Here is a 56,449-nt window from a genome sequence, read left to right as displayed (position 1 = left end):
GATCGGCCTGCCGGCCTGGCTGACCACCTCCGGTGAGTACCTCGCGCAGTTGACCCTGCCGCTGGCGCTGATCTGCATCGGCGGCACCCTGTCACTGGCTTCGCTGCGGGCCAGCAGTGGCTTGGCCATCAGCGCCAGCCTGATGAAGATGATCTGGTTGCCGCTGCTCAGCACCCTGGGGGCTTTCCTCTGCGGTTTCCGTGGTGCCGAGCTGGGCATCCTGTTTCTCTACTTCGCCAGCCCCACCGCCGCCGCCAGCTTCGTCATGGCCAAGGCGGTGGGCGGCAACCACGAGCTGGCCGCGGCGATCATCGTCATCACCACCCTGGCGGCGGCGGTGACCAGCAATATCGGCATCTTCGTTCTGCAGTGGGGCGGCTGGATCTGAGCCCAAAGCGGCTTCGCCATGGGCCTGAGCGCTTGAGTATGGGTAGTTTGTGGCTCGCTCAGCGTTTCCAGCGCGGGTAGCCGGCATGCATTGGTTGTAAGGCGGAGTGGTAGCCGTTACGCTTGCCGACTTTGCGCCGTTAAAGGATTAATCATGCGCATCCCGCTGTTGCTATTGTGCTGGGCCTTGCGTGTGCCGAGCGCGGTGGCAGATCCCTCGACCACTCTCGACGGACCGGTTGCAGGCTGGCGTTATTCCGGCCTGCTCGATCGCACGGAAGGCGCACGCGTGGCGTATCCCACGCCACCCATCGACCGCGGCGCGCAACGCAATCGCAGCATGATCGAAGGCCAGTTGCAGGGCTTGGCCGGCGTTCGTCAACCGCACCGCCTGGTGGTCAACGGCAACCCTCTACCCCTCTATACCGATGAGCAGGGCCGTTTCGCCCGTCCTTACAACGTTGGCGCCGGCTCCAACGGCGTCGAGCTGCTCAGCGGCGACGGGCAGTCGCTCAAGCGTGTGCAATTCTACGAAGCCAACATCAGCAAAACGCCCGCGCGGGTGCGTATCGTCCTGGGCTGGGACGATCCGAAAGCCGAACTCGACCTGCATGTGCTGACTCCAGACGGCCAGCATGCCTTCTGGGCCGCTCCGGTGATGAGCAATGGCGGTGGCCTCGATGTCGACAGCGTCGACGGCCCCGGCCCGGAAATGTTCACCATGACCGCACCGCTGCACGGCGCCTACCTGGTCTACGTGAACTACTGGGGCAACCTGAACAGTCAGGGTTACAACTTCAAAGAAGGCAGTAACCAGAACGAAGTCATCACCTCGCAGATCAGCCTGGTCTTCAACGAAAACACACCGAACGAAAAGCGCGAGACCTTCGTGGTGCCGTTGCGCGGTATCGGCGATCTGCAACTGATCAAGTCCTTCAACTATTGATGTTCCCGTCGCACGGATGAATTGGGGTTTGGATACATGAGCGAGAACATTGCACCCGAAGCCGCTAACAGCAGCAGCGCCAGCGCTGGCGTAACCGAGGCCAGCAAGCCGTCCGGGCCTCTGCGCAGGTTGTTGATCGGTCTGGGCATTGCCCTGCCGCTGGCTGCCGGTGCCGGGGTCATCGCCTGGTTGCAGCAGCACGCGCAGCCGGCCCGTGAGCTGGCCGCGCACAGTGTGCTGCAGCTTGATCTGGGCCGCCCCGATGCGCTGATCGAGAGCAACTCGCTGAGCCGTCTGCCCAAGGATTTGCTGGCCGTGCCGTTGCTGCGCGACACCCTGACCGAGGACTTCGTCTTCTATTACGAGTCCAACCCGGACCGCCTCGGCCTGACCGGCAGCCTGCGGCGGATCATCTACGAGCATGACCTGCAACTGCAGGACACGCTGCTCGATCAATTACTCGACCAGCCGGCGGACGTGGCCCTGTGGCGCGGTGCCGACGGTAAGCTCAAGCACTTCCTGCTGCTGATGGACCGTGGCGGCCTGGCGCGGTTGCTGGAGCCCCTGGCCCACGTCGCGGCTGACGATACCCAGCTGCATCAAGTCGGCGAGCTGCGTGTCGATGGCGACCCGGTGCCGCTTTACCGCTTGCGTTACAACGGCGAGCGCTCGCTGCTGTTCGCGACCTATGGCGACAAGCTGCTGGTGCTGTCCAGCGCCGGCATGCTGTTGGATGGCGATTATGAGGGCGCGCTGCTGGCCCGCGAGGCCACCGCCAGGGTCGAGGCGCTGCTGGAAGGCGACAACCCATTCCCCGAGCGTTTTGGCCTGAAGGAGCGTGGCGAGGTGACGCAGCGTGTTTCCTTCAGTTCCGACTACCTGGCCATGGGTTATCAGCGGTTTATTCCAACCTTCGCCGGCCTGCGTTTCGAGATGGACGACAAGGGCTGGCACAGCTTCCTCGCGCTGAACGACAGCGAAGACCGCAGCAGCCTTGACTTCGTCCCGGTCTGGCGCGCCATGCCAATGGGCGCCAGCGTCTGCGTGGCCTTGCCGGTAGCGCCGAGCGTGCATGAGAAAATGCTTGCCAAGGTCGGCGCCGAAGAGGCCGTGGCGAAAGAGTTGGCCAGCCACCTGACCGGCGCCGCCGGCCTTTGCTGGTACGCCGACTCGCGCCTGCACAGCCCGCTGCTGGTGGGCCAGTTGGACGATTCCGCGGGTGACGCGCTGGATACCGACCTGGGCAAGCTGTTCGGCTCGGTGATCGGTTCCTGGGAAGCCAATGTCGAAGGCGGCGTGTTCCCGGTCAATGCCGAGGCGCAAGGCGCAACCAGCAAGTGGCAGCGCGATGTCAGCTCCAACTTCGGCCAGTACGCCGCCAGCGCCGCCGAACAGCCCGATGCGGTGGCGGCCAAGGGTTACTTCCGTATCAGCCTGGCCCGGCATGGCTCGACGCTGTTGTTCTCGCTGGATGACCGTCTGGTGAACAAAGCGTTGGATACCCTCGATAAACGCTTCCCACCGCTGGCCGAAGTGCTGCCCCGGGATGCCGTGGTCCCGGCTTATCTGGCGCCGGACATGCTCTCGACGCTGTTCGAACAGGAAGCCCTCGACAGCCTACCTGCGGACATGGAGCCGGTGTTCCGTAACGCCGCGCAGACCCACCTGCTGCCGAAATTGAAGGCCCTGGCCGGGCATAACAAATACGCCCTGACCTTGCCGGCGACAACCGAAGCCGGCGAGCCCTGGCAGTGGCTGCCGCTGGAGTGGCGCGCACTGTGAGACCGCTGCCGTTCGCCGCTGCCCTATGGTTGCTGGTTTGCAGCCTACTGGCGCATGCGCATAGCACCACGCCGGCGGCCCTGGATGCCGAGCAGTCCCAGGTGTTTCGCGCCTGGTTCGTGCGCATCGCCCAGGAACAATTGCGCCAGGGCCCCAGCCCGCGCTGGCATCAGCAGGACTGTGCCGGCCTGGTGCGCTTCGCCGCCAACGAGGCACTGAAGATCCATGACGCCAAGTGGCTGCGCAGCAATGGCCTGTCCAACCGCTACCTGCCGCCGGAGCTGGAGTTGCAGGAAGGTCAGCGCAGCCTGGCGCAACAGTGGCAGCAGGGCGGCGGCAAGGTCGGCCCTTACGTCAACGCAATCAAACTGATCCAGTACAACAGCAACTTCCTCGGCCGCGACCTCAATCAGGCGCGTCCGGGTGATCTGATTTTCTTCGACCAGGGCGACGAGCAGCATCTGATGATCTGGATGGGCCGAGAAATCGCTTACCACACCGGCACCACCACGCCGACCGATAACGGCATGCGTTCGGTTAGCGTGCAACAACTCATGACATGGAAGGACACCCGATGGATACCCGACGAAGCCAATCCCAATTTTATCGGCATCTATCGGCTGCATTTCCTCGCGCGATGAAGACCGCCAACTTGCATGGCCTGGCCTTGCTCGCCGCCTTGTTGCTGCCATTTGGCAGCCCGCAGGCCGAAGACAGCGTGGAGCCCAGCGGTTATATGCCGCTGAGCGGCGAGTCGTTCTTCCTGCTGGCCGACAGCAGCTTCGCCACCGATGAAGTGGCCCAGGTGCGCTTGGAAGCGCCGGGTCGTGACTACCGCCGCTATCGCATGGAACCCTACGGCGGCGTGGACATGCGCGTGTACCGCATCGACCAGCCGCTGGAGTTTCTCAAGCGGCAGAAGAACCTGCACCGGGTGGTCGCCGAGGGGCAGTTCAAGGGCGAGGGCCTGGCCAACACCCTGTCCTACCTGTGGGACAACTGGTACCACAAGTCACGTCGGGTGATGCAGCGCGCCTTCTCCTACGAGTCACGCAAGCAGGTCACCGAAGAAGCACCCGAGCTGAAGATGGGCTCGGCCATCGCCGCGCCGACCCAATTCGAAGCGCAGCCGCAGTTCGCGCCGATGAAGGGTCTGCCGCTGGTCGCCCAGTTCCGCTACCCGCTGTGGGACGCCAAGCCGATCCAGCCGTCCAAGAGCGTCGAGCTGGCCGGTTCGTCCAGTGACTTCGTCACCGTCAACCCGGGCAACGTCTATATCCCCCTGGGCAAGCTCAAGCCCGGCCTGTACCTGGTGGAAGCCCTGGTGGGTAAATTCCGCGCCACCACCATGGTCTTCGTCTCCAACACGGTGGCGGTCAGCAAGATTGCCGGCGACCAGTTGCTGGTCTGGACCGCGCGCAAACATGAAGGCAGTGCCGTGGCCAATGCCAAGGTGCTGTGGAGCGATGGCCTCGGCGTGATGAGTAGCGGTAGCACCGATACCCAGGGCCTGCTGCGCCTGCAACACGCCAGCCCCGAGCGCTCGTATGTGCTGGGCCAGGATGAAGAGGGCGGGGTGTTCGTCTCCGAGAACTTCTATTACGACAGCGAAATCTACGACACCAAACTCTATGCCTTCACCGACCGTCCGCTGTATCGACCGGGCGATTGGGTGGAAGTGAAAATCCTCGGTCGCGAATTCAAGAACGCCCGCGATTCGGTGGCGCCGACCAGCGCGCCAGTCAAACTGACGGTGCTCGACGCCAACGGCACGGCCTTGCAGACCCTCGACCTGGCCATGGATTCCAAGGCCGGCAGCCAGGGCCGCTTTCAGTTGCCGGAAAACGCCGTGGCCGGTGGCTATGAGTTGCGCTTCGCTTACCGCGACCAGCAGTACAGCAGCGCCTTCCGTGTCGCCGACTACATTAAGCCGCACTTCGAAATTGTCCTGGATCTGGCCAAACCGGACTTCCGCACCGGTGAGGCGGTGACCGGCAACCTGGTGCTGCTCTACCCGGACGGCAAGCCAGTCAAGGATGCGCGCCTGCAACTGACCCTGCGCGCCCAGCAACTGTCGATGATCGACAACGAATTGCAGTACCTCGGCCAATTCCCGGTGGAACTCAGCACGGCCGAGTTGACCACCGACAGCCAAGGTCGTGCGCAGCTCAACCTGCCGGCTGCCGACAAGCCCAGCCGTTACCTGCTGACCGTGTTCGCCAGCGACGGTGCGGCCTATCGGGTCAAGACCAGTAAGGAAATCCTCATCGAACGTGGTGCCGCGCGTTATCGCCTGAGCGCCCCGCAACGCTTCAGTGCCACCGGCGAGAAAGTCGCCTTCAGCTACCGCAGCGAACAGGCTACTGAATTCAAGCCTGCAAGCTATGAATGGGTCCGTCTGGAAGACCAAAACAAGGACAGCGGCAAGCTGGCCGCCGATGCCCAGGGCTTCGACCTGGCCTTCGAACGTCCGGGCAGCTACAGCATCACCCTCAAGGACGAACACGGGCTGATCCTCGGCGCCACCGGCCATTCGGTGAGCGGAGAGGGCGTCAAGGCGGTGGCTGGCACTATCGAGATAGTGCTGGATAAAAGTGAATACCAGGCCGGCGACGAAGCCCTGGCATTGATCACCTTTCCCGAACCGGTCAGCGATGCGCTGTTCACCCTTGAGCGCGACCAGGTAGAGGCCACCGCGCTGCTATCCAAGGGCGGCGATTGGCTCAAGCTGGAAAAATTCAGCGACACTCAGTACCGCGCACGGATTGTAGTCACCGAGCGGTTCTCGCCGAACCTGACCTTTTCCGCGCTGTATACCAAGGGCGGCGATTACAGCTTTCAGAACGCCGGGATCAAGGTCGCGGCGCCGCAGATCGATATCGACATCGCCGCCGACAAGGAGCAGTACCAGCCGGGCGAGTTGGTCACCATCGACCTGACCACCCGCTTCGCCGGCCAGCCGGCGGGCACGCGCCTGACCGTCAGCGTGGTGGATGAAATGATTTACGCCCTGCAGCCGGAAATCGCGCCGAGCATCGACCAGTTCTTCTACCACCCACGCCGCAACAATGTGCGCACCAGCGCCAGCCTGTCGTTCATCAGCTACGACGTGGCGCTGCCGGGCTCACCCACGGCGCCGGGCAAAGCCAACCGCAGCGATCGCAGTGTCAAGGTGCTGGAACGCCCGCGCCGCGAAGAAGTCGATACCGCCGCCTGGCAACCCGACCTGGTGACGGATGCCGACGGCAAGGCGCGCCTGACCTTCCGCATGCCCGATTCCCTGACCCGCTGGCGCATCACCGCGTGGGCGGTGAACGACAGCGGCAAGGTCGGGCAGAAGAAACAATTCGTCCGCTCGGAAAAACCGCTGTACCTGAAGTGGAGCGGCCCGACCCAGTTCCGCGCCGGTGATCAGCCAGCCATGGGCATCTTCGTCTTCAACCAGGGCGAGCAGGCCGCCAAGGCCGAGTTGCTGACCCGCTACAACGGCCAGGAACAACGCACGGCGGTGGAACTGGACAAGGGCATCAACTACTTGCCACTGCCGACCAGCGCGGTGGTGGCCGGCGATTGGAGCGCCGAGCTGTTGCAGGACGGCAAGCCGGTGGACGCCCTCGCGGTCAAGCTGCGGGTAGTTGGCGCCGGTTGGCAGGACCTGCAAACCCAGCGCCTGCTGGCCAATGCCGGCGCCAATCCGTTGGGCCTGCCGAGCGATGCCAGCGAGATCAGCCTGCGTCTGGACGACAGCGCCCAGGCGCTGTTCAACAGCAACCTCGATGACCTGCTGGAATATCCTTATGGCTGCGTCGAGCAGACCGCCAGTCGCCTGCTGCCGCTGAGTCTGGCCTATCCGACACTGGCCAAGGGCGAGGCGCGGATTGGTGATCGCCTGCGCCTGATCATGCAGAACAGTCGCTTGCGTCTGGTGCAGATGGCCGGGCCGGAAGCCTTGTTTACCTGGTGGGGCGAAGGCGCCGAGCCGGATGCCTTCCTCACGGCCTACGCCTATTACGCCGATTGGCATGCCAGCCGTGCCCTGGAACTGAGCCTGCCGCCGGAGCACTGGCAGCGGGTGCTGGATGTCTACGCCAAGCAGGCTGCGACCACGCCGCTGTTGCAGCGCGCGCTGATCCTGGCATTCGCCAGGGACATGCAACTGCCGGTGGCCACCCTGCTGGAAGGGCTGATGGCCGACCTGGCCAACACTGATACCCAGGCGAATGCCACTGCGGACGCTCAGCCAGAGGCCGAAGCCGAGGCAGCGGCAGTCGCAGTCGCCAGTGCGGATGCCGAGGTCACTGCCAGGACCGATGTCGCCAGCGTGCAGCCCGCCGAGAGCGAGACGACCCCGAGCGATGACGGCGAAACCAGCTTGATCATGGCTGCACCGAATTCGAAGCTGGGCCTGGCAGTGGCGCGGGTGTTGACTGCCGCCCTCGCCAGCCAGGGCAAGGTGGCCTTGCCCGAGGCTTTCGCCGCCCAGTTGCAGCCGGCCAAGGATATCGTCGCCGCCAGTAACCATCCCTTCGTTGCAACCTTGAAACTCAAGCTGGCGCCGCTGGATCAGGCGCAAGCCAAAGCCCTGCTGCAACGCCTGGCACCCGAGCAATCGACCCTGGAACGGGCCTTGGCCCTGACCTGGCTGCAAGGTGCTGTCGCCGATGCTGCGCAGGACACTGCGCTGACACCGGGCGAAGGCTGGCAGGCCGAGCAGCGGCCGAGCGGCGAAACCCAGTGGTTGTGGCGTGGCCAGGGCGTGCCAACCACGCTGGACTTGCCCGCTACCTTGGCCCGGCCGCTGGGCGTTGCCGTGAGCTTCCGCAGTGCGCAAGCCGCGCCGGGGGTGTTGCCGGTGACTGTCGATCGCCGTCTGTTGCGCCTGGTGCCGGGTGATAAGGCCTTCGAGTTCAGCGTCAAGGAGGTCGGCGACGAGCCAATTTCTGGCGACGATCTGTACCTCGACGAAGTGACCCTCGATACCGAGGAGGTTCGTGCCCTGCGTTACGGCCTGCTGGAAGTGCCGCTGCCACCGGGCGCGGACGTGGAGCGCACCACCTGGGGTATTCAGGTCAGCGGGCTGGGTTCGGAAGCAGCCGCGCCACTGGAAAAAGCCCGGCATGAGCCCGGTCAGTTGCTCTACGCGGTGCCGGTCGACAGCCTGCAAGGCTCGGTGACGGTTCGTCACTTGGTGCGCTTCTCGCAGAAAGGCCAGTTCTCCCTGCCGCCTGCCCGCTACGTGCGCATGTACGCGCCGCAGGACCAGGCGCTGGAAAACGAGCCGGCCTACGGTCAGTTGAAGGTCGAGTAAGGCATGCGCCTGCTCTGGCTGCTGGTGCTGTTTCCCCTGCTCGCCAGAGCGGGGGAGGCACCCTTGCAGCTGGCGATTGGCCGTGCGCAAGGTGCCGAGTTGGTCCAGCTGAACCGTACTCAGGTGTTGTCGCGGGCGCCATTGCCCGACACGTTGCAGACGCCGCTGGGCAGCCTGTGGAAGCTGTTCGTCTACGCCTACCTGGTGGACAGCGGTCGCGTTGATAACGGTTACACCTGCAAGGGCCAGGATCGCGACGAGGTCTATTGCTGCAGTCCGGGTGATCACATCGAGCGCGAGCAGGCACTGACCCAGTCCTGCGGCCTGTATTTCGCTCCAGCCCATCTGGACCTCAACCCCGGCGAGTGGGCCCGCTACTGGCAGGCGCGCAATGCCCCGATCTGGTTGCGTGAGTTGCCCCAACTCAACCCCGAAACCCGAGTGCCGGTGGCGGAACTGCTGAATGTGCTGGCCACGCTGCCGGCCCAGGAACAGGCACGCAAGGCGCTGCTCGATGTGCTGCTCAACGCGCCTGAGGGCGTGACCCTCGCGGTCCTGGGTGGGCGCTTGCGGGTCAAGACCTGGAGCTGGCTGGCCGAGCGCGATGAGCAGGCGCGCCAGGGTGGTTTCGCCGGTTGGTTGGTGGATGGCACGCCGGTATGGGCTGGCGGCCCGGGCACCAGCCAGAGCATCCTCAAGGGTTACGCCGAATCGTTGAACAGTGCGTTACCCACGCCCTGGCCGGCGGAGGCGGGCGTCTGCGTCGAGGTCGAGCTGTTCGCCCGGTATCCGCTGCGCCAAGTGCGTCGACAGAATAGTGATCAGGCCGTCGCGTCGGGATCTCTGCGGGGGTTGTATGAAGTGGAGTTCGCTAACGGCAACCGCCTGCCGATTGAGAGTCGCGGTGAACTGTTCCTGGCCCGCACCGGCGATAACCTGCAACTGACTGCGCGCCTGGGGCGTGAGGATTACGTGGCCCGGGTTTTGGAGCGCGAGGCGTCGGCGCAACCGGCGGAAGCGGCCAAGGCCCTGGCGGTGGCGATTCGTACCTACCTGCTGCAGAGCGCTGGGCGCAGCGGCGATTGTCTGGCCATCGCCGACAGCAGCGCCAGCCAGCGCGTGGCGCCGCGCCCGGCCAGCGACGAGGCTCGGGCAATCGCCGCCTGGACCGCCGACCTGGTATTGGCCGGCAGCCCGGTCAACTATCACTCGGACAAGGCCGGGGCACAGCGCCTGTCCTGGCAGGACGCGGTGCAGCAGGCCGGCAGCGGGGTGCGCTATGACGCGATCCTGGCGCGGGCCTTTCCGCGCGCCAGCCTCAGCCGCTGGGACAAACCGGTGGCTGCTTGCCAGGCGCTGCCTGCTGCCGAGCAATGGTTGCGGGTACAGCGGCGCAATTGGCGGCCACTGCTCGATGTTGAACCTGGCTACAGCGACATCCAACAGTTCGCGGTGTGCCAGTTGGCGTCCGGCAAACCGCATGTCGACCGTGAGCGGCGACGTATTTTTGTCCGGGGCATGTTCTCCCTGCAGGATCGCCTGGACCTGACCCATGAATACCTGCACCTGGCCTTCGATGCGCATCCTAATGGCCAGGATGAAACCTACATCGAAGGCCTAGCCCGCCACTTGCTTCTGGAATAGCCCATGAGTGTTCGTCTGACTGATATCGCGTTGTTCCTGGCCTGCCTGCAGCCATTCGCCAGCTTGCAGGCGGCCGACGCCATCCAGATCGATACGCCGGTTGCCGGTTGGCGCAAGGGCTCGGGCGAGGGCGCGCACTTCATGCAGAAGGTCAATTACCCGGCTGCCTCGGTCAACAGTGCCGTCGACCAGGCCGATACGGCGCGCATCAGCGGCATGATCAAGGCCACGCCGAAGAACAGCAGCGATCCCGCCCGGCTGATCGTCAACGGCATCAGCATGCCGCTCAAGGTCCAGGAGGACGGCCGCTTCGACCGGCCGTTCGTGTTCCCGTCCGGCAGCAACAGCGTGGAAGTGCGCAGCCCCGCTGGCGAGCACAAGCGCCGGGTGCAGTTTTACAACAGCGGCAATGGCGAGACGGCGGCCAAGTTGCGGGTGGTGCTGTCCTGGGACAGTGATAACACTGACCTCGACCTGCATGTAGTGACCCCCGATGGCGGTCATGTCTGGTATGGCGAGCGGGCGCTGGCCAATGGTGGTGCGCTGGATGTCGATGTGACGACCGGCTACGGGCCGGAAATGTTCGCCTCGGCGACGCCGCTGAGCGGCGAGTACCTGGTGTACGTCAACTACTTCGGCGGTGGCTACAGCAGCGACGAGGGCGGCGCGCAAAGCCCGGCGCAGGTACTCACCACCGCTCAGGTTACGGTGATCAGCCAGGAAGGCACGGTCAACGAAAAGCAGGAGTCTTTCTTGGTACCGATGCGGGCCACCGGTGAGCTGACCATGGTGAAGCGTTTCAGCTACCGGTAATTCCTGGCACCAATTGTTGCGGTGCGCACGGCGTACCTACGGGTTTGATAGTCCTAAGGGCGGCGTGCGTAGCGGGACTGGTGATCAGGCTGTCGGCGCCTGCCAACTGTCGATCACTTCCTGTGCCGCACGGAAGGCGTCGATGGCCGCGGGCACGCCGGCATACACGGCGCAATGCAACAGCGCCTCGCGGATTTCTTCGACGCTACAGCCGTTGTTCAGCGCACCGCGCACATGGCCTTTCAGCTCTTGTGGGCATTTCAACGCGGTCAGCGCGGCGAGGGTGATCAGGCTGCGGGTCTTCAGCGGCAGGCCTTCGCGGGTCCAGACCGCGCCCCAGGCGTGTTCGTTGACGAAGTCCTGCAACGGCTGGGTGAATTCGCTGGCATTGCCCAGGGCGCGATCGACGAAGGCATCGCCCATCACCTGGCGGCGCATGTTCAGTCCGTCTGCGTGGTTGTCGCTCATACTCGTTTCCTTTCGGTTTTGCAGGCGTCGTCGCGTTGCCAGGCGCGCGCACTGCTGATGATCAGGATGACGGCCGTTATCGGCAGAACGTACCAGAGCATGGCGTCGCCGAGGATTTTATAGAACGGCCGGTTGGTCGCGAATAGCAGCAGGTAAGTGCTGTAGGCCAGGTAGTAGCCGAGCAGCAAGAGGCCATGCCAGCGCTCGAGGCGCGGGTTGGCGAACAGGATCGGCCAGCAGCCGACGGCCACGGCAAGCATCACCGGAAAGTCGAAGGCCAGGGCGTTGGGTGAGATCGACAGCCCGTGCGGCGCGAGCATCGATGTCAGACCGAGGACGCCGAGCAGATTGAATATGTTGCTGCCGATGATGTTGCCCACGGCGATATCGCGCTGGCCACGGAGCGCGGCGAGGATCGAGGTGGCGAGCTCGGGTAGCGATGTGCCGACGGCCACCACGCTCAGGCCGATTACCAGTTCCGAAAGGCCGAGGCTGCGCGCCAGGGTGACCGCACCCTGCACCGCCAGGTTCGAACCCGGCAGCAAAAGCAGCAGCCCGGCGCTGATCAGTACCAGGTCCAGCAGCCAGGCGAAGGGTTTGGCTGGCGTGGGCCGCTGCGCCGTGCTCGGGGCGTGGCGTGCGCGCAGGATCGAAAACAGGCTGTAAGCGATGAGCGCGCTAAACAGCAGGGCACCGTCCAGCCGGCTCAGGCGGCCATCCCAGGCCAGGGCATAAACCAGCAGGCTGGCCGCGATCAGCAGCGGTAGATGCAGGCGCGCCACCTGGCGCGGAATCAGCAGTGGGACTAGCAGCGCGCTGACGCCGAGAATCAGCAGGACAGTGGCGATGTTGCTGCCGATGACGTTACCCACGGCAATATCGCCGTGGCCGGCCAGGGCGGCTTGCACGTTGACCGCGGCTTCCGGTGCGCTGGTGCCGAAGGCGACCACGGTCAGGCCGATGACCAGGGGCGGGATGCCGAACTGTGCCGTCAGCCTGGCCGCGCCCCGCACCAACAGTTCTGCACCGACGACCAACAACAGCAGGCCGGCGAACAGATAAACAAGGCTCAGCACAGACATCTATGGGCTCTTCGGGAAAAACGGGCCGAGCGGCCTGTACGGCGGGGTGCTCAACTCAAGACAGGCCGCTAGCTTAACGGGCCATTCTGGCGAGGCGAGCGCGGCGTGGCGGCGGATTGTTACAGTTTGATTCTGCATGCGTATCAGTCGGCCAGGCTTTGCACCCGAACCGGCACTACGCCGGCGCGGAGCATGCCGAGTTGCTCGGCGGCTTTGCGCGAGACATCGATGATGCGCCCACGGGCATAGGGGCCGCGGTCGTTGATGCGCACGACCACGCTTTTCTCGTTGCTCAGGTTGGTCACCCGCACGCGTGTGCCGAAGGGCAGGCTGCGGTGCGCGGCGGTCAGTTGGTTCAGGTCGAACCTCTCGCCGCTGGCGGTGCGCTTGCCCTGGTGCCTGGCGCCGTAATAGGACGCTTTGCCCTCGGCGCTGTAGTCGCCTGGACTTTCAGTGCCGGAGCCGAGCCCGAATGGCAGCCCGGCGCAACCGCTGAGCAGAGTGAACAGTGCACTGAGCGTCAGTAAACGCCACATATCTGGGAACCTCCGACAAAACAACGCCGGGTTAACCCGGCGTTGTTCGGTATTGAACCACTTACCCTTCGAGCTTTTGCTTGAGCAGTTCGTTCACTTGCTGCGGGTTGGCCTTGCCTTTCGAGGCTTTCATCGCCTGGCCGACGAAGAAGCCGAACATCTTGCCGCGCTTGGCCTCATCGGCGGCGCGGTACTGTTCGACCTGCTCGGCGTTGGCGGCGAGCATCTCGTCGAGCACCTTCGAAATCGCGCCACTGTCGGTCACTTGCTTCAGGCCGCGTTTTTCGATGACCTCATCCGCACTGCCTTCGCCGTTGGCCATGGCCTCGAAGACCATCTTGGCGATCTTGCCGGAGATGGTGCTATCGCTGATGCGCAGCAGCATGCCACCCAGTTGCTCGGCAGAGACCGGCGCTGCTTCGATCTCCAGGCCTTGCTTGTTCAGCAGGCTGCCCAGTTCGACCATCACCCAGTTGGCCGCCAGTTTGGCGTCGCCGGCGATGTTGACGACCTGCTCGAAGTAGTTCGCCTGTTCGCGGCTGGAGGCCAGCACGCTGGCGTCGTAGGCGGACAGGCCGAACTGGGCCTGGAAGCGCTCGCGTTTCTGCGGAGGCAGTTCCGGCAGGGTGGCGCGGGTGGTGTCCAGAAAGTCCTGGGTGATCACCACCGGCAGCAGGTCCGGGTCGGGGAAGTAACGGTAGTCGTTGGCTTCCTCCTTGCTGCGCATGGCGCGGGTTTCGTCCTTGTTCGGGTCATACAGACGGGTTTGCTGGATGACTTTGCCACCGTCTTCGATCAGCTCGATCTGGCGCTGCACTTCGCTGTTGATCGCCTTCTCGATAAAGCGGAACGAGTTGACGTTCTTGATCTCGCAGCGGGTGCCGAACTCGGCCTGGCCCTTGGGCCGGATCGACACGTTGCAGTCGCAACGCAGCGAGCCTTCGGCCATGTTGCCGTCGCAGATGCCGAGGTAGCGCACCAGCGCGTGGATGGCCTTGACGTAGGCCACGGCTTCCTTGGCGCTGCGCATGTCTGGCTCGGAAACGATTTCCAGCAGCGGGGTGCCGGCGCGGTTCAGGTCGATGCCACTCATGCCGTGGAAGTCTTCGTGCAGGCTTTTGCCGGCGTCTTCTTCCAAGTGGGCGCGGGTGATGCCGACGCGCTTGACCGTGCCATCTTCCAGGGTGATGTCCAGATGGCCCTTGCCGACGATCGGCAGTTCCATCTGGCTGATCTGGTAGCCCTTGGGCAGGTCCGGGTAGAAGTAGTTCTTGCGGGCGAAGACGTTGCTGGCACCGATTTCGGCATCGATCGCCAGGCCGAACTTCACCGCCATGCGCACCGCTTCTTCATTGAGCACCGGCAATACGCCGGGCATGCCGAGATCGACCAGGCTGGCCTGGGTGTTCGGCTCGGCACCGAAGGTGGTGGAGCTGGCGGAGAAAATCTTCGATTGGGTGGCGAGCTGGGTGTGGATTTCCAGCCCGATCACAGTTTCCCATTGCATAGTGGTGTTTCCTCAATCCTGCATTGCCTTGGCAAACCCTCTCCCAGCCCTGCGGGCCACCCTCTTCCTTTACAGGGAGGAGGGGGAAAGGTTGCATGGCCGCGCCATGACTAAAATCCGGCCGGCGATTGTTGATGCCAGTCGCTGACCTGCTGGTAGCGGTGGGCGACGTTGAGCAGGCGACCTTCCTGGAAGTAGGGTGCGAGCAACTGCACGCCAACCGGCAGACCGTCGACGAAACCGGCAGGCATGGAAATGCCCGGCAGGCCGGCGAGGTTGGCGGTGATGGTGTAGACGTCTTCCAGGTAAGCGGCGACCGGGTCGTTGTTCTTCTCGCCGAGTTTCCAGGCCGGGTTCGGCGTGGTCGGGCCGAGGATCACGTCCACGTCGTTGAAGGCGGCCATGAAGTCGTTCTTGATCAGGCGGCGGATCTTCTGCGCCTGCAGGTAATAGGCATCGTAGTAGCCGGCGGACAGCGCATAGGCACCGACCATGATCCGCCGCTGTACCTCAATGCCGAAACCTTCGGCGCGCGAGCGCTTGTAGAGGTCGGTGAGGTCGACGGGGTTCTCACAGCGATGGCCGAAGCGCACGCCGTCGAACCGCGACAGGTTGGAGGAGGCCTCGGCCGGGGCGATCACGTAATAAGCTGGAATCGCATGCTGCATGTTCGGCAGGGAGATGTCCTTGACCACCGCGCCGAGCTTTTCCAGCTCCTTGACGCAAGCCAGGGTCAGTTCGGCGATGCGCGGGTCGAGGCCGGCGCCGAAGTACTCCTTCGGCAGGCCGATGCGCAAGCCTTCCAGGCTGTGATTCAGGCTGGCGCTGTAATCCGGCACGGGTTCATCGACGCTGGTCGAGTCCTTCGGGTCGAAGCCGGCCATGCCCTGCAGCAGCAGCGCGCAGTCTTCGGCCGTGCGGGCCAGCGGGCCACCCTGGTCGAGACTGGAGGCGTAGGCGATCATGCCCCAGCGCGAGACGCGGCCGTAGGTCGGCTTGATCCCGGTGAGGTTGGTCAGCGCCGCCGGTTGGCGAATCGAGCCGCCGGTGTCGGTGCCGGTCGCCGCCGGCAGCAGGCGTGCCGCCACCGCCGCGGCCGAGCCGCCGGAGGAACCGCCGGGCACGCGGGCGAGGTTCCAGGGGTTCTTCACCGGGCCGTAATAGCTGGACTCGTTCGACGAGCCCATGGCGAATTCATCCATGTTGGTCTTGCCCAGCGTCACGGCGCCCGCCGCAGCGAGCTTGGCGACCACGGTGGCGTCGTATGGGGCGTTGAAGTTGTCGAGCATCTTCGAGCCGCAGCTGGTGCGAATGCCCTGGGTGCAGAACAGGTCCTTGTGGGCGATCGGCACACCGAGCAGGGCGCCGCTTTCGCCGCCAGCGCGGCGGGCATCGGCAGCCTTGGCCTGCTGCAGGGCCAGCTCTTCGGTGAGGCTGATAAAGCTGTTGAGTTGCGGATCGAGCTGCGCAATGCGCGCGAGCAGGTTGCGTGTCAGCTCTTCGGCGGAAAATTGCTTGTCGGCGAGGCCGCGGGCAACCTCGGCCAGAGTCAGTTGATGCATGTCCGTGTCCTTAATCACTCGATAACCTTCGGAACCAGATACAGTCCGTCTTGTACCGCCGGGGCGATGGCCTGGTAGGCGTCGCGGCGGTTTTCTTCGGTGACGATGTCGGCGCGCAGGCGCTGAGTGGCTTCCAGCGGGTGAGCCAGGGGCTCAATGCCGGTCGTATCCACGGCCTGCATCAGATCGATCAGGCCGAGGATGTTGTTGAGAGTCTCGGTGGTACGTGGAATATCGGCGTCATTCAGGCCCAGTCGAGCCAGATGGGCGATCTTTTCCACTTCGGAGCGTTCAAGCGCCATTGGGGAGTTCTCCAGTTAAGAGCAGCCAGTGGAGGCGGGCGTAAGGTCGGACGAAAAAGTTGTGCGGAACAGATACAGCGAGCGGGCGGTCAAAAGCCGCTATGATGGGCCTTAATGCCCGGAAAAAACGGCAATTTAACATATTGGCGCCTTGCCCAAAATCCCCGTCGTTGTTAGAGTTTGCCGCACTTTTTTACCCACGCGTTGCCTAGGGTCCTTATCCCATGTTCAAGAAACTGCGTGGCATGTTTTCCAGCGATCTTTCGATCGACCTGGGCACTGCCAATACCCTGATTTATGTCCGCGAACGCGGCATCGTGCTGAACGAGCCGTCCGTGGTCGCCATCCGTACCCACGGCAACCAGAAGAGTGTCGTAGCGGTCGGAACCGAAGCCAAGCGCATGCTCGGCCGCACTCCCGGCAACATCGCCGCCATTCGTCCGATGAAAGATGGCGTGATCGCCGACTTCAGCGTCTGCGAGAAGATGCTGCAGTACTTCATCAACAAGGTTCACGAAAACAGCTTCCTGCAGCCGAGCCCACGGGTTCTCATCTGCGTGCCGTGCAAATCCACCCAGGTGGAGCGTCGGGCCATCCGTGAGTCGGCACTCGGTGCCGGTGCCCGCGAAGTGTTCCTGATCGAAGAGCCGATGGCCGCCGCCATCGGTGCCGGCCTGCCGGTGGAAGAAGCGCGCGGTTCGATGGTCGTCGATATCGGTGGCGGTACCACGGAAATCGCCCTGATCTCGCTCAACGGTGTGGTTTACGCCGAATCCGTACGGGTTGGCGGCGATCGTTTCGACGAAGCCATCATCACCTATGTGCGCCGCAACTACGGCAGCCTGATCGGCGAATCCACCGCCGAGCGCATCAAGCAGGAAATCGGTACCGCCTACCCGGGTGGCGAAGTGCGTGAAGTCGACGTTCGCGGCCGTAACCTGGCCGAAGGCGTGCCGCGCAGCTTCACCTTGAACTCCAACGAAGTGCTGGAGGCTCTGCAGGAATCCCTGGCGACCATCGTCCAGGCGGTCAAGAGCGCCCTGGAACAGTCGCCGCCCGAACTGGCCTCGGATATCGCCGAGCGGGGCCTGGTGTTGACCGGTGGTGGTGCGCTGCTGCGTGACCTGGACAAGCTGCTGGCGCAGGAAACCGGTCTGCCGGTGATCGTCGCCGAAGATCCGCTGACCTGCGTCGCCCGTGGCGGCGGCAAGGCGCTGGAAATGATGGATCGTCACAGCATGGATCTGCTCTCCAGCGAATAAAGCGGGTGAGTCGCGCTTCGCCCGCAAGGCTTTTTGCAGTGTCCCGAGTCTCCCGCGGGGCCGCGCCCACCTCGGTGGGCTCGTTGCATTTCCTGCGCTCAGCAGGGCATAAAGCTACAGTCGCTGCAGACGTCGCGTTTACAATCGGTAAATCAGCACTCGATCCGGTCTCCAATGCCGCATGAATAAGCGCAGCCATTCTAAAAACAGCGTCGGAGCAGCCCGCCATTAAGCCGCTCTTTGCCAAAGGCCCTTCATTGGGGGTGCGCCTGCTGGTGCTGGTCGTGCTGTCGGCCGCGCTGATGGTGGTCGATGCGCGTTTCGAATCGCTCAAGCCCATGCGCAGCCATATGGGCCTGGTGCTGACCCCGTTCTATTGGCTGGCGGATATGCCGGTACGCATCTGGGACGGGGTGACGCAGCAGTTCACCAGTCGCAGCGAATTGCTCGGCGAGAACGAGAAATTCAAGGCCGAAGCACTGTTGATGCAACGCCGTCTGCAGAAGCTGGCGGCGTTGACCGAGCAGAACGTTCGCCTGCGCGAGTTGCTCAACTCCTCCGCGCTGGTCGACGAGAAGGTTCTGGTCGGCGAACTGATCGGCGTCGATCCGAACCCCTTCACCCATCGCATCCTGATCGATAAGGGCGGCAAGGATGGCGTGTTCCTTGGGCAGCCGGTACTGGATGCGCGCGGCCTGATGGGCCAGGTGGTGGAGGTTATGCCTTACACCTCGCGGGTGCTGCTGCTGACCGACACCACCCACAGCATTCCGGTGCAGGTCAACCGCAATGGCCTGCGCGCCATCGCCAGCGGTACCGGCAACCCGGAGCGCCTGGAATTGCGGCATGTGGCCGATACCGCGGATATCAAGGAGGGCGACCTGCTGGTCAGTTCCGGCCTTGGTCAGCGCTTCCCGGCCGGCTACCCCGTGGCGACGGTCAAGGAAGTGGTGCACGACTCCGGCCAGCCCTTCGCCATTGTGCGTGCGGTGCCCACCGCGGCGTTGAACCGTAGCCGCTACATGTTGCTGGTGTTCACCGATGCCCGCTCGCCGGAGCAGCGCGCCAAGGACTCGGCCGAAGCGCAAGAGAAAGTCGATCTTCAGTCTGAGCAAAACCCTGTCGCGGCACCGCCCGGTGCGGCGTCTAGCACGCCAGCGCCTGCCGTTCCGGCGGTGCAACCGGCAACGCCAGCCCCCACTGCAACTGGAGAGCGGCAATGATCGGTCTGCGTCCGCGTAACGGCTGGGTGATCTGGCTGAGCCTGGCGGTTGCCTTGTTGCTCAGTGTGGCGCCGATGCCGAGCTTCATGGAAATCGGCCGGCCGCTCTGGCCTGCGCTGTTTCTGACTTACTGGACCCTGGCCCTGCCGCATCGCGTCGGGATGACCACGGCCTGGCTGCTGGGTCTGGCGGAGGATGTGCTGTACGGCACGCTGCTCGGGCAGAACGCCTTGATTCTGACCTTGATCACCTTCCTGGTGCTGACGCTGCACCAGCGTTTGCGCATGTTCCCGGTTTGGCAACAAAGCCTGGTGCTGTGGGTGGTGTTCGGCTTGGCCCAGCTGGTGCAGCTGTGGCTCAATGCGCTTACCGGCAATCGCCCGCCAACCCTGGCATTTGTCCTGCCGGCCCTGGTCAGTGCCTTGCTCTGGCCATGGATATGTGTTGCCTTGCGCGGCTTGCATCAGCGCTTAAACGTCAATTAAGCGGGCTGGGCCCAGTGGGCCGCAGACCTGCACTGCTCGACAGGGAGAGGTCTGCATGGCCACGCTTTATTTGGCCTCGGGGTCGCCGCGCCGGCGTGAATTGCTGACGCAGATTGGCGTGCCCTTCTTCGCGCTCAGCGCCCCTATCGATGAAAACCCATTGCCGGATGAAGCCCCGCGGGCTTATGTGGAGCGCTTGGCTTGCGCCAAGGCCGCAACTGGGCTGGCCACGCTTGAGGCCCTGGCCGGTGCGGTGGTGCTGGGCGCCGATACTGCAGTGGTGCTCGACGGGCGTATTCTCGGTAAGCCGCAGGACCAGGCCGATGCCGTGGCGATGCTGATGGCCCTGGCGGGGCGCGAGCATGAAGTGCTGACGGCCGTAGCCGTGGCATCGGCACAGCGTACCGAGGTGTGCGTGGTGGCCAGCCGAGTGGCATTTCGGCCGCTGTCGCGCAGCGAAGCCGAGGCTTATTGGGCCAGCGGTGAACCGCAGGACAAGGCCGGTGGTTATGCTATCCAGGGGTTGGCGGCGGTGTTCGTCAGCGCCCTGCACGGCAGTTACTCGGCGGTGGTTGGCCTGCCGCTGTGCGAAACCGCGGAGTTGCTCGCCATTTTCGGCATACCTTGTTGGCAGCACCTGAACGAGACGCAAGCATGAGCGAAGAGATTCTGATCAACATCACGCCGATGGAGTCGCGCGTGGCGGTGGTGGAAAACGGGGTGCTGCAAGAGGTGCATGTCGAGCGCACCCAGCGCCGGGGCATCGTCGGCAATATCTATAAAGGCAAGGTGGTGCGCGTGCTGCCAGGCATGCAGGCGGCGTTCGTCGATATCGGCCTGGAGCGGGCGGCGTTTATCCATGCGTCGGAGATATCCTCCCGCGAAGGCAATGCGGTAGAGAGCATCAGCGCCCTGGTCCACGAAGGCCAGAGCCTGGTGGTGCAGGTGACCAAGGACCCGATTGGCAGCAAGGGCGCGCGCCTGACCACGCAACTGTCGATTCCTTCGCGGTACCTGGTCTATATGCCGCGCACCAGCCATGTCGGCATCTCGCTGCGGATTGAAGACGAGGTCGAGCGTGAGCGCCTGAAGCAGGTGGTGGCCGATTGCATCGCGGCGGAAGGGATTGTCGAGAGCGGCGGCTTTATCCTGCGTACGGCCGCCGATGGTGCGGGCGCGGACGAGATCGTCGCGGATATCCGCTACCTGCGCCGTCTGTGGGAGCAGATCGGCACCCAGATGAAAACGGCGCCCACCCCCTCGGTGATCTACGAGGACCTCAGCCTGGCCCTGCGTACCTTGCGTGACCTGGTCAGCCTGCGTACCGAAAAGCTGCGTATCGACTCGCGCGAGACCTTCCAGAAAATCACCCAGTTCGTTGACGAACTGATGCCGGAAATCGCCGACCGCCTGGAGCACTACCCCGGCGAACGGCCGATTTTTGACCTCTATGGCGTCGAGGACGAGATCCAGAAAGCCCTGGAGCGCAAGGTGCCGCTCAAGTCCGGCGGCTACCTGGTGATCGATCCGGCGGAGGCGATGAGTACCATCGACGTCAACACCGGGGCCTTCGTCGGCCATCGCACGCTGGAAGAAACCATCTTCAAGACCAACCTCGAGGCCGCCACTGCGATTGCCCGGCAATTGCGCCTGCGCAACCTGGGCGGGATCATCATCATCGACTTCATCGACATGGAAGATGAAGAGCACCAGCGCCAGGTGCTGCGTACCCTGGAAAAACAGCTGGAGCGTGACCACGCCAAAACCAACATCATCGGCATCACCGAGTTGGGGCTGGTGCAGATGACCCGCAAGCGCACCCGCGAGAGCCTCGAGCAGGTGCTCTGCGAGCCCTGCGTCAGCTGTCAGGGGCGCGGCAAGCTGAAGACCGCCGAGACCATCTGCTACGAGATTTTCCGCGAAATCCTGCGGGAAGCCCGTGCCTACCAGGCTGAAGGCTATCGGGTGCTGGCCAACCAGAAAGTCGTCGACCGGCTGCTGGACGAGGAGTCGGGCAATGTGGCTGACCTTGAGAGCTTTATTGGCCGCACCATTAAATTCCAGGTCGAGAGCATGTATTCGCAGGAACAATACGATGTGGTATTGCTTTGAACCTGCGCGGCAGCTGCAAGGCCGCTATCTGTGCCTGGAACGGAACTGACGTGGAGCTGAGCTGACATGGAACGCCTCGCCCGCCTGTTCGCCAGCCTGCTGCGTTGGGGTCTGCAGCTCTGCGCGCTGGGGCTGGTGTTGGCGGCGTTGTATGTCAGCCTCGGCCGCGAGCTGGTGCCTTGGGTCGCCGAGTACCGTGGCGAGGTCGAGAGCAAGGTGCAAGCGACCCTCGGTTTGCCGGTGACCCTCGGCAGTCTGGAAGGCCGTTGGCAGGGGCTTGCCCCGCTGCTGCTGGCCCATGACGTGCAGGTTGGCGAGGGCCGCAGTGCGGTGCGTCTGGATCAGGTGCGGGTGGTGCCGGATGTGCTGGCCAGCCTGCTGGCGCGCCAGGTGCGAGTCGCCCGCCTGGAACTGGAGGGTTTGCAGCTCAGCGTGGTGCAGAGTGCCGACGGCCAGTGGACGCTGGAAGGCTTGCCGGCGCGAGCCGAGACCGCACCGCCGGACCCGGCGCAATGGCTCGCGAACCTGCAAATGGTCGCGCAGCTGTCCGTGCTGGACAGCCAACTGACTCTCGAGCCCCACGGCGAATCGCCGCTGACCTTCACCTACGTCAACCTGAGCCTGCGCAATGGCATCAGTCGCAAGCGTCTGGATGGCCGTTTGACGCTGCCCGATGGACAGCCGCTGGCCTTGAGCCTGCGCAGTCGCGTGCGTGCGCAAACATGGCGAGAGGCCGAGGCCGAGCTGTACCTCAGCCTGCCCCAGAGCGATTGGGCGCGCTGGCTGCCGGCGAGCCTGACGCGTGGCTGGCACCTCGAACGGCTGCAAGCGGGTGGCGAATTCTGGCTGGCTTGGGCCAAGGGTGGCGTGCAGCGGGCGGTGGCGCGTGTGCATGCGCCCGAACTCAGCGGGGCTTACGCCGAGCGCAAAGCGGTGAAGTTGCAGAACCTGGCCCTGACGGCCTACTTCGACCGTACGGCGAAAGGTTTTCAGCTGCTGCTCGATTCGCTCGCCATGAGTGTCGGCGAAACCCGTTGGGGTGAAGTCCGTTTGGGCCTCCGTCATCAGGCCGCCGGCACGGACGCCGAGGAGCAGTGGCAGCTCACGGCGGATCGCCTCGACCTGGGGCCGCTGGCGCCGGCCATCAAGGCGCTGGCACCGTTGCCGGAAACCTTCGCCGCGGTGCTGGACGGCCTGCAATTGCAAGGCGCCTTGCACAATGTGCAACTGGCCTACCGACCGCAGGCCGGCAATGACCAGCGCCTGCAGTTCGCCAGCAACCTGGAAAACATCAGCTTCGATGCCTATGGCGGTGCGCCGGCGGTGGAAAACGTCAGCGGCAGCATCAGTGGCGACCTGGGGCAGGGCGAACTGCGGCTGGCGAGCGAGAACTTCGCCTTGCACCTGGATCAGCTGTTTCCCATGCCCTGGCGCTATCAGAAGGCCAATGCGCGTTTGACCTGGCGCCTCGACGGGCAGGCGTTCACCCTGATCAGCCCTTATCTGCAAGTGGTGGGCGAGGAAGGCAAGCTCGCCGGTGACTTCCTGATTCGTCTGATGCGCGACGCGGCGGCGGAAGATTACATGGACCTGCGCGTGGGCTTGCGCGAGGGCGATGCGGTCTACACCGAGAAATACTTGCCGACGTTGTCCTCCGGGCTGAGCCCGGAGCTGGCCAGTTGGCTGAAGGCGGCGATCCGTGCCGGTCGCGTCGACGAGGGTTTTTTCCAGTACCAGGGTTCGCTGAACAAGGGCGCCGAGGATGCGGCGCGCAGCCTCAGCCTGTTCTTCAAGGTGCACGACGCCGAATTGGCTTTCCAGCCCGGCTGGCCGGCCTTGCGCGAAGCGCGTGGCGAGGTGTTCATCGAGGACAGCGGGGTGCGTGTGCAGGTGCCGCAAGGGCGTTTGCTCGACAGCCGGGTGAGTGCAGTCGATGTCGATATCGCTCATGTCGACAAGGGGCAGACGCCGCGCCTGCTCCTGACGGGCGACGTGCAGAGCAGCGTGGCCGATGCATTGAACATTCTGCAGCACACGCCGTTGGGTACCGCTGAAACGTTCGCCGGCTGGCAGGGCGAGGGCGCGCTCAGCGGCAAGCTCAACCTGGATATTGGGTTGGGCCACGGCTCGCCGCCCAAGGTGGTGGTCGACTTCGCGGCCGATGGCGCACGTCTCAAGTTGGCTAACCCCAGCCTTGAGTTGACTCAAGTAAAAGGCGCATTCCGCTTCGATACGGCCAGCGGCCTGAGCGCCCCGGATATCCGCGCGCAGGTTTTCGGGCGGGCGGTGCGTGGCAAGGCGGTTGCCAGTGCTTCGCGTGGTCGGCCGCAGACACGTATCGAGGCGGGCGGCCAGGTCGCGCTACAAAGCCTGACGGCTTGGTTGGGTGTGACTCAGCCGCTGCCGTTGTCCGGTGAGTTGCCTTACCAGCTGTGGCTGACCCTGGATGGCGCCGACAGCCAGTTGCGTGTCGACTCCAACCTCAAAGGGCTGGCGATCGACCTGCCGGAGCCCTTTGGCAAGGCGGCGGTCGATGAGCGCCCGAGTGAGTGGCGCATGACCCTGCAGGGCGCCGAGCGGCGCTACTGGCTGAACTATGCCGAACTGGCCAGCCTGACAGCGGCCGCGCCGGTGGGGCGGCTGGCGGATGGTCGTGGCGAGCTGAGCCTGGGGCCGCAGCCGGCTAAGCTACCCGCAGGCCAAGGGTTGCGGGTGACGGGCCGCTTGAGCACGTTGGACTGGGATGCCTGGCAGGCGGTGGTTAAACGCTATGCCGCCAACCCGGGCGACAGCGCCAAGCAGGTGTTTGGCGGTGCCAACCTGCAGATCGATAGCTTTCACGGTTTCGGTACCAGCCTGGATAACCTCAATGTGCAATTGGCCCGTTCCAATGCCGGTTGGGCACTGGATCTCGACAGCCTGATGCTCAAGGGGCGGGTCGGCTTCCCGAATGCCAGCGGCGCCGCCATTACGGTCAATCTCGAGCGCCTGCGCTTTCCCGCCGCCGCACCGAAGGCACCCACCGAAGAGGAAGGCCCGGATCCATTCGCCTCGGTCGATCCTCGGCAGATTCCGGCGTTGGATCTGCAGATCGCCCAGGTCTATCAAGGCGACGTGCTGCTCGGCGCTTGGTCGCTGAAAGCGCGGCCGAGCGCCAATGGGGTGACGTTCAGCGATTTGAACATGGGCCTGAAAGGCTTGCAGCTTGGCGGTACGGTTGGCTGGGAGGGCGCGCCCGGCGCCAGCAGCAGCTGGTACAAAGGCCGGCTGGAGGGCAAGAACTTGTCCGATGTGCTGCTCGCCTGGAATTTCGCGCCGACGGCCACCAGTGAAAGCTTCCATCTGGATGTGGATGGGCGTTGGCCAGGCTCGCCGGCCTGGGTCAGCCTCAAGCGCTTGTCCGGTGAACTCGATGCCAGCCTGCGCAAGGGGCAGTTCGTCGAGGCGCAGGGCTCCGCCGCGGCGCTCAGGGTGTTCGGTCTGCTCAACTTCAACTCGATCGGTCGACGCCTGCGGCTGGACTTCTCCGACCTGCTCGATAAGGGCCTGAGTTACGACCGGGTCAAGGGCCTGCTGGTGGCCACCAACGGTATCTATGTGACGCGCAAACCCATTACCCTGACCGGGCCGTCGAGCAACCTCGAGCTGAACGGCACCCTGGACATGGTCAGCGATCAGGTCGATGCCAAGTTGCTAGTGACGCTGCCATTGAGCAACAACCTGCCGTTGGCAGCCTTGATCGTCGGTGCGCCGGCCATCGGTGGTGCGCTGTTCGTGGTCGACAAACTGCTGGGCAAGCAGGTCGCGCGGTTCGCCAGCGTGCAGTACAGCGTGAAGGGCCCGTGGAAGAATCCGAAAATCAGCTTCGAAAAACCTTTTGAAAAACCTCGCTAACCCGTCACATGGCCGCATGGAGTAGCATGCGCCTAGGCCTTTTTGGGAGCGTGGTATGTCCCTCGCAGTGATTCAAATGGTCAGCCAGGACGATGTGCTGGCCAACCTTGCCGATGCCCGTCGCCTGCTCGAACAGGCTGCCGCCAGTGGTGCGCGGCTGGCGGTATTGCCGGAAAACTTCGCGGCCATGGGCCGCCACGACCTGGCCGCCCTGGGGCGAGCCGAGGCGTTGGGTGAAGGGCCGATCCTGCCCTGGTTGAAACGGACCGCCCGCGACCTCAGGTTATGGATAGTGGCCGGTACTTTGCCGCTGCCGCCCGACGGTCAGCCCGAGGCAAAGGCGCACGCCTGTTCGTTGCTGGTCGATGAGCAGGGCGAGCGGGTGGCGCGTTACGACAAGCTGCATCTGTTCGATGTGGATGTTGCCGATAGCCGCGGCCGCTACCGCGAGTCCGACGATTATGCCCATGGCTCGCGCGTGGTGGTGGCGGATACCCCGGTGGGGCGCCTGGGGCTGACGGTCTGCTACGACCTGCGCTTCCCTGAGTTGTATGGCGCGCTGCGGCAGGCCGGCGCGGAGTTGATCAGCGCGCCGTCGGCGTTTACCGCGGTGACTGGCGCTGCGCATTGGGACGTTCTGGTGCGCGCGCGAGCCATCGAGACACAGTGTTACCTGTTGGCCGCCGGACAAGGCGGCCTGCACCCGAAAGGGCGCGAGACTTTTGGCCATTCGGCAATCATCGACCCCTGGGGTCGGGTATTGGCTGAACAGGCCCAAGGCGAGGCGCTGCTCCTGGCCAGTCGCGATGCGGCCGAGCAGGCGGCAATCCGCCAACGTATGCCGGTGCATGGCCACCGTCGATTTTCCGTGTCGTCCGTCGAGCGGCCGACCTAAGGGCTCTGAGAGCCTATGGAGTACTTATGAGCGAGTTGTTGTTATCCGTCAGTGAGCACCTGTTGGGCCCTGGCGGCCTGAGTATCGAAAGCCTGCCGGCGGTGCTTGGCGAATTGGCCGGCCCGGGGATCGATGCGGCGGACCTGTATTTTCACGGTCAGGTTTCGGAGACCTGGGTGCTGGAAGACGGCATCGTCAAGGAAGGCAGTTTCAATCTCGACCAGGGCGTCGGCGTGCGCGCGCAGTCCGGCGAAAAAACCGGTTTCGCCTACAGCAACGCGATTACCGCCGAAGCACTGAGCCAGGCCGCACGTGCTGCACGCTCGATCGCCCGCGCCGGGCAGCATGGCCGCGTGCAGGCCTTTGTCAGCCCCGAGGTTGCGCGTCTATATGCGCCGCAAAACCCATTGGAAGTGATGAGCCGGGCAGAGAAGGTCGAACTGCTCAAGCGCGTGGACGTTGCCACGCGGGCGTTGGATGCTCGTATCAAACAGGTCACCGTCAGCTTGGCGGGCGTGTGGGAGCGTATCCTGATCGCGGCGGCCGATGGCAGCCTGGGTGCCGATGTGCGGCCCTTGGTGCGTTTCAATGTCAGTGTGATCGTCGAGCAGAATGGTCGTCGCGAGCGCGGCGGGCATGGCGGCGGCGGTCGTTCCGACTACCTTTATTTCCTCACTGAAGACCGCGCCATGGGGTATGCCCGCGAGGCGCTGCGCCAGGCGTTGGTCAATCTGGAAGCCATCCCCGCGCCAGCTGGCACCTTTCCGGTGGTGATGGGTGCCGGCTGGTCCGGCGTGCTGCTGCACGAGGCGGTCGGCCATGGGTTGGAAGGCGACTTCAACCGCAAGGGCAGTTCGGCTTACAGCGGGCGTATGGGTCAGCAAGTGGCTTCCAGCCTTTGCACCATCGTCGACGATGGCACCCTGGCGGGGCGTCGCGGCTCGCTGAGCCTGGACGACGAAGGCACGCCGACCCAGTGCACCACGTTGATCGAGAACGGTGTGCTCAAGGGTTATATGCAGGACAAATTGAACGCCCGGCTGATGGGCGTGGCTGCGACCGGCAACGGCCGGCGTGAGTCGTACGCGCACCTGCCGATGCCGCGGATGACCAACACCTACATGTTGGCCGGCGAGAGCGACCCGCAGGAAATCATCGCCTCGGTGAAGAAGGGCATCTACTGCGCCAACCTTGGCGGCGGTCAGGTCGATATCACCAGCGGCAAGTTCGTGTTCTCCACCAGCGAGGCCTACTTGATCGAGGATGGCAAGATCACCGCGCCGGTCAAAGGGGCCACTTTGATCGGTAACGGGCCGGAAGCCATGGGCCGGGTGTCGATGGTCGGCAACGACCTGGCGCTGGACAGCGGAGTCGGCACTTGCGGCAAGGACGGTCAGTCGGTGCCGGTAGGTGTCGGTCAGCCGACGCTGAAGATCGATGCGATCACAGTCGGCGGGACCGGCGCGTAGGGTGGCTTGGGCCTTTGGCCATACGGCCCGTTGGCACCCATGGGGGTTACGCCGCTGTGCGGCTAACCCACCCTACATTGGGCGGAAGTTCGTAGGGTGGGTTAGGCCGCAGGCCGTAACCCACCGTGACGGGGTGGTGGTCACCGCAAGCCGCGCTTGGTCTCGTCCAGTTCGCGGATGTATTTGAAGATTTTACGGGTGGCGGCAGGTGGTTTGCTTTGCGCCGCCTCGTGCTGGGCCTGACGGATCAGTTGGCGCAGGTGCTGGCGATCCGCCAGCGGGTAGTCGGCGACAAAGGCGTCGAGCACCTCGTCACCGCTGCTGATCAGGCGGTCGCGCCAGCGTTCCAGGCCGTGGAAGCGTTCGTTGTACTGACGGGTAGAGGCATCGAGCTGATCCAGCAGGACCAGGATTTCGTCAATGTTCTGATCGCGCATCAGTTTGCCGATGAACTGAATGTGCCGTTTGCGGGCGATGTTCGCCGTATGCTTCGGCGCTTCAGCCAGGGCGCGACGCAAGGCGTCGGTCAGCGGCAAGCGGGCGATCAGGTCAGGCTTGAGGGTGGTCAGGCGTTCACCGAGGTCGACCAGAGCATGCAGCTCGCGTTTGACCTGGGTTTTGCTCTTCTCTTCGGAGAAGTCGTCGGAATAGTCAGACATGGGGCAGATCCAGTTGGAAACGCCGCCATGATAACGAGTCGAGGGCCGCTTGTCCGGCCCGGTCAGGAGACTGACCGCAGAACTGGAGTTGTAGGTTATGAGTAATTCAGACGTAGTCGGACCAAAGGCCCTGCCGGAATTGCAGGAACAGGTCGCCCGGATTATTGCCGAAGCCAGGCTGCAGGGCGCCAGTGCCTGTGAGGTCGCGGTGTCGGTGGAGCAGGGGTTGTCGACCTCGGTGCGCCAGGGCGAAGTGGAAACGGTGGAGTTCAACCGTGATCAGGGCTTCGGCATCACCCTGTATGTCGGCCAGCGCAAGGGGTCGGCGAGCACCTCGGCAAGCGGTGAGGCGGCAATCCGCGAAACCGTGGCCGCCGCCCTGGCCATCGCCAAGCACGCCTCCGAGGACGACTGCGCCGGGCTGGCCGACCCCGAACTGATGGCCCGCGACCTGCCGGACCTGGACCTTTATCACGCCTGGGATATCAGCCCGGAACAGGCCATCGAGCGGGCGCTGAGCTGTGAAGCGGCGGCGTTTGCCGCCGACAAGCGGATCAAGAACGCCGATGGCACCACCCTCAATACCCACCAGGGCTGCCGCGTGTATGGCAACAGCCATGGCTTCGTCGGTGGCTACGCCAGCACCCGGCAGAGTTTGAGCTGCGTGATGATCGCCGAGGCGGATGGCCTGATGCAGCGCGACTACTGGTATGACGTCAGCCGCCGTGGCGAAGACCTGGCCGATGCCGCCAGTATCGGCCGGCGTGCCGCCGAGCGTGCGGTCAGCCGCCTGGGTGCGCGCCCGGTGCCAACCTGCGAGGTGCCGGTGCTGTTTGCCGCGGAGTTGGCCACCGGCTTGTTCAGCCACTTTCTCTCGGCGATCTCCGGCGGCAACCTGTATCGCAAGTCCTCGTTCCTCGAAGGCGCCCTGGGCCAGCCGTTGTTCCCCGAGTGGTTGAGCCTCGACGAGCGTCCGCATATTCCGCGGGCATTGGGCAGCGCGACCTTCGATGGCGATGGCCTGGCGACCTATGCCAAGTCGTTCGTCGAGCAGGGCGAACTGCACTCCTACATCCTCGGGACGTATTCGGGGCGCAAGCTGGGCTTGCCCAGCACGGCCAACTCCGGTGGCGTGCATAACCTGTTCGTCACCCATGGCGAGGATGACCAGGCTGCGCTGATCCGGCGCATGGGTCGCGGGCTATTGGTCACCGAGCTGATGGGGCAGGGCTTGAATCTGGTTACCGGCGACTACTCGCGCGGGGCTGGTGGTTTCTGGGTCGAGAACGGCGAGATTCAGTTCCCGGTGCAGGAGGTCACGATTGCCGGCAATTTGCGCGATATGTTCAAGCAGATTCTGGCGGTGGGTAGCGACCTGGAACTGCGCAGCAATGTGCGCACGGGTTCGGTATTGATCGAACGGATGATGGTCGCGGGTAGTTGAGACGTCGCGAGGCCGGCCTCGCACTCGCGGCAAAGAAAAGCCCGCCGATTGGCGGGCTTTTTCATGGGCGCTGTTTCCAGTGGTCGGCTGGTTGCCGTTATTCGCCTTCATCAAATCGGTTGTTGATCAGTTCGATCAGTGCATTCAAGGCGTCGTGGTCCTGTTCGCCTTCGGTGTGCAGGTGGATCGCGGTGCCTTTACCGGCGGCGAGCATCATGACCGCCATGATGCTTTTGCCGTCCACGCAGCTCTCCGGCGCACGGCCGACGCGCACCTGGCAGGGAAAGCGCCCAGCCACGCCGACAAACTTGGCGGCTGCGCGCGCATGTAGGCCAAGCTTGTTGATGATGGTGATTTCACAGGCAGGCATCGCTGCTTAAGTCCTTCTAATGGAGGTCGCGGTGGCGAACCTGGATATTCTTCAAGGTGGTTTTCAAGGCCAGGCCCAGCCGCTCGGCCAGGTACACCGAGCGGTGATGCCCGCCGGTGCAACCAATGGCGATGGTGACATAGGCGCGGTTGCTGGCGGCGAAGCGTGGCAGCCACTTTATCAGGTAGGTGTGGATGTCCTGGAACATCTCTTCGACATCCGGCTGAGCGGCCAGGTATTCCGCCACGACGGGCTCCAGGCCGGAATGCCCGCGCAGCTCGGGTTTCCAATAGGGGTTCGGCAGGCAGCGCACATCGAACACCAGGTCGGCATCCACCGGCATCCCACGCTTGAAACCGAAGGATTCGACCAGGAACGCGGTGCCCGGTTCCGGCTTGTTCAGCAGGCGCAACTTGAGCGAGTCGCGCAACTGATAGAGGTTGAGGTGCGTGGTGTCGATCTTCAGGTCGGCCAGGTCGATGATCGGACCGAGCAGTACGCTTTCGTCCTGAATGGCTTCGGCCAGCGAGCGTTCGTCGGTGGTCAGCGGGTGACGGCGGCGAGTCTCGGAGAAACGCTTGAGCAGGGTTTCTTCATCCGCGTCGAGGTACAGCACATCGCATTGGATGTGCCGGGCGCGCACTTCATCGAGCAGTTCGGGAAAGCGCTTGAGCTGACTCGGCAGGTTGCGCGCATCGATCGATACGGCCACCAGTGGCTGCAACAGCTCGGTGTGCAGCAGGGCGCGTTCGGCGAGTTCCGGCAGCAGTACGGCCGGCAGGTTGTCGATGCAGTAGAAGCCGTTGTCCTCGAGGACATCGAGGGCGGTGCTCTTGCCGGAGCCGGAGCGGCCGCTGACGATGATCAAGCGCATGGTGAGCCTCTGCTGCCTAGCGGCCGTTCTGTACGTCCACTACCACCTGATACAGGCGCTCACTGCTCGGGGCATGGCGCAGCTGTTCGCGGACTTCACTGCGGTCGAGCATGCTGGCGATCTGCCGCAGCAGTTCCAAGTGCTCATCGGTAGCGGCCTCTGGCACCAGCAGGACAAACAGCAGGTCTACCGGGGCGCCGTCGATAGCGTCGAAGTCCACCGGCGCGTCGAGGCGTAGCAAGGCGCTGATCGGCGATGTGCAGCCCGGCAGGCGGCAATGGGGTATGGCGATACCGTTACCGAAGCCGGTCGAGCCCAGCTTTTCGCGGGCGACCAGGCTCTCGAAAACGTCTTGTCCATCCAGGTCGGGCAATTCGCGGGCGACCAGGTTGGCGATCTGTTCGAGTACACGTTTTTTGCTGCCTCCCGGCACGCTCACCAGGGAACGGCCGGGGGTCAGTATGTTTTCAAGTCGAATCATGGGTGAGGGTGGTGTCAGCGGGCTGTGGCGCCTTGCAGGCGACCTAGCTGCTTTTCCTTGTGCTTGATGAGTTGGCGGTCGAGCTTGTCGGTGAGTAGATCGATAGCCGCGTACATGTCGTCATGTTCGGCGTTGGCGACGACTTCGCCGCCAGCGATATGCAGGGTCGCTTCGATTTTCTGTTTGAGCTTCTCGACCTCCATGGTTACCTGCACATTGGTGATCTTGTCGAAGTGGCGCTCCAGTCGTCCGAGTTTTTCGTCGATGTAGTCGCGTAGGGCGTCGGTCACATCCAGTTGATGTCCACTGATGTTGACTTGCATACCGCTTTCTCCTTATTGCCGTGTGTAAGAGACAGGCTAACGGGCCTGCCACCGGAACACTTTGGCCTTGGATCAGTGTAGCCGTTACATCAGCCGCTTCCGTTCACTGGAAGGCGCTATCCCGAGGGATTCGCGGTATTTGGCGACTGTGCGACGGGCCACCTGAATGCCCTGTGCTTCCAGTAAACCAGCGATCTTGCTGTCACTCAACGGCTTTTTCGCATTTTCCGCTGCAACCAGTTTTTTGATGATCGCACGGATCGCGGTAGACGAGCATTCGCCGCCTTCGGCGGTGCTGACGTGGCTGGAGAAGAAGTATTTCAGCTCGTAAATGCCGCGCGGTGTGTGCATGAATTTCTGCGTGGTGACCCGCGAGATGGTCGACTCGTGCATGCCCACCGCTTCGGCAATGTCATGCAGGACCAGGGGCTTCATCGCCTCGTCGCCGTAGTCGAGGAAGCCGCGCTGGTGCTCGACGATCTGCGTGGCGACCTTCATCAGGGTTTCGTTGCGGCTCTGCAGGCTCTTGATAAACCAGCGCGCTTCCTGCAGCTGGTTGCGCATGAAGGTGTTGTCGGCGCTGGAGTCGGCGCGCTTCACAAAACCGGCGTATTGCGCATTGACCCGCAGGCGTGGCATGGCTTCCTGGTTCAGTTCCACCAGCCAGCGTTCGTTGTGCTTGCGCACGATGACGTCCGGCACCACGTATTCCGGCTCGCTCGACTCGATCTGCGAGCCGGGACGCGGGTTGAGGCTCTGGATCAGCTCGATGACCTGGCGCAGCTCGTCTTCCTTGAGCTTCATGCGGCGCATCAGCTGGCTGTAGTCGCGGCTGCCGAGCAGGTCCAGGTAATCACCGGCCAGGCGCTGGGCTTCATTCAGCCAGAGGGTCTTGGCGGGCAGTTGGCGCAGTTGCAGCAGCAGGCATTCGCGCAGGTCGCGGGCGGCGATGCCGGCGGGTTCGAACTGCTGGATGCGGTGCAGCACCGCTTCCACTTCGTCCAGTTCGATATCCAATTCGGGGTCGAAGGCTTCGAGGACCTCTTGCAGGGTCTCTTCCAGATAGCCTTGGTTGTTGATGCAGTCGATCAGGGTAACGGCGATCAGGCGGTCCTTGTCGGACATCGGCGCCAGGTTGAGCTGCCAGAGCATATGGCTCTGCAGGCTCTCGCCAGCCGATGTGCGGGTGGTGAAGTCCCACTCGTCGTCATCGTTGCTCGGCAGGCTACTGGCGCTGGTCTGGTAGACATCTTCCCAGGCCGTGTCGACGGGCAGTTCGCTGGGGATGCGCTCGTTCCACTCGCCTTCTTCCAGGCTGTCGACCGTGGGGGCAGACTCCTGGTAGCTGGTTTCCTGGTAGGACTCTTCCGTATTGGGCGCCGCGGGGGCGCTTTCGGCGCCATCGGCCAGCGGGTCGGTGTTGTCGAAGTCGTCGCCTTCTTCCTGGCGCTCGAGCATCGGATTCGACTCCAGGGCCTCCTGGATCTCTTGTTGCAGATCCAGGGTGGACAGTTGGAGAAGACGAATGGCTTGTTGCAGCTGCGGTGTCATCGTCAGCTGCTGGCCCATTTTAAGGACTAGCGATGGTTTCATGGAGGGGGCTTAGGACCTTATTCGCCGGCGCTGATGCTATGCGCTATCCACTACAGGGCGCCGAAGCGCCACCAGGAAGCAAATTATATGCCTGACCTTGAGGGTTTTGCCTAGCCCCCGCACGTTTTCCGTAGTGGGTGGCTGTGCGAACTACAGGCGGAACTCGTGGCCGAGGTAGACTTCTTTCACCAGCTGGTTGGCCAGGATGGTTTCGGAGTCGCCTTCGGCGATCAGCTGCCCATCGTTGACGATGTAGGCTGTTTCGCAGATATCCAGGGTCTCGCGCACGTTGTGATCGGTGATCAGTACACCGATGCCCTTGGCTTTGAGGTGGTGGATGATTTGCTTGATGTCGCCGACCGAGATCGGGTCGACGCCGGCAAACGGCTCGTCGAGCAGGATGAACTTGGGTGCGGTGGCCAGGGCGCGGGCAATCTCCACGCGGCGGCGCTCGCCACCCGAGAGGCTCATGCCGAGGTTGTCGCGGATGTGGCTGATATGGAATTCCTGCAGCAGGGTTTCCAGGGCCTGGCGGCGGCCGGCGCGATCGAGGTCCTGACGGGTCTCGAGGATCGCCATGATGTTGTCGGCGACCGAAAGCTTGCGGAAGATCGAGGCTTCTTGCGGCAGATAACCGATGCCAGCACGGGCGCGACCGTGCATCGGCAGGTGCGTGACGTCCTGCTGGTCGATCAGCACACGGCCCTGGTCGGCGTTGACCAGGCCGACAATCATGTAGAAGCAGGTGGTCTTGCCGGCGCCGTTGGGGCCCAGCAGGCCGACGATCTGCCCGCTTTCGATCGACAGGCTGACGTCGCGCACGACTTGGCGGCCCTTGTAACTCTTGGCCAGGTGTTGGGCTTTGAGGATGGCCATTACTGCGCCTGCTGCTCAGCGGGTTTGTTCTTCGGCTGGATCACCATGTCGATACGCGGGCGTGGCGAGGTCACGTTGGCGCCAGTGGCGCGACCGGCGTTGACGATCTGGCGCTGGGTGTCATAGACGATTTTCTCGCCTTCGAAGGTGTTGCCTTCCTGTACGACCTTGGCCTGATCGATCAGCACGATGCGCTCGTTGGCGGCGAAATACTGGATGGTCAGGCCGTAGGCCTTGACGATCTGCTTGTCGGCAGAGGGTTTCTGCTCGTAGTAGGCCGGTTTGCCCACTGCGGTGAAGACTTCGATATCGCCGCTGGCGTTCTGCGTGATGGTCACGGTGTTGCCGGTGATCTTCAAGGTGCCCTGGGTGATGACGACGTCGCCGCGATAGACCGCTACGCCTTGCTTGTCATCGAGTTCTGCGCTGTCCGCCTGCACGCGAATCGGTTGCTCGCGGTCGGTCGGCAGTGCCAAGGCGCTAGCGCTTGCCAGTGCGGCGCTCAAACCGAGCAGTAGGGGGAGGGTCCGGAGAGACAATGTGTTAACGAACCTCATGCTGGCCTCTTACATTGGACAGCAGGAGCATCCTGCCGTCATTCAAGTACGCTTTCATTCCTTGCGCCGTGGTCACCCCGTTGGCCGCCTCGATTCTAACGGCTTGCTGGGTCTGCGCATATTCTTTGTCGGGGATCACGGTCAATCGGCTGGTGGTGAGTATGGTCGGCCGGCCTTTGGCGTCCGTTCGTTCGACGCGCACGGAGTCGATCAGTTCGACTTCCGTGCCCCCCGGTGAGACTTCGCCACGGGCGCTACGCACATGCCAGGGCTGTGGGCTGCCGCGATAAAGTAGCAGGTCTGGCCGGGTCATCAGGCTGATGTCGCTGGCTTTGAGGTGTTCGATCTTGTCGGAGGTCATCTCGTAATGCAGCGTGCCATCCGGCTGGAATTGCACAGTGCGGGCGTTCATCACATAGAAGTCGATGGCGTTTTCCGCGCTGGCCTGGGGTGCCTGATCCAGCAGGCTGTCCGGGTTGAGATTCCAGTAGCCGAGCGCCGCCAGCAGCAGGGCTGCGAGGGTGAAAAAGGTGGAGAGAAGCAGTTTGCGCAGCATGATCGGCTCTATAAGTAGGCAGTTTGGGCAGCCCCAAGGCTGCCTTGGGCGCGCATGATCAACTCGCAGAACTCGCGGGCCGCCCCTTCGCCGCCACGGGCTTGCGTGACGCCGTGGGCATGCTGGCGGACGAAGCCGTCGGCGCTGGCGACGGCCATGCCCAAGGCGACCCGACGGATCACCGGCAGGTCGGGCAGGTCATCGCCGAGGTAGGCGACGTGTTCGTAGCTTAGGCCGAGTTCGCCAAGTAGTTCGTCGAGCACCACCAGTTTATCTTCGCGGCCCTGGTAGAGGTGCTGGATGCCGAGGTTCTGTGCGCGGCGCTCGACCACCGGGGTTTTGCGCCCGCTGATGATGGCGGTGCGCACGCCGGAGGCGATCAGCATCTTGATGCCCTGGCCATCCAGGGTGTTGAAAGTCTTGAATTCACTGCCGTCGGCGAGGAAATACAGGCGGCCGTCGGTGAGTACGCCGTCGACATCGAAAATCGCCAGTTTGACGTTCTTGGCGCGCTGCAGCAGCTCCGGGCGGGTGGCCTGGTCAGTCATTACATCACTCCCGCACGCAGCAGATCGTGCATGTTCAAGGCGCCCACCGGGCGGTCATCGCCATCAACCACTACCAGTGCGTTGATTTTATGGTCTTCCATGATTTTCAGCGCCTCGGCGGCGAGCATGTCCGGGCGTGCGGTTTTGCCGTGGGGGGTCATGACCTCGTCGATACTGGCCTGGCGCAGGTCGATGTTGCGATCCAGGGTGCGACGCAGGTCGCCGTCGGTGAAGATTCCGGCCAATCGCCCATCCGCTTCGACTATCGCGGTCATGCCCAGGCCTTTCTGGGTCATTTCCAGCAACGCGCCTTTCAGCGAAGTGCCGCGTTCAACCTGTGGCAGGCTGGTGCCGGCGTGCATGACGTTTTCCACTTTCAGCAGCAAACGACGGCCGAGGGCGCCACCCGGGTGGGAGAAGGCGAAGTCTTCCGCAGTAAAGCCGCGGGCTTCCAGCAAGGCGATCGCCAGGGCGTCGCCGAGCACCAGGGAGGCGGTGGTCGAGGAGGTCGGTGCCAGGTTCAGTGGGCAGGCTTCCTGGGCGACACGGGCATCCAGGTTGGCTTCGGCGGCTTTGGCCAGTGGCGAATCAGGGTTGCCGGTCATGCTGATGAGGGTGATGCCGAGCCGTTTGATCAGCGGCAGCAGGGTGACGATCTCGGCTGTGGAGCCGGAGTTCGACAGGGCCAGCACGATATCGTCGCGGGTGATCATGCCCATGTCACCGTGACTGGCTTCCGCCGGATGGACGAAAAACGCCGTGGTGCCGGTGCTGGCCAGGGTGGCGGCGATCTTGTTGCCGATATGCCCGGATTTGCCCATGCCGACGACGACGACACGGCCCTTGCTGGCGAGAATCAGTTCGCAGGCCCGCACGAATGCGGCATCTATACGGGGCAGCAGGCCCTCTACGGCCTCGATTTCGAGGCGGATGGTGCGCTGCGCGGACTGGATCAGGTCGCTGGACTGGCTCATATCGTAACTACAGTGGCCGGATGAAAAGGCGGCGATTATAGCGGTAAAGCCCCCGGCGCTCACCCTTCATCTGCTGGGTACTGGTTCGCAATGCGGCGGTAATGCTGTGCGAAGGTGGTTTCGATCTTGGGCGGCGCATGGCGGCGATGTTATAGTGCGCTGCCAAATTCGGCCCGTTCAGTCAGCGTGGTGTCCCCGCGGACGGACGAGGCGTCTGAAAAGGAGGCTGCATCGCAAGGAGTTCAGATGAGTGCCGATAACGCCTATGCGGTCGAGTTGAAGGGCCTGTCCTTCAAGCGCGGCTCGCGCAGTATTTTCAATAACGTCGATATTCGTATTCCGCGCGGCAAGGTCACTGGCATTATGGGACCTTCCGGGTGCGGTAAAACCACGCTTCTACGCTTGATTGGCGCGCAATTGCGGCCAACCAGCGGCGAGGTCTGGGTCAATGGCCAGAACCTGCCTGATCTCTCGCGCGGCGATTTGTTCGATATGCGCAAGCAGATGGGCGTGCTGTTCCAGAGCGGGGCCCTGTTCACCGATCTCGATGTGTTCGAGAACGTCGCTTTCCCGTTGCGCGTGCATACCCAATTGCCGGAAGAAATGATCCGCGACATCGTGCTGATGAAACTGCAGGCGGTCGGCTTGCGCGGTGCCATCGAACTGATGCCGGATGAGCTTTCGGGCGGGATGAAGCGCCGGGTGGCGTTGGCGCGGGCGATCGCGCTGGACCCGCAGATTCTTATGTATGACGAACCCTTCGTTGGCCAGGACCCGATTGCCATGGGCATTCTGGTGCGCTTGATTCGCCTGCTCAACGATGCCCTCGGCATCACCAGTATCGTGGTTTCCCACGACCTGGCGGAGACCGCGAGCATCGCCGATTACCTGTTCGTGGTGGGCGATACCCAGGTGCTCGGCCAAGGTACGCCGGCTGAATTGATGGAGTCCGATAACCCGCGCATCCGCCAGTTCATGAAGGGCATTGCGGATGGGCCGGTGCCGTTCCATTACCCAGCGGTGGATTACCGCGAAGATATTCTGGGGGCGCGCTGATGCGCAAAACACCAATACTCGAGCGCATCCGCCTGCTCGGCCGCGCCGGCATCGATGTGGTCGCGTCGTTCGGTAGTTCCGCCGTGTTCCTGCTGCGCGCCTTGTTTGGCCGCGGAAATGTCGGCAATGGTTTTCTACAGTTGCTGATCAAACAGTTGTATTCGGTTGGGGTGATGTCGCTGGTGATCATCGTGGTCTCCGGCGTCTTCATCGGCATGGTGCTGGCGCTGCAAGGCTTCAGCATCCTGGCCGATTACGGTTCCGAGCAGGCGGTCGGGCAGATGGTCGCGCTGACGCTGCTGCGCGAACTTGGGCCGGTGGTTACCGCATTGCTGTTCGCGGGCCGCGCCGGCTCGGCGCTGACGGCCGAGATCGGCAACATGAAATCGACCGAGCAGCTCTCCAGTCTGGAGATGATCGGCGTCGATCCGTTGAAGTACATCATCGCGCCGCGTCTGTGGGCCGGCTTCATTTCACTGCCGCTGCTGACGATGATTTTCTGCGTGGTCGGCATCTGGGGTGGCGCCATGGTCGCGATCGACTGGCTGGGCGTTTACGAGGGCTCGTTCTGGGCCAATATGCAAAACAGCGTGTCGTTCACCGAAGACGTGCTCAATGGTGTGATCAAAAGTATTGTTTTTGCTTTTGTGGTGACCTGGATCGCCGTGTTCCAGGGCTATGACTGTGAGCCGACCTCGGAAGGCATCAGTCGCGCAACGACAAAAACCGTGGTTTATGCCTCGCTAGCCGTGCTGGGCCTGGACTTTATCCTGACTGCCTTGATGTTTGGAGATTTCTGATGCAAAACCGCACCCTGGAAATTGGTGTCGGCCTGTTCCTCCTGGCGGGGCTGCTGGCCTTGCTGTTGCTGGCGCTGCGGGTCAGCGGCTTGACGGTGGGCGCTGGTCAGGACACTTACAAGCTGTATGCGCACTTCGACAATATCGCCGGTCTGACCGTGCGGGCCAAGGTAACCATGGCAGGCGTGACCATCGGCAAGGTGACGGCGATTGATCTGGATCGGGATACGTACACCGGTCGCGTGACCATGGAGTTGGAGAAGCGGGTCGATAACCTGCCCACCGACTCGACCGCCTCCGTGCTCACCGCCGGGCTGCTCGGCGAGAAATACATCGGCATCAGCGTGGGTGGTGATGAAGAACTGCTCAAAGATGGCGGAACCATTCGTGACACTCAGTCGTCACTGGTTCTGGAAGACTTGATTGGGAAGTTCCTGATCAACTCGGTGAATAAAGAAGCCAAATGAGGAGTTCGATCATGGTTAACGCTCTACGTCGCAGCTTGCTGGTTCTGCTCGCGGTTTTTCCGTTGTTTGCCCTGGCCGCACCTTCGGCGCAGGAATTGGTGCAAAAGACCACGGATGAACTGTTGAGCGACCTCAAAGCCAATAAAGAACAGTACCGCAGCAATCCGAGTGCCTTTTATGACGCGTTGAACAACATCATCGGTCCGGTGGTGGATGCCGATGGCATTTCCCGCAGCATCATGACGGTCAAGTACTCGCGTGGTGCCACGCCTGAGCAGATGCAGCGCTTCCAGGACAACTTCAAGCGCAGCCTGATGCAGTTCTACGGCAATGCCTTGCTGGAATACAACAATCAGGATATCCGCGTGCTGCCGGCTTCCGGCAAGCAGTCCGACCCCGATCGCACCAGCGTCAACATGGAAGTGCGCGATGGCAAGGGCACGGTCTACCCGGTGAGCTACACCATGACCAAGGTCAAGGGTGAGTGGATGTTGCGCAACGTCACGATCAACGGCATCAACATCGGCAAGCTGTTCCGTGACCAGTTTGCCGACGCCATGCAGAAAAACGGCAACGACCTCAATAAGACCATCGACGGTTGGGCGCAAGTGGTGGCCAATGCCAAAAGCACCGATGCCGGTCAGAAGGCTGCCGGTAATGAGTGAGGCCGCTATTCGCCAGACGGCGGACGGTGTGCTGCAATTGGCAGGTGTACTCGACTTCCGTTCCGGGCCATCGTTGCGTACGGAAGGCGAGCGCTTGATCCGGGCTGCCATACCGGCGGCCCTGGTAGTGGACTGCGCACAGGTGGTGCACTCGAGCAGCGTGGGTTTGTCGCTGTTGCTGGCCCTCATGCGCGTTGCTCAGGCGGCCGGAAAAACCCTGACGGTGCGCGGATTGCCGATCGAAATGCGGCAGATCGCACAAGTCTCGGGGTTGGTCGAGTTGTTACCGTTGGAAGCTTGATTCAAGGCGCCACGTGATTCAACGCACAAAGCAAAACCCTCCGTCAGTGCTGCGCAATGCGGGGTTCGCAGGCGGGGGGCTTTTTTGTATGATGGCCGACCCGCGCGCGTAGGGCGCCGATCGAGGTTAAGCATGCAGGCCGTAGACGTAAAAAACCTCCTAGAGGCAAAGCTGTCCGATACTCAGGTCGATGTGGAAGGCGAAGGCTGTAACTTCCAGTTGAACCTGATCAGTGATGAGTTGGCCGGGATGAGCCCGGTTAAACGTCAACAGCAGATCTATGCCCACCTGAACGCCTGGATTGCTGATGGCAGCATCCACGCGGTCACCATGAAATTCTTCAGCCGTGCCGCTTGGGCCGAGCGTTCCTAAGGCCCACGGGCGACGAGACTCCTAATGGATAAATTGATTATTACCGGTGGCGTTCGCCTGAATGGCGAAATCCGCATCTCCGGCGCGAAGAACTCCGCCCTGCCGATCCTGGCTGCGACCTTGCTGGCCGATGGGCCGGTTACCGTCTGCAACCTGCCACACCTGCACGATATCACCACCATGATCGAGCTGTTCGGGCGCATGGGCATCGAGCCGGTGATCGACGAGAAACTCAGCGTGGAAATCGATCCGCGCACCATCAAGACCCTGATTGCCCCGTACGAGCTGGTGAAAACCATGCGTGCGTCGATTCTGGTGCTCGGTCCGATGGTCGCTCGCTTCGGTGAGGCTGAAGTCGCACTGCCCGGTGGTTGCGCCATCGGCTCGCGGCCGGTTGACCTGCACATCCGCGGCCTGGAAGCCATGGGCGCGAAGATCGACGTCGAAGGCGGCTACATCAAGGCCAAGGCGCCGGAAGGCGGCCTGCGTGGCGCGCACTTCTTCTTCGATACGGTCAGTGTGACCGGCACCGAGAACATCATGATGGCCGCCACCCTGGCCAACGGTCGCAGCGTGCTTGAAAACGCCGCCCGCGAGCCGGAAGTGGTCGACCTGGCCAACTGCCTGATCGCCATGGGCGCGAAGATTCAAGGCGCTGGCACCGACACCATCACCATCGATGGGGTCAAACGCCTGGACGGTGCGCGCTACAACGTGATGCCCGACCGTATCGAGACCGGCACCTATCTGGTTGCGGCTGCCGCCACCGGTGGCAAGGTCAAGTTGAAAGACACCGACCCGACCATCCTTGAGGCCGTGTTGTCGAAACTGCAGGAAGCCGGCGCCGAAATTACCACCGGCCCTGACTGGATCGAGCTGGACATGAAAGGCAAGCGGCCGAAGGCCGTTAACCTGCGTACCGCGCCGTATCCGGCATTCCCCACCGACATGCAGGCGCAGTTCATCGCCCTCAATGCGATCGCCGAAGGGACCGGCGCGGTGGTCGAAACCGTGTTCGAGAACCGTTTCATGCACGTCTATGAAATGACCCGCATGGGGGCGCTGATCCAGGTCGAAGGCAATACCGCCATCGTCACCGGTACCCAGAACCTGAAGGGCGCCCCGGTAATGGCAACGGATCTGCGTGCCTCCGCCAGCCTGGTGATCGCGGCCCTGGTGGCCGATGGCGATACGCTGATCGACCGCATCTACCACATTGACCGTGGTTACGAGTGCATCGAAGAAAAACTGCAGTTGCTCGGCGCGAAGATTCGTCGCGTACCTGGCTAGGTCGGCCCTGCAACAGGCCCGGCCTGCGCTGATCAGTGGCTGCAGGTTGGGCTTGGCTAGGTTCAGCACCCACCTGCGCTCAGGCCTGGCTGTTGTCGTTGTGCATAGCCCGTGATTGGGCGAGTTTCTAAGGACGCTTTGTTTCATGCTGACCATCGCCCTCTCCAAAGGCCGCATTCTCGACGACACCTTGCCGCTGCTCGCCAAGGCCGGCATCGTGCCGACCGAGAACCCGGATAAAAGCCGCAAGCTGATCATTCCGACCACTCAAGCCGATGTGCGCTTGCTGATCGTGCGGGCCACCGACGTGCCGACTTATGTCGAGCATGGCGCCGCCGACCTCGGCGTGGCCGGCAAGGATGTGTTGCTGGAGTACGGCGGCCAGGGGCTTTACGAGCCACTGGATCTGCAGATCGCCAAGTGCAAGCTGATGACCGCCGGCGCCATCGGCGTGCCCGAGCCGAAAGGGCGCCTGCGGGTGGCGACCAAGTTCGTCAACGTCGCCAAGCGCTACTACGCCGAGCAGGGGCGGCAGGTCGAGGTGATCAAGCTCTACGGTTCTATGGAGCTGGCGCCGCTGGTGGGCTTGGCGGACAAGATCATCGATGTGGTCGACACCGGCAACACCTTGCGCGCCAATGGCCTGGAAGCCCAGGAGCTGATCGCCCACGTCAGTTCGCGGCTGATCGTCAACAAGGCGTCGATGAAAATGCAGCACGCCCGCATCCAGACGTTGATCGATACCCTGCGCCAGGCGGTCGAATCGCGATGACCGTCGTGCCACGCACACGCGTCGGCAGTGTCCGCGCGTTTTTTGATCACCGACGCTAATACCCTCTACGCGGCACTGCGTCGCGTATGCCTATCCGTGTACAGCCACTTTTCTCGGGCGTCCATACGGTGGGCTTGGTAGCCTAGTGACGCTCGAGAGCCTGTTGATGATCCCGCTTGCGATGATCCTCAACCGTTTCAACAAACGTCTATGTCTATCATGAGGCCCGCTATGACTGCTCCAATCGCTATTCGCCGACTCAACGCCGCTGACCAGGATTTCGCGCATCATCTGGATCATCTGCTGAGCTGGGAAAGCGTGTCGGATGACGGCGTCAATCAGCGCGTGCTGGAGATCATCGCCAATGTCCGCGCGCGCGGCGATGCGGCGCTGGTCGAGTACACCCAGCGATTCGATGGCCTCACTGTCGCCAGCATGGCGGACCTGATTCTGCCGCGCGAGCGCCTGGAGCTGGCGCTTACCCGCATCACGCCCGCTCAGCGCGAAGCGCTGGAAGTCGCCGCCGAGCGCGTGCGCAGCTACCACGAAAAACAGAAACAAGACTCCTGGACCTACACCGAAGCCGACGGCACGGTGTTGGGGCAGAAGGTCACGCCGTTGGACCGCGCCGGTCTGTATGTGCCCGGTGGCAAGGCCTCCTACCCGTCGTCGGTGTTGATGAACGCCATCCCGGCCAAGGTCGCTGGCGTGCCGGAAGTGGTGATGGTGGTGCCGACTCCGCGTGGCGAGATCAATGAAATCGTCCTGGCGGCGGCCTGCATTGCCGGGGTCGACCGGGTGTTCACCATCGGCGGCGCGCAAGCCGTCGCGGCGCTAGCCTATGGCACCGAGAGCGTACCGCCGGTGGACAAGATCGTCGGTCCCGGCAACATCTATGTGGCCACCGCCAAACGCCATGTGTTCGGCAAGGTCGGCATCGACATGATCGCCGGCCCGTCGGAAATCCTGGTGGTCTGCGATGGCCAGACCGATCCGGACTGGATCGCCATGGACCTGTTTTCCCAGGCTGAGCACGACGAAGACGCCCAGGCGATTCTGCTCAGCCCGGATGCCGAGTTCCTCGACAAGGTCGCGGCGAGTATCAGCAAACTGCTGCCGAGCATGGAGCGCGAGGCAATCATTCGCACCTCCATTGAGGGTCGCGGCGCGCTGATCCAGGTGCGCGACATGCAGCAGGCCATCGACGTGGCCAATCGCATCGCACCCGAGCACCTGGAATTGTCGGTCGCCGACCCCGATGCCTGGTTGCCGCAGATCCGCCACGCCGGCGCGATTTTCATGGGGCGCTACACCGCCGAGGCCTTGGGCGATTACTGCGCCGGGCCGAACCACGTGCTACCGACCTCCGGTACCGCGCGTTTCTCTTCGCCGCTGGGGGTGTACGACTTCCAAAAACGCTCGTCGATCATCCATTGCTCGGCCGATGGCGCGTCGGAGCTGGGCAAGACCGCTTCCGTGCTGGCCCGTGGCGAGTCGCTGACTGCCCATGCCCGCAGCGCCGAATACCGTATCAAAAACTGAAACGGCCACGCCGTAGGATGGGTTAGCCAACGGCGTAACCCATCGAATCAAAACGAATGAATTCGAGGAGAGAAGGGCAGATGAGCAAATTCTGGAGCCCCTTCGTCAAAGACCTGGTGCCCTATGTGCCGGGCGAACAGCCGAAACTGGCCAAACTGGTCAAGCTCAACACCAACGAGAATCCCTACGGTCCTTCGCCCAAAGCCCTGGCGGCGATGCAGGCGGAGTTGAACGATAACCTGCGGCTGTACCCCGATCCGAACGGTGAGCGTCTGAAGCAGGCCGTGGCCGACTATTACGCGGTGCAAACCGCGCAGGTATTTCTCGGCAACGGTTCGGACGAAGTGCTGGCGCATGCCTTCCACGGCCTGTTCCAACACGGCAAGCCGTTGCTGTTCCCCGATATCAGCTACAGCTTCTATCCGGTGTACTGCGGCCTGTACGGCATTCCCTTCGAAGCGGTGCCGCTGGATGAGCAGTTCCAGATTCGCATAGCGGATTACGCCCGGCCCAATGGCGGAATCATTTTCCCCAACCCGAATGCGCCGACCGGTTGCCTGTTGGCGCTGGAAGCCATCGAGCAACTGCTCAAGAGCAATCCGGATTCGGTGGTGGTGGTCGATGAGGCCTATGTCGACTTCGGTGGCGAGAGCGCGATCGCGCTGGTCGATCGTTACCCGAACCTGCTGGTCACCCAGACCCTGTCCAAGTCTCGCTCGCTGGCTGGGCTGCGGGTCGGGCTGGCGGTCGGGCACCCGGACCTGATCGAGGCGCTGGAGCGGATCAAGAACAGCTTCAATTCCTACCCGCTGGATCGCATGGCGATTGCCGGCGCAGCCGTGGCCTTCGAGGACCAAGCCTACTTCCAGGAGACCTGCCGGGCAGTGATCGACAGCCGCGAGCTGGTGGTGGCCGGGTTGCGCGACCTGGGTTTCGACGTGCTGCCATCGGCCGCCAACTTCGTCTTCGCCCGCCACCCTGATGCGGATGCTGCTGGCTTGGCGGCGGGTCTGCGGGAGCAGGGGGTGATCGTGCGGCACTTCAAGCAGGCGCGGATCGCGCAGTTTTTGCGCATCAGCATCGGCACCCCGGAGCAGAATCAGGCACTGATCGACGCCCTGAAGGTCTGCCTGAGCTAAACCTTGGCCCGAATAAAGAAACGGCGCCTGAAGGCGCCTTTTCTTTATTCGTTCGAACCGTTGCTGGCCGGTGGTGGGCGCAGGCCAATTTCAGCCGTCAGCTCGACCGCTTTACCGTTGCGCATCACTTCGATGATGGTCTTTTCCCCCGGCTTGGTGCGTGCCACCTGGTTCATCGAACGGCGTCCGTCGCTGGCGGGCTCGCCGTCGATGCTGAGGATCAGGTCGCCGGGTTGCAGGCCGGCTTTCTGCGCCGGGCCGTCGCGGTAGATGCCGGCAACCACGATTCCGGGGCGGCCTTCCATGCCAAAGGACTCGGCCAGTTCGGGGGTCAGCGGTTGCACTTCGATGCCAAGCCAGCCGCGGATCACCTGGCCGTGCTCGATGATGGCCTTCATCACATCCAGCGCCAGCTTGGTCGGAATCGCGAAACCGATGCCTTGCGAGCCATTGGATTTGGACAGAATCGCGGTGTTGATGCCGATCAGGTTGCCGTTGGCATCGACCAGTGCGCCGCCGGAGTTGCCGGGGTTGATCGCGGCGTCGGTCTGGATGAAGTCTTCGTAGGTATTCAGGCCCAGCTGGTTGCGTCCGGTGGCGCTGATGATGCCCATGGTCACGGTCTGGCCGACGCCGAACGGGTTACCGATGGCCAGCGCCACATCGCCGATGCTGATGGTGTCCGAGCGGCCCAGAGTGATGGAAGGCAGCTCTTTCAAGTCGATCTTCAGTACCGCCAGGTCGGTTTCCGGGTCGCTGCCGATCACCCGGGCGAGGGTTTCGCGGCCATCTTTCAGGGCCACGACAATCTGGTCGGCGCCGGCGGTGACGTGGTTGTTGGTCAGCAGGTAGCCCTCCGGGCTCATGATCACCGCCGAGCCCAGGCTCGACTCCATGCGCCGTTGCTTGGGCAGGTTGTCGCCGAAGAAACGCCGGAACTGCGGGTCTTCGAACAGCGAGTTGGCCGGTTTGTTGACGATCTTGGCGGTATAGAGGTTGGCCACCGCGGGGGCGGCGATGCTCACTGCGTCGGCGTAGGAAACCGGGCCCTGCTGGGTGAGGCCATAGCGTGGCGCCTGCTGCATGTGCACATCCTGGCGTGGCAAGCCAACCCATTGCGGGTAGTACTGGATAATCAGCAGGGCCAGGAGCACGCCGGCCAGCAGGGGCCAGCCGAGAAAACGCAGAGCCTTGAACATCGAAAAATCCCGAGGGTTGCGAGGGCGCAAAGAGGCCCTTAAGGTGGCGCCATTATAGGGGGCGTTCATCAATAATGAAGCGACCTGCAACAGCTCGAACGAGGAATTCTTATGGCCATCGCCCTGAGCACGTTGGTGGAAGAGACCGAGCGTTACCTGAGTGCCTCACGGATTCAGGATTATTGCCCCAATGGCCTGCAGGTCGAAGGCCGGCCGCAGGTACGGCGCATCGTCAGCGGGGTCACGGCCAGCCAGGCACTGTTGGACGCCGCGGTCGAGGCCGAGGCCGACGTGGTGCTGGTGCACCATGGCTATTTCTGGAAAGGCGAAAACCCCTGCGTCACCGGGATGAAGCAACGCCGGCTGAAAACCCTGCTGAGCCATGACATCAGCCTGCTGGCCTACCACCTGCCGCTGGATCTGCACCCCGAGGTCGGCAACAACGTGCAGTTGGCGCGGCAGCTGGAGATCATCGTCGAGGGCCCGCTGGAGCCGGACAATCCGCGCACCGTGGGCCTGCTCGGCTCCCTGGCGGAGCCCATGAGCGCGCGCGACTTTGCCCGCCGGGTGCGGGAGGTGCTGGGGCGCGAGCCGTTGCTGGTGGAAGGGGGCGAGATGATTCGGCGGGTCGGTTGGTGCACCGGTGGCGGCCAGGGCTATATCGACCAGGCGATCGCCGCGGGCGTGGACCTCTATCTGACCGGTGAGGCCTCGGAGCAGACGGTGCACAGTGCGCGGGAAAATGGCATCAGCTTTATCGCCGCCGGCCACCACGCGACCGAGCGCTACGGCATACAGGCCCTGGGCGATTATCTGGCGCGGCGTTTTGCCATCGAGCACCTGTTCATCGACTGCCCGAACCCCGTTTAGGTGGCATATCACTAGATCGTTTAGGTCTAAGTGGCTGCCTGATTAGAATAGGGCGCTGTGCTAAAGTGCGCCTCTCGTCCACGGCCCGTAGGCCGTCCAATCAGCTCTCCTTCGAGAGAAAGCCGTGAGTAGCCATGCTCGATAAATTGACGCATCTGAAACAGCTGGAGGCGGAAAGCATCCATATCATCCGCGAGGTAGCCGCCGAGTTCGACAACCCGGTGATGCTGTACTCCATCGGTAAGGATTCCGCCGTCATGCTGCACCTTGCACGCAAGGCGTTCTTTCCAGGCAAGCTGCCGTTCCCGGTCATGCACGTCGATACCCAGTGGAAGTTCCAGGAGATGTACAGTTTTCGCGACAAGATGGTCGCAGAACTGGGCCTGGACCTGCTGGTGCACGTCAACCCGGATGGCGTGGCGCAGGGTATCAACCCCTTCACCCACGGCAGTGCCAAGCACACCGACATCATGAAGACCGAGGGCCTCAAGCAGGCGCTGGACAAGTACGGCTTCGATGCCGCCTTCGGTGGCGCCCGCCGCGACGAAGAGAAGTCCCGCGCGAAAGAGCGCGTCTACTCGTTCCGTGACAGCAAGCACCGCTGGGACCCGAAGAACCAGCGCCCCGAGCTGTGGAATGTGTACAACGGCAAGGTCAACAAGGGCGAGTCGATCCGCGTGTTCCCGCTGTCCAACTGGACCGAGCTGGACATCTGGCAGTACATCTACCTCGAGGGCATCCCGATCGTGCCGCTGTACTTCGCCGCCGAGCGCGACGTGATCGAGAAGAATGGCACTCTGATCATGATCGACGACGAGCGCATCCTCGAGCACCTCAGCGATGAAGAGAAAGCCCGCATCGTCAAAAAGAAAGTGCGCTTCCGCACCCTCGGCTGCTACCCGCTGACCGGCGCGGTGGAGTCCGAGGCCGTGACCCTGACTGACATCATCCAGGAAATGCTCCTGACCCGAACGTCCGAGCGCCAGGGTCGAGTGATCGACCACGACCAAGCGGGTTCGATGGAAGACAAGAAACGTCAGGGGTACTTTTAAGATGTCGCACCAGTCCGATTTGATCAGCGAGGACATCCTCGCCTACCTGGCCCAGCACGAACGCAAGGAAATGCTGCGCTTCCTCACCTGCGGCAACGTTGACGACGGCAAAAGCACCCTGATCGGGCGCCTGTTGCACGACTCGAAGATGATCTACGAAGACCATCTGGAAGCCATTACCCGCGACTCGAAGAAAGTCGGCACCACCGGCGACGATATCGACCTGGCGCTGCTGGTCGACGGCCTGCAGGCCGAGCGCGAGCAGGGCATCACCATCGATGTCGCCTACCGCTATTTCTCCACCGCCAAACGCAAGTTCATCATTGCCGACACCCCCGGCCATGAGCAGTACACGCGCAACATGGCCACCGGCGCCTCGACCTGCGACCTGGCGATCATCCTCGTCGATGCGCGCTACGGTGTGCAGACCCAGACCCGCCGACACAGCTATATCACCTCCTTGCTGGGCATCAAGCACATAGTCGTGGCCATCAACAAGATGGACCTGAAGGACTTCGATCAGGGCGTTTTCGAGTCGATCAAGGCCGATTACCTGCAGTTCGCCGAGCGCATCCAGCTCAATCCGACCAGCCTGCATTTTGTGCCGATGTCGGCGCTGAAGGGCGACAACGTGGTCAACAAGAGCGAGCGTTCGCCCTGGTACGACGGCCAGTCGCTGATGGAAATCCTCGAAACCGTGGAAGTCGCGGCGGATCGCAACTTCACCGACATGCGTTTCCCGGTGCAATACGTCAACCGGCCGAACCTGAACTTCCGTGGCTTCGCCGGCACCCTGGCCAGTGGCATCGTGCACAAAGGCGATGACATCGTGGTACTGCCTTCCGGCAAGAGCAGCCGGGTCAAGTCCATCGTCACCTTCGAGGGCGAGTTGGAACAGGCCGGCCCAGGTCAGGCCGTGACCCTGACCATGGAAGACGAGATCGACATCTCCCGTGGCGACCTGTTGGTGCATGCCGACAACCAGCCGCTGGTCACCGACGGCTTCGAGGCCATGTTGGTGTGGATGGCCGAGGAGCCGATGCTGCCGGGCAAGAAGTACGACATCAAGCGCGCCACCAGCTACGTGCCGGGTTCGATTGCCAGCATCGTTCACCGAATCGATGTGAACACCCTGGAAGAAGGTGCGGCCAGCAGCCTGCAGCTGAACGAGATCGCCAAGGTCAAGGTCAGTCTGGATGCGCCGATCGCTCTCGATGGCTATGCCAGCAACCGCACCACCGGCTCGTTCATCATCGTCGACCGCCTGACCAACGGCACCGTCGGCGCCGGCATGATCATCGCCGCGCCACTGCATGGCCATGGCGGTAGCCATCACGGCAAACTGGCGCACGTCGCCACCGAAGAGCGCGCTGCGCGTTTCGGCCAGCAACCGGCGACCGTACTGTTCAGCGGTCTGTCGGGCGCCGGCAAGAGCACCTTGGCATATGCCGTGGAGCGCAAGCTGTTCGATATGGGCCGTGCGGTGTATGTGCTCGATGGCCAGAACCTGCGTCATGACCTGAACAAGGGCTTGCCGCAGGATCGTGCCGGACGGACCGAAAACTGGCGGCGGGCCGCCCATGTGGCGCGGCAGTTCAACGAGGCGGGCCTGCTGACCCTGGCGGCATTCGTTGCGCCGGACGCCGAAGGCCGCGAACAGGCCAAGGCGCTGATCGGTGCCGAGCGCCTGCTCACCGTTTATGTGCAGGCCTCGCCGCAGGCCTGCCGTGAGCGTGACCCGCAAGGCTTGTATGCCGCCGCTGGCGACAACATTCCTGGCGAGTCCTTCCCTTACGATGTGCCGCTGAATGCCGACTTGGTGGTCGACACCCAGAGCGCGTCGCTGGAGGAGGGCGTCAAGTTGGTGCTCGATATGTTGCGCAGCCGCGGCGCGATCTGATCGCCCACGCAATAAAAAGCCCCGCTCAGGCGGTAATGCTGTTCACTTAAGCATTTGAACGCCAGCCGGGCTTCCCCGAGAATCCGATGCCAGTCTTCCTGGTATCGGATTTTTTATGTCTTTCCAACAGCATCTGCTCGATCTGGGCGAGCTATTCAACTTCTCCGACCTGAGCACCTTCACCCAGAACATCCCAATCGAGTGGGTGGCGTCCGCGCTTGATCTTTCCTCTCAGGCCACCATCCGCCGTCGTCGGCTACCTGCCGATCAGGTGCTCTGGCTGGTGCTAGGCATGGCGCTCTTCCGCGATGAGCCTGTCCATGAGGTGGCCAGGCGTCTAAACATTTGTGCCCAGGGACTGGCTTCGGATTGCTTGCTGGCCAAAAGTGGTGTCACTGAGGCTCGCAAGCGGCTTGGCGCCGAGCCGGTCGAGTGGCTGTTCCGCAAAACTGGCAGCCAATGGGGAGGCGAACGCTATAGCGATGACACCTGGCGGGGGCTGCAGGTTTTTGCCGTGGACGGGGCACTCATGCGCACGCCCGATACGCCTGAACTACGGGACCATTTCGGGTCTGGCAATACCTCCACCGAGCGCCAGACGCCCTTCCCCATGATGCGTCTTGTAGCCTTGATGAATGTGCGCTCCCATTTGATTCTGAATGCCCAGCTGAGCCCCTATCGGCGCAGTGAAATGCGCCTGGCCGATGAGTTTTTGCAACAGATCCCCAACCATTCGGTCACGTTGTTCGATAAAGGCTTCTGGAGTGCTGATTTGCTGCTGAAAGTGGCCACGGCCGGTGACAACCGACACTGGTTGATCCCCGCTCGTCAGGGCCTGATCAGCGAGGAGGTGATCCGTTACGGCAAGCAGGATCGCCTGCTGCGTATGAAGGTTTCACCGCAGGCGAGAAAGCGTAACCCAGACCTACCAACCTACTGGGACGTGCGTGAAGTCAGCTATGCAGTGCAGGGCAAAGTGAAAACCGTCCTGACCTCGCTACCGGCCGACGCCTACAGCGCCGAAGCCGTTGCAGAGCTGTACCAGGAGCGCTGGGAAATTGAACTGGGCTTCAGGGATATCAAAAGCTCCATGCAGCAGAATGCCGCAACCCTGCGCAGCAAGAAGATTGACCTGATCTACCAGGAAGTTTGGGGATTGCTGCTGGCCTACAACATCATTCGTCGGGAGGCGAGTCAGGCGGCGGTAGCGTTTGGACGCACCCCGTCCGATATACGCTTCAAGCCGGCTTGCCAGTACATCGCCGTGCAGCTGATCGTGATGGCCGCTGCCAATCCACTGTCGGCAACAGGTAGACGCTTGTCGGCTTTGCGGGCGGGCATCGGAGGGTTGTTTCTGGATCACCGTCCAAGGCCATCACGACCAAGGACGGTGAAAATTTCCAAGACCCGTTACCCAGTTAACCGCAATGCTGCTCCGCTTAAGTGAACAGCATTACCGCTCAGGCGGGGCTTTTTATTGCGTGTCGGTTCGGTAGCGGGAGTCGCTGGCCGCCGCCCGCTACGATTTACTTCTTCAAGCCAAAGGTCGCGTCCAGCGTGCCCGGTGCGTCGACCGCCTTGGGTGCGTAGTCCCGTGGGGTTTCAGCGCCTTTGGGCGGCGTCAGGCGTTCGCGCGAGCCCGGCTGGTCATCGTGCAGGGCCGCGAGCAGGCGCTGGCGCGTCAACTCGTCGAGGGCCAGGCGGTTAGCACCCTCGGACAGGTGTTCCTGCACCTCCTGATAGCTCTGGGTGAGCTTCTTCACCAGATTGGCGGTGGTGTTGAAATGCGTCACCACTTCGCTCTGATAGCTGTCGAAGCGTTCCTGAATCTCATCCAGTTGCCGCTGTGTGCGGCTCGGAGCGGCACTGGGAACCAAACGGGCCACCAGGAAACCGATGGTGATGCCAGCGAGCAGGGCGAGTGCTGGTAGTAACCAGGCCAAGAGCGTCTGTTCCACGAGTCCTTCCTCTATAAACGGCTTTGCTTTACGTTAACGGCTCAAACCTGCGCTGTATAGCGCGACGCAAGCCCTGAATAATGGTGTCTGTTGAAGATCGTCGTGAGAGCAGCATAACGCGCGAAGCCCGCAGCAGGTCTAAAGCAGATTCCTAACCAAGACGTGTCGACCCTGGCTGGGGTCACGGAGTTCCCTGTTGTCCACTCGTGAAGTTTCTCTCCTGCTCGATGGCCCCGGCGGCCAACTTGAAGCGCTTTACCTCGACTTGCCCGAGGCCCGCGGCCTGGCGCTGATTTGTCATCCCAATCCGGTGCAAGGCGGGACCATGTTGAATAAAGTGGTTTCGACCCTGCAGCGCACCGCACGCGACGCCGGTTTTGCCACCTTGCGTTTCAACTATCGCGGTGTTGGCGCCAGTGCTGGCACGCACGACATGGCCAGTGGCGAAGTCGATGATGCCGAGGCCGCGGCGAGCTGGCTGTTGGCTCAGCACCCGCAATTGCCCCTGAGCCTGTTCGGCTTTTCCTTTGGCGGTTTCGTCGCCGCCAGCCTGAGCGGCCGCCTGGAGCGGCGCGGAATCGAGGTCGAGCGCCTGTTCATGGTCGCTCCAGCGGTTTCGCGGTTGAATGCGCAGAACCCGCTCTCCAGCACTGGGCGTTTGACTGTGATCCAGCCGGAGCAGGACGAAGTCATCGACCCGGATACGGTTTTCGCCTGGTCCGCGGCGTTCGAGCGTGCCCACGAGCTGTTGAAAGTGGCAGAATGCGGGCACTTTTTTCACGGCAAGCTGACCGATCTGAAGGATCTGATCCTGCCGCGTCTTTAGAACTGATTGCAGCCTGATAAGCGCCCAACCCTATAAGCGATCGCCATGACCACTCGTATCCTTACCGGTATCACCACCACCGGCACGCCACACCTCGGCAACTATGCGGGGGCCATCCGCCCGGCTATCGTCGCCAGCCGTGCCGCCGATGTGGACTCCTTCTATTTCCTTGCCGATTACCACGCGCTGATCAAGTGCGATGACCCGCTGCGCATCCAGCGCTCGCGGCTGGAAATCGCCGCCACCTGGCTGGCCTGTGGCCTGGATACGGACAAGGCGACCTTCTACCGCCAGTCGGACATCCCGGAGATCCCGGAGCTGACCTGGTTGCTGACCTGCGTGGCGGCGAAGGGCCTGCTCAACCGTGCGCATGCCTACAAGGCCTCGGTGGATAAAAATGTAGCGGACGGCGAAGACCCGGATGCCGGCGTGACCATGGGCTTGTTCAGCTACCCGGTGCTGATGGCCGCGGACATCCTGATGTTCAACGCGCACAAGGTGCCGGTCGGTCGTGACCAGATCCAACACGTGGAAATGGCGCGTGATATCGGCCAGCGTTTCAACCACCTGTTCGGCGCCGGGCGTGAGTTCTTCACCCTGCCCGAGGCGGTGATCGAGGCAGAAGTGGCAACGCTGCCGGGCCTCGACGGGCGCAAGATGTCGAAAAGCTATGACAACACCATCCCGCTGTTCGGCAGCGCCAAGCAATTGAAGGACGCCATCTCGCGCATCGTCACCGACTCCCGCGCGCCTGGCGAGGCGAAAGATCCGGATGATTCGCACCTGTTCACCCTCTATCAGGCCTTCGCCAGTGTGGCGCAACAGGCCGAGTTCCGCGCCGAACTGCTCGCCGGCCTGGCCTGGGGCGAAGCCAAGCAGCGCCTGTTCCAACTGCTCGACAACGAGCTCGGCGAGGCGCGCGAGCGTTATCACACACTGATCGAGCGGCCAGCCGACCTGGAGGATATCCTCCTCGCCGGTGCGCTGAAGGCCCGCAAGACGGCCACTCCGTTCCTCGCCGAACTGCGCGAAGCCGTGGGCCTGCGCTCTTTTCGCAGCAACCTGCAGGCCAGCGAAGGCAGCAAGAAGAAAGTCGCCAAAGGCGCGCGCTTCGTCAGCTTCCGCGATGACGATGGCTGCTTCCGCTTCCGCCTGTTGGCCGCCGATGGCGAACAGTTGCTGCTGTCCAAGGGCTTTGCCGATGGTAAGTCGGCTGGCCAAGTCAGCAAGCGCTTGCAGGATGGCGGTGCATTGGACCTGCGTGCTCAGGGAGCGGGTTTTGCGCTCTGGCTGGACGCCGAGCCGATTGGCGAGAGCCCGGCTTTTGCTGATGCGGCCGCCTGTGAAGCGGCCATGCAGCGTCTGCGCGAGGCTCTAGCCCCGCAGTCCGAGTGATTTATCGGCCGGTCGGCAGTGCTGGCCGATTGCCAAGTAACGGGGTCGCCGCTAAAGTGACGACCCCGTTTTTGTGCTTGTGGCGCTCTTAACTATTTTCCGTCCCTGCGTTGTGCCTGAAAGCGCGCCAGGCAAGGCGCAGGCCGCAGGGGATGGTTCACCCTTGCCAAGGCCTGCAACGCAGCATGGCGCGCTGCTTTTGATACAAGGAGCAGGCACAACCCGAAGGGACGGGCCTGCTGTTGCGCAGGGCTGCGTAACTCGTCGTTAATTTGGAACAAAAAATCACACTCCTCGCACCTTGCCCTGCGCAACAGCAGGCTCCGTCGCGGGGTGGTAATTAAGAGCACCCCCTACCGATTATGACTCCCCTCGAGCGATACCAGGCGGACCTGAAGCGTCCCGACTTCTTCCATGATGCGGCGCAAGAGACGGCCGTGCGCCATTTGCAGCGGCTCTATGACGACCTGATCGCCAGCGAGAAGAACAAGCCCGGCTTGCTCGGCAAGCTGTTTGGTAGGAAGGACGAGGGGCCGGTCAAGGGCCTGTATTTCTGGGGTGGCGTCGGTCGCGGCAAGACCTACCTGGTCGATACCTTCTTCGATGCCTTGCCGTTCAAGCAGAAGACCCGCACGCACTTCCACCGCTTCATGAAGCGCGTGCATGAGGACCTGACTTCTCTGAGTGGCGAGAAGAACCCGCTGCAGGCCATCGCCAAGCGTTATGCCGCGGAAACCCGGGTGATCTGTTTCGACGAGTTCTTCGTCTCCGATATTACCGATGCGATGATCCTGGCGACCTTGCTCGAGGAGCTATTCAAGAACGGCGTCAGCCTGGTGGCGACCTCCAACATCGTGCCGGACGGTCTGTACAAGGATGGTCTGCAGCGTGCGCGTTTCCTGCCGGCAATCGCTTTGCTGAAAGAGCACACCAGCATCGTCAACGTCGACAGCGGCGTCGACTACCGTCTGCGTGCCCTGGAGCAGGCCGAGTTGTACTATTGGCCGCTCAACGAGGGTGCCGAAGTCAGCCTGAACAAGAGCTTCGTCAGCCTGGTGCCGGACTGCGTGCAGGCGCAGTTCGATGAAGTGTTGATGATCGAGAATCGCCCGATCCGCTCGCGCAAGGTCTGCGAAGACGTTGCCTGGTTCGACTTCCGCGAGCTCTGCGATGGGCCGCGCAGCCAGAACGACTACATCGAGTTGTCGAAGATTTTCCACGCGGTGCTGATCTCCAACGTCGAGCAGATGGGCGTGCATGAAGATGACCTTGCGCGACGTTTCATCAACCTGGTCGACGAGTTCTACGACCGTAACGTCAAGCTGATCCTCTCGGCCGAAGTCGAGTTGAAGGATCTCTACACCGGCGGGCGTCTGAACTTCGAGTTCCAGCGGACCTTGAGCCGGTTGCTGGAAATGCAGTCCCACGAGTTCCTCTCGCGGGCGCACAAGCCCTAGGGTGCGTGCCGATGAAAAAGGCTGCCGATGGGCAGCCTTTTTTCGTTGCGGCGCTGTTCAGTTCTGCGCGAGTTTCTGCTCGTATTGCTTGAGCAGTTGCCAGGCGTGCGCGACCTCCAGGGCTTCCATGGCATTGATCGGCTTGATCGCCACGGCGCGCTTTAGGTGTTCGACGGCTTTCTGCTCTTCATCGTCGCCATACACGTAGCTCAGGGCGTTGGCGTATTCGTAGTGGCCAATCGGCAGGTTGTCGGCCTGTTTGAAGGAGCGGGCGAAGTAGCTTTCCATGTGGTCCGCGCTGACCCCGTAGGTCATTTTGCCCACCAGCTTGCCGACCTTGCGGATCACCCCGGCTTCATAGCCGCCATACAGGGCGAGGGCGAAGGGTTGTTGCGGCTGCTTGGCCAGCAGGGCATCCAGCTCCTTGGGGATCTGGCTGGTGTAGCCGCGCTTGAG

53 protein-coding genes (2 of these 53 running past the window's edge) are annotated in these 56,449 nt (G+C 62.8%); 33 read left to right on the top strand and 20 right to left on the bottom strand.

Features of this window, described 5'->3' with window-relative positions; translation table 11 throughout:
- The 7 genes from AC3IYG_RS18305 to AC3IYG_RS18275 form a co-directional block, all read left to right on the top strand.
- Positions 1-388, top strand: partial view of an AEC family transporter gene (locus AC3IYG_RS18305; protein WP_489310827.1) — the end only. It extends 554 nt beyond the left edge of the window; 388 of the gene's 942 nt are visible here — the last part of the coding sequence; the start codon falls outside the window, past its left edge; its stop codon occupies positions 386-388.
- A gap of 153 nt (positions 389-541) precedes the next feature.
- Positions 542-1,333, top strand: a complete 792-nt coding sequence (locus tag AC3IYG_RS18300) for a YfaP family protein (protein ID WP_489310825.1) — start codon at positions 542-544, stop codon at positions 1,331-1,333.
- Positions 1,334-1,369: 36 nt separating this feature from the next.
- Entirely contained in the window at positions 1,370-3,115 is a 1,746-nt protein-coding gene (locus AC3IYG_RS18295; protein WP_489310824.1) for a DUF2138 domain-containing protein, read from the top strand.
- Entirely contained in the window at positions 3,112-3,756 is a 645-nt protein-coding gene (locus tag AC3IYG_RS18290) for a DUF1175 domain-containing protein (RefSeq protein ID WP_489310822.1), read from the top strand. The genes AC3IYG_RS18295 and AC3IYG_RS18290 overlap by 4 nt, the downstream gene beginning before the upstream one ends.
- Positions 3,753-8,423, top strand: coding sequence for an alpha-2-macroglobulin family protein (locus tag AC3IYG_RS18285; protein WP_489310820.1), 4,671 nt, complete (start codon positions 3,753-3,755; stop codon positions 8,421-8,423). Before AC3IYG_RS18290 ends, AC3IYG_RS18285 begins: the two co-directional genes overlap by 4 nt.
- 3 nt (positions 8,424-8,426) lie before the next feature.
- A complete protein-coding gene (locus tag AC3IYG_RS18280; RefSeq protein WP_489310818.1) occupies positions 8,427-10,067 on the top strand; it encodes a DUF2300 domain-containing protein in 1,641 nt (546 codons plus the stop codon).
- A gap of 3 nt (positions 10,068-10,070) precedes the next feature.
- The gene (locus AC3IYG_RS18275; RefSeq protein WP_489310816.1) at positions 10,071-10,880 is read left to right on the top strand and encodes a YfaP family protein; all 810 of its coding nucleotides are present in this window, start codon (positions 10,071-10,073) and stop codon (positions 10,878-10,880) included.
- Between the two features lie 84 nt (positions 10,881-10,964).
- Here AC3IYG_RS18275 and AC3IYG_RS18270 read toward each other — a convergent pair whose 3' ends face one another.
- The 6 genes from AC3IYG_RS18270 to gatC form a co-directional block, all read right to left on the bottom strand.
- On the bottom strand, positions 10,965-11,348 hold the full coding sequence (locus tag AC3IYG_RS18270) for a carboxymuconolactone decarboxylase family protein (protein WP_489310814.1): 384 nt from the start codon (positions 11,346-11,348) through the stop codon (positions 10,965-10,967).
- Positions 11,345-12,430, bottom strand: coding sequence for a calcium/sodium antiporter (locus tag AC3IYG_RS18265; RefSeq protein WP_489310812.1), 1,086 nt, complete (start codon positions 12,428-12,430; stop codon positions 11,345-11,347). Before AC3IYG_RS18265 ends, AC3IYG_RS18270 begins: the two co-directional genes overlap by 4 nt.
- Before the next feature lie 143 nt (positions 12,431-12,573).
- A complete protein-coding gene (locus AC3IYG_RS18260; RefSeq protein ID WP_489310811.1) occupies positions 12,574-12,966 on the bottom strand; it encodes a septal ring lytic transglycosylase RlpA family protein in 393 nt (130 codons plus the stop codon).
- Positions 12,967-13,027: 61 nt separating this feature from the next.
- The gene (gene gatB, locus AC3IYG_RS18255) at positions 13,028-14,473 is read right to left on the bottom strand and encodes an Asp-tRNA(Asn)/Glu-tRNA(Gln) amidotransferase subunit GatB (RefSeq protein ID WP_489310809.1); all 1,446 of its coding nucleotides are present in this window, start codon (positions 14,471-14,473) and stop codon (positions 13,028-13,030) included.
- Between the two features lie 110 nt (positions 14,474-14,583).
- Complete coding sequence (gene gatA, locus AC3IYG_RS18250) at positions 14,584-16,035, bottom strand: Asp-tRNA(Asn)/Glu-tRNA(Gln) amidotransferase subunit GatA (protein WP_489310807.1); 1,452 nt, start codon at positions 16,033-16,035, stop codon at positions 14,584-14,586.
- A 14-nt stretch (positions 16,036-16,049) separates the two neighbouring features.
- Positions 16,050-16,337, bottom strand: coding sequence for an Asp-tRNA(Asn)/Glu-tRNA(Gln) amidotransferase subunit GatC (gene gatC / locus AC3IYG_RS18245; protein WP_489310805.1), 288 nt, complete (start codon positions 16,335-16,337; stop codon positions 16,050-16,052).
- Positions 16,338-16,561: 224 nt separating this feature from the next.
- On the opposite strand from gatC, the gene mreB reads away from it, so the two are divergent.
- The 8 genes from mreB to tldD all read left to right on the top strand — a co-directional run bounded on the left by mreB (position 16,562) and on the right by tldD (position 27,677).
- Positions 16,562-17,599: a rod shape-determining protein MreB gene (gene mreB, locus AC3IYG_RS18240; RefSeq protein WP_489310803.1), complete on the top strand. Its 1,038-nt coding sequence runs from the start codon at positions 16,562-16,564 to the stop codon at positions 17,597-17,599.
- A 275-nt stretch (positions 17,600-17,874) separates the two neighbouring features.
- Complete coding sequence (gene mreC / locus AC3IYG_RS18235) at positions 17,875-18,822, top strand: rod shape-determining protein MreC (protein WP_489313954.1); 948 nt, start codon at positions 17,875-17,877, stop codon at positions 18,820-18,822.
- Positions 18,819-19,307 carry a rod shape-determining protein MreD gene (gene mreD, locus AC3IYG_RS18230; RefSeq protein WP_489310801.1) on the top strand — a complete coding sequence of 163 codons (489 nt, stop codon included), beginning with the start codon at positions 18,819-18,821 and terminating at the stop codon, positions 19,305-19,307. The genes mreC and mreD overlap by 4 nt, the downstream gene beginning before the upstream one ends.
- Before the next feature lie 55 nt (positions 19,308-19,362).
- Positions 19,363-19,965 carry a Maf family protein gene (locus AC3IYG_RS18225; RefSeq protein ID WP_489310800.1) on the top strand — a complete coding sequence of 201 codons (603 nt, stop codon included), beginning with the start codon at positions 19,363-19,365 and terminating at the stop codon, positions 19,963-19,965.
- Positions 19,962-21,419: a ribonuclease G gene (gene rng / locus AC3IYG_RS18220; protein WP_489310798.1), complete on the top strand. Its 1,458-nt coding sequence runs from the start codon at positions 19,962-19,964 to the stop codon at positions 21,417-21,419. Before AC3IYG_RS18225 ends, rng begins: the two co-directional genes overlap by 4 nt.
- A 66-nt stretch (positions 21,420-21,485) precedes the next feature.
- Positions 21,486-25,313: a YhdP family protein gene (locus AC3IYG_RS18215; protein WP_489310797.1), complete on the top strand. Its 3,828-nt coding sequence runs from the start codon at positions 21,486-21,488 to the stop codon at positions 25,311-25,313.
- Positions 25,314-25,368: 55 nt separating this feature from the next.
- Positions 25,369-26,208: a carbon-nitrogen hydrolase family protein gene (locus AC3IYG_RS18210; protein ID WP_489310795.1), complete on the top strand. Its 840-nt coding sequence runs from the start codon at positions 25,369-25,371 to the stop codon at positions 26,206-26,208.
- 26 nt (positions 26,209-26,234) lie between these two features.
- Positions 26,235-27,677, top strand: a complete 1,443-nt coding sequence (gene tldD, locus AC3IYG_RS18205) for a metalloprotease TldD (protein WP_489310794.1) — start codon at positions 26,235-26,237, stop codon at positions 27,675-27,677.
- A gap of 140 nt (positions 27,678-27,817) precedes the next feature.
- Here the strand turns inward: tldD and yjgA are convergent, their stop codons facing one another.
- Positions 27,818-28,336, bottom strand: a complete 519-nt coding sequence (gene yjgA / locus AC3IYG_RS18200) for a ribosome biogenesis factor YjgA (protein ID WP_489310792.1) — start codon at positions 28,334-28,336, stop codon at positions 27,818-27,820.
- Between the two features lie 97 nt (positions 28,337-28,433).
- On the opposite strand from yjgA, the gene pmbA reads away from it, so the two are divergent.
- On the top strand, positions 28,434-29,780 hold the full coding sequence (gene pmbA, locus AC3IYG_RS18195) for a metalloprotease PmbA (RefSeq protein ID WP_489310790.1): 1,347 nt from the start codon (positions 28,434-28,436) through the stop codon (positions 29,778-29,780).
- A gap of 97 nt (positions 29,781-29,877) precedes the next feature.
- On the opposite strand, the gene AC3IYG_RS18190 is transcribed toward pmbA, so the two are convergent.
- The 10 genes from AC3IYG_RS18190 to AC3IYG_RS18145 form a co-directional block, all read right to left on the bottom strand.
- Positions 29,878-30,150 carry an HPr family phosphocarrier protein gene (locus AC3IYG_RS18190; RefSeq protein WP_489310789.1) on the bottom strand — a complete coding sequence of 91 codons (273 nt, stop codon included), beginning with the start codon at positions 30,148-30,150 and terminating at the stop codon, positions 29,878-29,880.
- A gap of 16 nt (positions 30,151-30,166) precedes the next feature.
- Positions 30,167-31,024: an RNase adapter RapZ gene (gene rapZ, locus AC3IYG_RS18185; RefSeq protein ID WP_489310787.1), complete on the bottom strand. Its 858-nt coding sequence runs from the start codon at positions 31,022-31,024 to the stop codon at positions 30,167-30,169.
- 16 nt (positions 31,025-31,040) lie between these two features.
- Entirely contained in the window at positions 31,041-31,505 is a 465-nt protein-coding gene (gene ptsN, locus AC3IYG_RS18180) for a PTS IIA-like nitrogen regulatory protein PtsN (protein WP_489310785.1), read from the bottom strand.
- A 14-nt stretch (positions 31,506-31,519) separates the two neighbouring features.
- A complete protein-coding gene (gene hpf / locus AC3IYG_RS18175) occupies positions 31,520-31,828 on the bottom strand; it encodes a ribosome hibernation-promoting factor, HPF/YfiA family (protein ID WP_489310783.1) in 309 nt (102 codons plus the stop codon).
- Between the two features lie 84 nt (positions 31,829-31,912).
- Complete coding sequence (locus tag AC3IYG_RS18170) at positions 31,913-33,421, bottom strand: RNA polymerase factor sigma-54 (protein ID WP_489310781.1); 1,509 nt, start codon at positions 33,419-33,421, stop codon at positions 31,913-31,915.
- A 150-nt stretch (positions 33,422-33,571) separates the two neighbouring features.
- The gene (lptB, locus tag AC3IYG_RS18165; protein WP_489310779.1) at positions 33,572-34,297 is read right to left on the bottom strand and encodes an LPS export ABC transporter ATP-binding protein; all 726 of its coding nucleotides are present in this window, start codon (positions 34,295-34,297) and stop codon (positions 33,572-33,574) included.
- Complete coding sequence (gene lptA / locus AC3IYG_RS18160; protein ID WP_489310777.1) at positions 34,297-34,854, bottom strand: lipopolysaccharide transport periplasmic protein LptA; 558 nt, start codon at positions 34,852-34,854, stop codon at positions 34,297-34,299. Before lptA ends, lptB begins: the two co-directional genes overlap by 1 nt.
- Complete coding sequence (lptC, locus tag AC3IYG_RS18155; protein WP_489310776.1) at positions 34,841-35,410, bottom strand: LPS export ABC transporter periplasmic protein LptC; 570 nt, start codon at positions 35,408-35,410, stop codon at positions 34,841-34,843. The genes lptA and lptC overlap by 14 nt, the downstream gene beginning before the upstream one ends.
- Before the next feature lie 8 nt (positions 35,411-35,418).
- On the bottom strand, positions 35,419-35,958 hold the full coding sequence (locus tag AC3IYG_RS18150) for a KdsC family phosphatase (protein ID WP_489310774.1): 540 nt from the start codon (positions 35,956-35,958) through the stop codon (positions 35,419-35,421).
- Positions 35,958-36,932, bottom strand: coding sequence for a KpsF/GutQ family sugar-phosphate isomerase (locus tag AC3IYG_RS18145; RefSeq protein WP_489310772.1), 975 nt, complete (start codon positions 36,930-36,932; stop codon positions 35,958-35,960). The genes AC3IYG_RS18150 and AC3IYG_RS18145 overlap by 1 nt, the downstream gene beginning before the upstream one ends.
- 246 nt (positions 36,933-37,178) lie before the next feature.
- Here AC3IYG_RS18145 and AC3IYG_RS18140 point away from each other — a divergent pair, with 246 nt between their 5' ends.
- The 10 genes from AC3IYG_RS18140 to hisC all read left to right on the top strand — a co-directional run bounded on the left by AC3IYG_RS18140 (position 37,179) and on the right by hisC (position 45,336).
- A complete protein-coding gene (locus AC3IYG_RS18140) occupies positions 37,179-37,988 on the top strand; it encodes an ATP-binding cassette domain-containing protein (RefSeq protein ID WP_489310770.1) in 810 nt (269 codons plus the stop codon).
- Positions 37,988-38,788: a lipid asymmetry maintenance ABC transporter permease subunit MlaE gene (mlaE, locus tag AC3IYG_RS18135; protein WP_489310768.1), complete on the top strand. Its 801-nt coding sequence runs from the start codon at positions 37,988-37,990 to the stop codon at positions 38,786-38,788. Before AC3IYG_RS18140 ends, mlaE begins: the two co-directional genes overlap by 1 nt.
- Positions 38,788-39,255, top strand: coding sequence for an outer membrane lipid asymmetry maintenance protein MlaD (gene mlaD / locus AC3IYG_RS18130; protein ID WP_489310767.1), 468 nt, complete (start codon positions 38,788-38,790; stop codon positions 39,253-39,255). The genes mlaE and mlaD overlap by 1 nt, the downstream gene beginning before the upstream one ends.
- Positions 39,256-39,266: 11 nt before the next feature.
- The gene (locus AC3IYG_RS18125; RefSeq protein ID WP_489310765.1) at positions 39,267-39,920 is read left to right on the top strand and encodes an MlaC/ttg2D family ABC transporter substrate-binding protein; all 654 of its coding nucleotides are present in this window, start codon (positions 39,267-39,269) and stop codon (positions 39,918-39,920) included.
- Positions 39,913-40,221 (top strand): STAS domain-containing protein, encoded by a 309-nt coding sequence (locus AC3IYG_RS18120; protein WP_489310763.1) that lies wholly within the window; start codon positions 39,913-39,915, stop codon positions 40,219-40,221. Before AC3IYG_RS18125 ends, AC3IYG_RS18120 begins: the two co-directional genes overlap by 8 nt.
- Positions 40,222-40,353: 132 nt before the next feature.
- Positions 40,354-40,593 carry a BolA family protein gene (locus AC3IYG_RS18115; RefSeq protein ID WP_489310761.1) on the top strand — a complete coding sequence of 80 codons (240 nt, stop codon included), beginning with the start codon at positions 40,354-40,356 and terminating at the stop codon, positions 40,591-40,593.
- Between the two features lie 24 nt (positions 40,594-40,617).
- The gene (gene murA, locus AC3IYG_RS18110; RefSeq protein ID WP_489310759.1) at positions 40,618-41,883 is read left to right on the top strand and encodes a UDP-N-acetylglucosamine 1-carboxyvinyltransferase; all 1,266 of its coding nucleotides are present in this window, start codon (positions 40,618-40,620) and stop codon (positions 41,881-41,883) included.
- A gap of 145 nt (positions 41,884-42,028) precedes the next feature.
- Complete coding sequence (hisG, locus tag AC3IYG_RS18105; protein ID WP_489310757.1) at positions 42,029-42,655, top strand: ATP phosphoribosyltransferase; 627 nt, start codon at positions 42,029-42,031, stop codon at positions 42,653-42,655.
- Positions 42,656-42,886: 231 nt separating this feature from the next.
- Entirely contained in the window at positions 42,887-44,197 is a 1,311-nt protein-coding gene (hisD, locus tag AC3IYG_RS18100; protein WP_489310756.1) for a histidinol dehydrogenase, read from the top strand.
- Between the two features lie 80 nt (positions 44,198-44,277).
- Positions 44,278-45,336 (top strand): histidinol-phosphate transaminase, encoded by a 1,059-nt coding sequence (hisC, locus tag AC3IYG_RS18095; RefSeq protein ID WP_489310754.1) that lies wholly within the window; start codon positions 44,278-44,280, stop codon positions 45,334-45,336.
- 44 nt (positions 45,337-45,380) lie between these two features.
- On the opposite strand, the gene algW is transcribed toward hisC, so the two are convergent.
- Positions 45,381-46,535: a Do family serine endopeptidase AlgW gene (gene algW / locus AC3IYG_RS18090; RefSeq protein ID WP_489310752.1), complete on the bottom strand. Its 1,155-nt coding sequence runs from the start codon at positions 46,533-46,535 to the stop codon at positions 45,381-45,383.
- A 111-nt stretch (positions 46,536-46,646) separates the two neighbouring features.
- Here algW and AC3IYG_RS18085 point away from each other — a divergent pair, with 111 nt between their 5' ends.
- The 4 genes from AC3IYG_RS18085 to AC3IYG_RS18070 all read left to right on the top strand — a co-directional run bounded on the left by AC3IYG_RS18085 (position 46,647) and on the right by AC3IYG_RS18070 (position 51,804).
- A complete protein-coding gene (locus tag AC3IYG_RS18085) occupies positions 46,647-47,405 on the top strand; it encodes a Nif3-like dinuclear metal center hexameric protein (RefSeq protein WP_489310751.1) in 759 nt (252 codons plus the stop codon).
- 134 nt (positions 47,406-47,539) lie between these two features.
- On the top strand, positions 47,540-48,457 hold the full coding sequence (cysD, locus tag AC3IYG_RS18080; protein ID WP_489310749.1) for a sulfate adenylyltransferase subunit CysD: 918 nt from the start codon (positions 47,540-47,542) through the stop codon (positions 48,455-48,457).
- Position 48,458: 1 nt separating this feature from the next.
- The gene (cysN, locus tag AC3IYG_RS18075; protein ID WP_489310747.1) at positions 48,459-50,357 is read left to right on the top strand and encodes a sulfate adenylyltransferase subunit CysN; all 1,899 of its coding nucleotides are present in this window, start codon (positions 48,459-48,461) and stop codon (positions 50,355-50,357) included.
- 115 nt (positions 50,358-50,472) lie between these two features.
- Positions 50,473-51,804 carry an IS4 family transposase gene (locus AC3IYG_RS18070; RefSeq protein ID WP_489309617.1) on the top strand — a complete coding sequence of 444 codons (1,332 nt, stop codon included), beginning with the start codon at positions 50,473-50,475 and terminating at the stop codon, positions 51,802-51,804.
- A gap of 79 nt (positions 51,805-51,883) precedes the next feature.
- Here AC3IYG_RS18070 and AC3IYG_RS18065 read toward each other — a convergent pair whose 3' ends face one another.
- Positions 51,884-52,315, bottom strand: coding sequence for a Z-ring associated ZapG family protein (locus AC3IYG_RS18065; RefSeq protein ID WP_489310745.1), 432 nt, complete (start codon positions 52,313-52,315; stop codon positions 51,884-51,886).
- Positions 52,316-52,511: 196 nt separating this feature from the next.
- On the opposite strand from AC3IYG_RS18065, the gene AC3IYG_RS18060 reads away from it, so the two are divergent.
- The 3 genes from AC3IYG_RS18060 to zapE all read left to right on the top strand — a co-directional run bounded on the left by AC3IYG_RS18060 (position 52,512) and on the right by zapE (position 55,993).
- Positions 52,512-53,141 carry an alpha/beta hydrolase gene (locus AC3IYG_RS18060; protein ID WP_489310743.1) on the top strand — a complete coding sequence of 210 codons (630 nt, stop codon included), beginning with the start codon at positions 52,512-52,514 and terminating at the stop codon, positions 53,139-53,141.
- A gap of 45 nt (positions 53,142-53,186) precedes the next feature.
- Positions 53,187-54,536, top strand: a complete 1,350-nt coding sequence (locus AC3IYG_RS18055; RefSeq protein ID WP_489310742.1) for a tryptophan--tRNA ligase — start codon at positions 53,187-53,189, stop codon at positions 54,534-54,536.
- 362 nt (positions 54,537-54,898) lie between these two features.
- Positions 54,899-55,993, top strand: a complete 1,095-nt coding sequence (zapE, locus tag AC3IYG_RS18050) for a cell division protein ZapE (RefSeq protein WP_489310740.1) — start codon at positions 54,899-54,901, stop codon at positions 55,991-55,993.
- A gap of 57 nt (positions 55,994-56,050) precedes the next feature.
- On the opposite strand, the gene AC3IYG_RS18045 is transcribed toward zapE, so the two are convergent.
- Positions 56,051-56,449: the final stretch of a hypothetical protein gene (locus AC3IYG_RS18045; RefSeq protein WP_489310739.1), read on the bottom strand. It continues 567 nt past the right edge of the window; the window shows 399 of its 966 coding nt (coding positions 568-966); its start codon lies beyond the right edge, outside the window; the stop codon is at positions 56,051-56,053.

This window comes from Pseudomonas sp. KH_027, assembly GCF_057838565.1.
Note: the sequence above shows the minus strand (reverse complement) of the source record. Positions and strands in the feature narration are given on the sequence as shown.

Coding starts and splice junctions, on each gene's coding strand:
- AC3IYG_RS18215 (WP_489310797.1), top strand. CDS start 21,486: ATGGAACGCCTCGCCCGCCTGTTCGCCAGCCTGCTGCGTTGGGGTCTG.
- AC3IYG_RS18070 (WP_489309617.1), top strand. CDS start 50,473: ATGTCTTTCCAACAGCATCTGCTCGATCTGGGCGAGCTATTCAACTTC.
- AC3IYG_RS18145 (WP_489310772.1), bottom strand. CDS start 36,932: ATGAGCCAGTCCAGCGACCTGATCCAGTCCGCGCAGCGCACCATCCGC.
- lptC (WP_489310776.1), bottom strand. CDS start 35,410: ATGCTGCGCAAACTGCTTCTCTCCACCTTTTTCACCCTCGCAGCCCTG.
- ptsN (WP_489310785.1), bottom strand. CDS start 31,505: ATGATTCGACTTGAAAACATACTGACCCCCGGCCGTTCCCTGGTGAGC.
- AC3IYG_RS18190 (WP_489310789.1), bottom strand. CDS start 30,150: ATGCCTGCCTGTGAAATCACCATCATCAACAAGCTTGGCCTACATGCG.
- murA (WP_489310759.1), top strand. CDS start 40,618: ATGGATAAATTGATTATTACCGGTGGCGTTCGCCTGAATGGCGAAATC.
- AC3IYG_RS18260 (WP_489310811.1), bottom strand. CDS start 12,966: ATGTGGCGTTTACTGACGCTCAGTGCACTGTTCACTCTGCTCAGCGGT.
- AC3IYG_RS18280 (WP_489310818.1), top strand. CDS start 8,427: ATGCGCCTGCTCTGGCTGCTGGTGCTGTTTCCCCTGCTCGCCAGAGCG.
- AC3IYG_RS18300 (WP_489310825.1), top strand. CDS start 542: ATGCGCATCCCGCTGTTGCTATTGTGCTGGGCCTTGCGTGTGCCGAGC.
- AC3IYG_RS18085 (WP_489310751.1), top strand. CDS start 46,647: ATGGCCATCGCCCTGAGCACGTTGGTGGAAGAGACCGAGCGTTACCTG.
- mreD (WP_489310801.1), top strand. CDS start 18,819: ATGATCGGTCTGCGTCCGCGTAACGGCTGGGTGATCTGGCTGAGCCTG.
- AC3IYG_RS18115 (WP_489310761.1), top strand. CDS start 40,354: ATGCAGGCCGTAGACGTAAAAAACCTCCTAGAGGCAAAGCTGTCCGAT.
- hpf (WP_489310783.1), bottom strand. CDS start 31,828: ATGCAAGTCAACATCAGTGGACATCAACTGGATGTGACCGACGCCCTA.
- hisG (WP_489310757.1), top strand. CDS start 42,029: ATGCTGACCATCGCCCTCTCCAAAGGCCGCATTCTCGACGACACCTTG.
- rng (WP_489310798.1), top strand. CDS start 19,962: ATGAGCGAAGAGATTCTGATCAACATCACGCCGATGGAGTCGCGCGTG.
- gatA (WP_489310807.1), bottom strand. CDS start 16,035: ATGCATCAACTGACTCTGGCCGAGGTTGCCCGCGGCCTCGCCGACAAG.
- AC3IYG_RS18275 (WP_489310816.1), top strand. CDS start 10,071: ATGAGTGTTCGTCTGACTGATATCGCGTTGTTCCTGGCCTGCCTGCAG.
- yjgA (WP_489310792.1), bottom strand. CDS start 28,336: ATGTCTGACTATTCCGACGACTTCTCCGAAGAGAAGAGCAAAACCCAG.
- AC3IYG_RS18265 (WP_489310812.1), bottom strand. CDS start 12,430: ATGTCTGTGCTGAGCCTTGTTTATCTGTTCGCCGGCCTGCTGTTGTTG.
- hisD (WP_489310756.1), top strand. CDS start 42,887: ATGACTGCTCCAATCGCTATTCGCCGACTCAACGCCGCTGACCAGGAT.
- mlaD (WP_489310767.1), top strand. CDS start 38,788: ATGCAAAACCGCACCCTGGAAATTGGTGTCGGCCTGTTCCTCCTGGCG.
- algW (WP_489310752.1), bottom strand. CDS start 46,535: ATGTTCAAGGCTCTGCGTTTTCTCGGCTGGCCCCTGCTGGCCGGCGTG.
- pmbA (WP_489310790.1), top strand. CDS start 28,434: ATGAGTAATTCAGACGTAGTCGGACCAAAGGCCCTGCCGGAATTGCAG.
- AC3IYG_RS18120 (WP_489310763.1), top strand. CDS start 39,913: ATGAGTGAGGCCGCTATTCGCCAGACGGCGGACGGTGTGCTGCAATTG.
- AC3IYG_RS18225 (WP_489310800.1), top strand. CDS start 19,363: ATGGCCACGCTTTATTTGGCCTCGGGGTCGCCGCGCCGGCGTGAATTG.
- lptB (WP_489310779.1), bottom strand. CDS start 34,297: ATGGCCATCCTCAAAGCCCAACACCTGGCCAAGAGTTACAAGGGCCGC.
- AC3IYG_RS18170 (WP_489310781.1), bottom strand. CDS start 33,421: ATGAAACCATCGCTAGTCCTTAAAATGGGCCAGCAGCTGACGATGACA.
- rapZ (WP_489310787.1), bottom strand. CDS start 31,024: ATGCGCTTGATCATCGTCAGCGGCCGCTCCGGCTCCGGCAAGAGCACC.
- hisC (WP_489310754.1), top strand. CDS start 44,278: ATGAGCAAATTCTGGAGCCCCTTCGTCAAAGACCTGGTGCCCTATGTG.
- AC3IYG_RS18055 (WP_489310742.1), top strand. CDS start 53,187: ATGACCACTCGTATCCTTACCGGTATCACCACCACCGGCACGCCACAC.
- cysD (WP_489310749.1), top strand. CDS start 47,540: ATGCTCGATAAATTGACGCATCTGAAACAGCTGGAGGCGGAAAGCATC.
- AC3IYG_RS18285 (WP_489310820.1), top strand. CDS start 3,753: ATGAAGACCGCCAACTTGCATGGCCTGGCCTTGCTCGCCGCCTTGTTG.
- AC3IYG_RS18140 (WP_489310770.1), top strand. CDS start 37,179: ATGAGTGCCGATAACGCCTATGCGGTCGAGTTGAAGGGCCTGTCCTTC.
- AC3IYG_RS18150 (WP_489310774.1), bottom strand. CDS start 35,958: ATGACTGACCAGGCCACCCGCCCGGAGCTGCTGCAGCGCGCCAAGAAC.
- AC3IYG_RS18125 (WP_489310765.1), top strand. CDS start 39,267: ATGGTTAACGCTCTACGTCGCAGCTTGCTGGTTCTGCTCGCGGTTTTT.
- lptA (WP_489310777.1), bottom strand. CDS start 34,854: ATGAGGTTCGTTAACACATTGTCTCTCCGGACCCTCCCCCTACTGCTC.
- mreB (WP_489310803.1), top strand. CDS start 16,562: ATGTTCAAGAAACTGCGTGGCATGTTTTCCAGCGATCTTTCGATCGAC.
- zapE (WP_489310740.1), top strand. CDS start 54,899: ATGACTCCCCTCGAGCGATACCAGGCGGACCTGAAGCGTCCCGACTTC.
- gatB (WP_489310809.1), bottom strand. CDS start 14,473: ATGCAATGGGAAACTGTGATCGGGCTGGAAATCCACACCCAGCTCGCC.
- tldD (WP_489310794.1), top strand. CDS start 26,235: ATGAGCGAGTTGTTGTTATCCGTCAGTGAGCACCTGTTGGGCCCTGGC.
- AC3IYG_RS18270 (WP_489310814.1), bottom strand. CDS start 11,348: ATGAGCGACAACCACGCAGACGGACTGAACATGCGCCGCCAGGTGATG.
- cysN (WP_489310747.1), top strand. CDS start 48,459: ATGTCGCACCAGTCCGATTTGATCAGCGAGGACATCCTCGCCTACCTG.
- AC3IYG_RS18295 (WP_489310824.1), top strand. CDS start 1,370: ATGAGCGAGAACATTGCACCCGAAGCCGCTAACAGCAGCAGCGCCAGC.
- AC3IYG_RS18210 (WP_489310795.1), top strand. CDS start 25,369: ATGTCCCTCGCAGTGATTCAAATGGTCAGCCAGGACGATGTGCTGGCC.
- mlaE (WP_489310768.1), top strand. CDS start 37,988: ATGCGCAAAACACCAATACTCGAGCGCATCCGCCTGCTCGGCCGCGCC.
- gatC (WP_489310805.1), bottom strand. CDS start 16,337: ATGGCGCTTGAACGCTCCGAAGTGGAAAAGATCGCCCATCTGGCTCGA.